Annotated in this window: 37 protein-coding genes; 5 read left to right on the forward strand and 32 right to left on the reverse strand. The window is 41.5% G+C overall.

What is annotated here, in order from left to right:
• The 9 genes from ACTNB8_RS12720 to ACTNB8_RS12760 form a co-directional block, all read right to left on the reverse strand.
• Positions 1 to 722, reverse strand: a 722-nt coding sequence (locus ACTNB8_RS12720; protein ID WP_441055259.1) for a hypothetical protein, incomplete at its 3' end; no start/stop codon positions are given.
• 196 nt (positions 723 to 918) lie between these two features.
• On the reverse strand, positions 919 to 2,313 hold the full coding sequence (locus ACTNB8_RS12725; RefSeq protein WP_441055261.1) for a radical SAM protein: 1,395 nt from the start codon (positions 2,311 to 2,313) through the stop codon (positions 919 to 921).
• A gap of 169 nt (positions 2,314 to 2,482) precedes the next feature.
• Positions 2,483 to 3,004, reverse strand: coding sequence for a nitroreductase (locus tag ACTNB8_RS12730; protein WP_441055264.1), 522 nt, complete (start codon positions 3,002 to 3,004; stop codon positions 2,483 to 2,485).
• A 61-nt stretch (positions 3,005 to 3,065) separates the two neighbouring features.
• Entirely contained in the window at positions 3,066 to 3,836 is a 771-nt protein-coding gene (gene hisA, locus ACTNB8_RS12735) for a phosphoribosylformimino-5-aminoimidazole carboxamide ribotide isomerase (protein ID WP_441055266.1), read from the reverse strand.
• A gap of 214 nt (positions 3,837 to 4,050) precedes the next feature.
• Positions 4,051 to 4,440 carry a hypothetical protein gene (locus ACTNB8_RS12740; protein WP_441055268.1) on the reverse strand — a complete coding sequence of 130 codons (390 nt, stop codon included), beginning with the start codon at positions 4,438 to 4,440 and terminating at the stop codon, positions 4,051 to 4,053.
• Positions 4,441 to 4,615: 175 nt separating this feature from the next.
• Positions 4,616 to 5,374: a 4-hydroxy-tetrahydrodipicolinate reductase gene (gene dapB / locus ACTNB8_RS12745; protein WP_441055270.1), complete on the reverse strand. Its 759-nt coding sequence runs from the start codon at positions 5,372 to 5,374 to the stop codon at positions 4,616 to 4,618.
• A 23-nt stretch (positions 5,375 to 5,397) separates the two neighbouring features.
• Entirely contained in the window at positions 5,398 to 6,291 is an 894-nt protein-coding gene (gene dapA / locus ACTNB8_RS12750; RefSeq protein WP_296158075.1) for a 4-hydroxy-tetrahydrodipicolinate synthase, read from the reverse strand.
• Positions 6,292 to 6,365: 74 nt separating this feature from the next.
• On the reverse strand, positions 6,366 to 6,860 hold the full coding sequence (locus ACTNB8_RS12755) for a cob(I)yrinic acid a,c-diamide adenosyltransferase (RefSeq protein WP_441055272.1): 495 nt from the start codon (positions 6,858 to 6,860) through the stop codon (positions 6,366 to 6,368).
• A 100-nt stretch (positions 6,861 to 6,960) separates the two neighbouring features.
• Positions 6,961 to 7,587, reverse strand: a complete 627-nt coding sequence (locus ACTNB8_RS12760) for a single-stranded DNA-binding protein (RefSeq protein WP_441055274.1) — start codon at positions 7,585 to 7,587, stop codon at positions 6,961 to 6,963.
• Between the two features lie 195 nt (positions 7,588 to 7,782).
• Here ACTNB8_RS12760 and typA point away from each other — a divergent pair, with 195 nt between their 5' ends.
• Entirely contained in the window at positions 7,783 to 9,624 is a 1,842-nt protein-coding gene (typA, locus tag ACTNB8_RS12765) for a translational GTPase TypA (protein ID WP_296158068.1), read from the forward strand.
• 56 nt (positions 9,625 to 9,680) lie between these two features.
• On the opposite strand, the gene ACTNB8_RS12770 is transcribed toward typA, so the two are convergent.
• Both ACTNB8_RS12770 and adhE read right to left on the reverse strand, forming a co-directional pair.
• A complete protein-coding gene (locus ACTNB8_RS12770) occupies positions 9,681 to 10,910 on the reverse strand; it encodes an AI-2E family transporter (protein ID WP_441055277.1) in 1,230 nt (409 codons plus the stop codon).
• 275 nt (positions 10,911 to 11,185) lie between these two features.
• Positions 11,186 to 13,795 (reverse strand): bifunctional acetaldehyde-CoA/alcohol dehydrogenase, encoded by a 2,610-nt coding sequence (gene adhE, locus ACTNB8_RS12775; protein ID WP_441055279.1) that lies wholly within the window; start codon positions 13,793 to 13,795, stop codon positions 11,186 to 11,188.
• Between the two features lie 551 nt (positions 13,796 to 14,346).
• On the opposite strand from adhE, the gene ACTNB8_RS12780 reads away from it, so the two are divergent.
• Complete coding sequence (locus ACTNB8_RS12780) at positions 14,347 to 15,042, forward strand: GTP pyrophosphokinase (protein ID WP_441055281.1); 696 nt, start codon at positions 14,347 to 14,349, stop codon at positions 15,040 to 15,042.
• Positions 15,043 to 15,107: 65 nt separating this feature from the next.
• On the opposite strand, the gene ACTNB8_RS12785 is transcribed toward ACTNB8_RS12780, so the two are convergent.
• The 4 genes from ACTNB8_RS12785 to ACTNB8_RS12800 form a co-directional block, all read right to left on the reverse strand.
• On the reverse strand, positions 15,108 to 16,580 hold the full coding sequence (locus ACTNB8_RS12785; RefSeq protein WP_441055283.1) for a sodium-dependent transporter: 1,473 nt from the start codon (positions 16,578 to 16,580) through the stop codon (positions 15,108 to 15,110).
• Positions 16,581 to 16,916: 336 nt separating this feature from the next.
• Positions 16,917 to 18,005, reverse strand: a complete 1,089-nt coding sequence (locus ACTNB8_RS12790; protein ID WP_441055285.1) for a substrate-binding domain-containing protein — start codon at positions 18,003 to 18,005, stop codon at positions 16,917 to 16,919.
• 170 nt (positions 18,006 to 18,175) lie between these two features.
• Complete coding sequence (locus ACTNB8_RS12795) at positions 18,176 to 18,871, reverse strand: RluA family pseudouridine synthase (protein WP_441055287.1); 696 nt, start codon at positions 18,869 to 18,871, stop codon at positions 18,176 to 18,178.
• A gap of 1,225 nt (positions 18,872 to 20,096) precedes the next feature.
• On the reverse strand, positions 20,097 to 22,355 hold the full coding sequence (locus ACTNB8_RS12800) for a hydratase (RefSeq protein WP_441055289.1): 2,259 nt from the start codon (positions 22,353 to 22,355) through the stop codon (positions 20,097 to 20,099).
• Positions 22,356 to 23,086: 731 nt separating this feature from the next.
• On the opposite strand from ACTNB8_RS12800, the gene ACTNB8_RS12805 reads away from it, so the two are divergent.
• On the forward strand, positions 23,087 to 23,353 hold the full coding sequence (locus tag ACTNB8_RS12805; RefSeq protein ID WP_441055291.1) for a hypothetical protein: 267 nt from the start codon (positions 23,087 to 23,089) through the stop codon (positions 23,351 to 23,353).
• 29 nt (positions 23,354 to 23,382) lie between these two features.
• Here ACTNB8_RS12805 and ACTNB8_RS12810 read toward each other — a convergent pair whose 3' ends face one another.
• The 5 genes from ACTNB8_RS12810 to ACTNB8_RS12830 form a co-directional block, all read right to left on the reverse strand.
• Positions 23,383 to 24,003 carry a hypothetical protein gene (locus tag ACTNB8_RS12810; protein WP_441055293.1) on the reverse strand — a complete coding sequence of 207 codons (621 nt, stop codon included), beginning with the start codon at positions 24,001 to 24,003 and terminating at the stop codon, positions 23,383 to 23,385.
• A 186-nt stretch (positions 24,004 to 24,189) separates the two neighbouring features.
• Positions 24,190 to 25,560, reverse strand: a complete 1,371-nt coding sequence (locus ACTNB8_RS12815) for a UDP-N-acetylmuramoyl-tripeptide--D-alanyl-D-alanine ligase (RefSeq protein WP_441055295.1) — start codon at positions 25,558 to 25,560, stop codon at positions 24,190 to 24,192.
• Positions 25,561 to 25,571: 11 nt separating this feature from the next.
• Complete coding sequence (locus tag ACTNB8_RS12820; protein WP_441055297.1) at positions 25,572 to 26,606, reverse strand: D-alanine--D-alanine ligase family protein; 1,035 nt, start codon at positions 26,604 to 26,606, stop codon at positions 25,572 to 25,574.
• Between the two features lie 73 nt (positions 26,607 to 26,679).
• On the reverse strand, positions 26,680 to 28,101 hold the full coding sequence (locus ACTNB8_RS12825; RefSeq protein ID WP_441055299.1) for a peptidoglycan binding domain-containing protein: 1,422 nt from the start codon (positions 28,099 to 28,101) through the stop codon (positions 26,680 to 26,682).
• Positions 28,102 to 28,148: 47 nt separating this feature from the next.
• Complete coding sequence (locus ACTNB8_RS12830; RefSeq protein WP_441055301.1) at positions 28,149 to 29,438, reverse strand: aminotransferase; 1,290 nt, start codon at positions 29,436 to 29,438, stop codon at positions 28,149 to 28,151.
• 213 nt (positions 29,439 to 29,651) lie between these two features.
• Here ACTNB8_RS12830 and ACTNB8_RS12835 point away from each other — a divergent pair, with 213 nt between their 5' ends.
• A complete protein-coding gene (locus tag ACTNB8_RS12835; RefSeq protein WP_441055303.1) occupies positions 29,652 to 30,512 on the forward strand; it encodes a class I SAM-dependent methyltransferase in 861 nt (286 codons plus the stop codon).
• A 115-nt stretch (positions 30,513 to 30,627) separates the two neighbouring features.
• Positions 30,628 to 30,813 carry a hypothetical protein gene (locus tag ACTNB8_RS12840; protein ID WP_441055305.1) on the forward strand — a complete coding sequence of 62 codons (186 nt, stop codon included), beginning with the start codon at positions 30,628 to 30,630 and terminating at the stop codon, positions 30,811 to 30,813.
• A gap of 53 nt (positions 30,814 to 30,866) precedes the next feature.
• Here ACTNB8_RS12840 and ACTNB8_RS12845 read toward each other — a convergent pair whose 3' ends face one another.
• From ACTNB8_RS12845 to ACTNB8_RS12900, 12 genes are all read right to left on the reverse strand, one after another.
• The gene (locus ACTNB8_RS12845; RefSeq protein ID WP_441055307.1) at positions 30,867 to 32,540 is read right to left on the reverse strand and encodes an ATP-binding protein; all 1,674 of its coding nucleotides are present in this window, start codon (positions 32,538 to 32,540) and stop codon (positions 30,867 to 30,869) included.
• Between the two features lies 1 nt (position 32,541).
• Complete coding sequence (gene phoU / locus ACTNB8_RS12850) at positions 32,542 to 33,198, reverse strand: phosphate signaling complex protein PhoU (RefSeq protein ID WP_441055309.1); 657 nt, start codon at positions 33,196 to 33,198, stop codon at positions 32,542 to 32,544.
• A 2-nt stretch (positions 33,199 to 33,200) separates the two neighbouring features.
• Positions 33,201 to 33,962, reverse strand: a complete 762-nt coding sequence (pstB, locus tag ACTNB8_RS12855; protein WP_296158258.1) for a phosphate ABC transporter ATP-binding protein PstB — start codon at positions 33,960 to 33,962, stop codon at positions 33,201 to 33,203.
• Between the two features lie 5 nt (positions 33,963 to 33,967).
• Positions 33,968 to 34,831 (reverse strand): phosphate ABC transporter permease PstA, encoded by an 864-nt coding sequence (gene pstA / locus ACTNB8_RS12860; RefSeq protein ID WP_441055328.1) that lies wholly within the window; start codon positions 34,829 to 34,831, stop codon positions 33,968 to 33,970.
• 31 nt (positions 34,832 to 34,862) lie between these two features.
• Complete coding sequence (gene pstC / locus ACTNB8_RS12865) at positions 34,863 to 35,720, reverse strand: phosphate ABC transporter permease subunit PstC (RefSeq protein ID WP_441055312.1); 858 nt, start codon at positions 35,718 to 35,720, stop codon at positions 34,863 to 34,865.
• 81 nt (positions 35,721 to 35,801) lie between these two features.
• The gene (locus tag ACTNB8_RS12870) at positions 35,802 to 36,665 is read right to left on the reverse strand and encodes a substrate-binding domain-containing protein (protein ID WP_441055314.1); all 864 of its coding nucleotides are present in this window, start codon (positions 36,663 to 36,665) and stop codon (positions 35,802 to 35,804) included.
• 181 nt (positions 36,666 to 36,846) lie between these two features.
• Complete coding sequence (locus ACTNB8_RS12875) at positions 36,847 to 38,034, reverse strand: M20 family metallopeptidase (protein WP_441055316.1); 1,188 nt, start codon at positions 38,032 to 38,034, stop codon at positions 36,847 to 36,849.
• 106 nt (positions 38,035 to 38,140) lie between these two features.
• The gene (locus tag ACTNB8_RS12880; RefSeq protein ID WP_441055318.1) at positions 38,141 to 38,827 is read right to left on the reverse strand and encodes a YjjG family noncanonical pyrimidine nucleotidase; all 687 of its coding nucleotides are present in this window, start codon (positions 38,825 to 38,827) and stop codon (positions 38,141 to 38,143) included.
• A gap of 28 nt (positions 38,828 to 38,855) precedes the next feature.
• Positions 38,856 to 39,287, reverse strand: coding sequence for an SseB family protein (locus ACTNB8_RS12885; RefSeq protein WP_441055320.1), 432 nt, complete (start codon positions 39,285 to 39,287; stop codon positions 38,856 to 38,858).
• A 145-nt stretch (positions 39,288 to 39,432) separates the two neighbouring features.
• A complete protein-coding gene (locus tag ACTNB8_RS12890) occupies positions 39,433 to 40,197 on the reverse strand; it encodes a hypothetical protein (protein WP_441055322.1) in 765 nt (254 codons plus the stop codon).
• The gene (locus tag ACTNB8_RS12895) at positions 40,190 to 40,807 is read right to left on the reverse strand and encodes an RNA polymerase sigma factor (protein ID WP_441055324.1); all 618 of its coding nucleotides are present in this window, start codon (positions 40,805 to 40,807) and stop codon (positions 40,190 to 40,192) included. The genes ACTNB8_RS12890 and ACTNB8_RS12895 overlap by 8 nt, the downstream gene beginning before the upstream one ends.
• Positions 40,808 to 40,980: 173 nt before the next feature.
• On the reverse strand, positions 40,981 to 41,709 hold the full coding sequence (locus tag ACTNB8_RS12900) for a helix-turn-helix domain-containing protein (RefSeq protein WP_441055326.1): 729 nt from the start codon (positions 41,707 to 41,709) through the stop codon (positions 40,981 to 40,983).
• Positions 41,710 to 41,861 lie beyond the last annotated feature (152 nt).

Genomic DNA, 41,861 nt, shown 5'->3' on the forward strand with positions numbered 1-41,861 from the left:
GCAAACGAATCCAGGCAAAAACAAAATGGATGCCTCCTGTAAAATACAGAGAAGCATCCATAATGTCCGCCTAACTTATAAATATGTGTCCAGAATTCTGGGTACATATCAGTTGATCCGCTGTTTTTATCATATCCAATCGGTGAAAGTCCCTCGTCTGTCTGTTCATAAATATATGCCTGATTGGAGCCATCGCTCTCAGCACGGAATATATATTCGCCTGTTTCGGATGGGGTAAATGAATACCAGACTTCCTCTCCTGCTGCTGCAATCGTAGCAGTATATCCGCCATTATCCGGTACAAGTTCCGTCACATTGCTCGGAACTTCCACTGTATCCGATGCGCCTGCTTCGTCAGAAAACTCTTCTTCTGCCTGAACTTCTGTGCCTTCCTCATCAGCGAACAAATCCTCTGTTTCACCCTCTTCAGATTCCTCTGTCACACTGATTTCGTCTTCTGAATCAGTTTCCGGCTCAAGTTCTGCCTCAATCTCATCTGCAAAATCCACCTGTTCTGATATTTCTCCGCTTCCGGCTGCTTCTGAATCCTCACTTTCATCTGCATCCGTTTCTACCTCCAGGCCGCTTCCTGCGTCCTGAACTTCGGTTTCCTCTGCTGCCTCTGCGCTGAAATCCGCACCGCTTACCATCAGTGCCGTACTGTCAATACTTGTCGCTGCCATAACTGCCGCCAGCAATAATGCCAGATGCTTTTTCCTCATATGATACCCTCCCATATTCCAGTTTTCTGTTATAAACTGCTCATAAAACATAAACATATATTATATAAAAGCACTCTAAGGAAAAATCTTTTCACTTTTCGGCAAAAATTTTTTATTTTTCTGATAGATTTTGGGCAAAAAAAGACCTTCCTGCAATCATATTACTGACTGCAAAAAGGTCTATCTGATTTATTTTTTATGCCTGTGCGGCTGCTTTCTCAGCTTTTGCTTTGTTTCTCTCTTCCCAGAGCTTATCTGCTACAGGAGCCCACTCTTCTGCATAATGAACACATTTGCTGCAGAGATGTTCTGCTGTTTCCTGAGACTCAAGGTCTGTAGAATGAGCACCGGTCTCTTTTACCAGTCGCTGCAGGATCTCCGGATTCTCAAGCATTGGACATGGACGAAGCATATTGTCATTGAATGGCTGGTTATCATGATAAGCCATAAATAACGGCTGTTTCAAAATCTCAAGGATTGTATTTTCGTGAATGTTTCCATTTGAATAATGGATAAATACGCAGGGTTCTGCATCACCGTTTGCGTTGATATGGAAGTAGTTTCTTCCTCCTGCGATACATCCTCCTACAAATTCACCATCATTCTGGAAGTCCATGGTAAAGATTCCAGGACCATGTTCCATATTACGGATCTCTCTTACGCGATTCTTTACATAAATTCTCTGTTCCGGATTCAGAAGAAGATCTACGGAAGCAGCATTTCCAACTGGCATATAGTGGAAATACAGAGCATAACGGCATCCTTTTTCAATCAGCATCTGGATAAATTCATCACTTGTAACGCTCTTGTAGTTTGCACTTGTATAGCAGATAGATGTACCAAATACAAGTCCATGTTCTTTCAAAAGATCCATGGCATGCATTACTTTGCCATAAACACCCTCGCCACGGCGAAGATCATTAACCTCCGGCTCACCTTCAACACTCAGTGCAAGGAACAGGTTTCCTACTTCCTGCATCTGCTTGCAGAGTGCTTCATCTACCAGAGTACCGTTTGTATATGCGAAGAATACACAGTCATTATGTTTTCTGCAGAGTTCGATGATATCTTTCTTTCTTACCATCGGTTCTCCACCTGTCATCATGTAGAAATAAATACCCAGTTCTTTGCCCTGTGTAACGATTGAATCCATATCTTCAAAAGAAAGATTCAATTTATTTCCATATTCTGCTGCCCAGCAACCTGTGCAGTGAAGGTTACATGCACTTGTAGGATCCATAAGAATGATCCACGGGATATTACAGTTATGTATCTGTCTCATTTCACGGATGGTTTTTGTTCCGTTATAAAAAGCTTCGAATCCAAGATTCATCAGAGTTGTCTTTAATACATTTGGATGAAGATCTTTTACCATAGATGTAATATAACGGTTCAATGTATATTCCGGATTACAGGCAACTTTTCTTATATAATCCCAGTTTACTCCTGTTCCGAAATCTTTCATATATTTCTCAGCAGTATCTACGATCTTCGCATATGCTTCTTCCGGATTTTTATTTACCTGACCGATTGCATAGTCAGCGATTCCTGAAAATACTTTTTTTGCTGCTGCATGTGTAAGTTTATTCATTTCTCTTTCCTCCTCTGCTTCCCTGAATACCCAAATGAAAGCCTTTCGGTAATAGTTATTTTTTTATCATAATCATTATATTCGTATTTTCTTTTTATTTTCAATGGACAAAAAAGGGTCAGTGGGAAAAAAACTCCCACTGACCTCTCTGTGTCTTGTTTTATCTTATTTATTCTGCATAATATACGTAAGATTCTTTTCTCGGGGCCGCTTTCGGTGCCGGTCCGTCTGCATAACCCAGTATGCAGTGGCCAATGCCTTCATAATCCCCCTCAATTCCCAGTGATCTGAGAATTTCCTTGCCTTCTTCACTTTCGAACTCTTCTTTTGCCCTGTGGATCCAGCAGCTTCCAATTCCAAGAGCGTCAGCTTCCAGCATTAGATTTCCCATAACAAGACTGCCATCATATAAATATGTAGGTCTTGCTTTATCAGCCAGAACAATAAGCACTACCGGTGCACCATAAAACGGATCGGCATCTGTTCCATTAATCTTTGCATTCATGGCAGAAAGTTTATCACGAAGTTCTTTATTTGTTACTGCAATGATGATTGGGGACTGTTTTCCCATTCCTGTAGCAGCATAAGTACCTGCTTCAATAATCTTGTCAATGATTTCCTTCGGTACCATGGTGTCTTTGTATTTACGGATACTTCTTCTTTTTTTGATTGCTTCCAGTACATCACTCATAATGTCAAAACCTCCTTAATAAAAATCTGTGATTCTATAGTACATTTCTGTTTTTGCCCCGTCAAGCCAGTTTTTTGAGCACTTCAAATGGTATTGTTCCGCCAAAAAGATCCAATGCACTTCCTACTGTCACATCCAGACGTCCCTTACCATATTCCTCGAGGATTCTGATATCTTCCATACTTCCTACTCCACCTGCATAAGTAACCGGACGTTTTTCATAACCAGATAAAAGAGCTGCAAGTTCTGTCTCAATACCACTGGCTTTTCCCTCAACATCAACTGCATGTACCAGAAATTCATCACAGTAATCACCCAGTTCTTCCATCGTTTCCAAAGTTACAGTCACATCTGTAAATTTCTGCCACCTGTCTGTAACTATATAATATCTGTCTTCTCTTCTACGGCAGCTGAGATCAAGTACAAGATGTTCTTTTCCTACAGTTTTTACCATCCTGTCAAGATTTTCCCAGTCAAGCTGCCCATTACAGAAAACATAGGAAGTTACTATTACGTGGCTTGCTCCTGCATCCAGATATTCTTCTGCATTTTCAGGTCGGACACCACCGCCCAGCTGAAGCCCTCCCGGATAAGTGTGGAGTGCTTTCAGAGCCTGTTCTCTGGTTGACTCATAATATGGAGAATCAGAACCGTTAAGCAGGATCACATGCCCACCTTTCAGTCCTGCGTTCCCATAAAGCTCCGCATAAAAAGTCGCATCCTGACCTGATACAAAATTCTCTCTTGCCTGATCTCCTGTATCCTTCAAACTTCCGCCTACAATCTGTTTTACCTTACCATTATGTATATCAATGCATGGACGAAATTTCATATTCTATTCCTCTTTTCCTGTGACTTTTGCAGATGCTCTGTCCAGAATCTGCTGTCAGTCTATATGTATTCCTCAGCCTGTGCAGGCTGAGGTTTATATTGTAATTATTAGTTATATTTTAATATGAACGATTTTCATGTGCAAGAATAATTTCCTTACTGTTCATTCCGACCACAGTTACTGTTCGTTCTGTCCACAGTAGCCTGGTCAAAATTTACCTGCCTTCGACAGCATTGCCTACTGCATCTCCGACGTCTTCCACTGCATCTCCAACACCATCACCCAGGTCCTTTACACTATTTCCAAGTTCTCCGGAAACTGTACCATCATTATTATCTGTATTATCATTGTTTTCCACAGTGGTATCTGTTCCTTCTGACATGATATCCCCATTATCCACAGCGCCGTCATCTGTTGCAGGTGACTCTTTTTCTTCCCCTGGTGTATCTGTATCCGCAGGTTTTTCATCAACATTATTTTTCGGAGTTTCTGTTACTGTACCTGATTCATCTGCTGCATTGTTCCCGTTATTTCCGCATCCGGTCATCATAGCCAGTGTCATAACCAGTAATGTACCTGTGAGAATTTCTCTTGTTTTTTTCATTCCTGTCTGTCTCCTTTTCCCGGTAAACAACCAGTCCGCTGCTTTCCCGAAATTTATTATAATGTTAATATGTACAGAAATGAATTTTCTATTCTGTAAAAACAAAAAAATATCCTGTGACTATCATGTTATAGCACAATAATCACAGGATATTACATACTTCTTAATTTAATACTCAGCCTTCGATCACATCTGCCATATCATATCTGCCAGCTGGTTTGCCAGCCAGGAATTTGGCAGCCTCGAGAGCACCTTTTCCAAAAACAGCTTTTGAATAAGCAGTGTGCTTAAATTCGATTACTTCATCAGGACCTGCAAAAATCACCTCATGATCACCGACAATAGTTCCTCCACGAACTGCGGAGATTCCAATTTCCTTAGAATCACGCTGTTCTCGTCTCTGACTGCGGTCATAAACATAGTGATATTTATTATCCATTGCTTCATTGATACTGTCAGCAAGTGCAAGAGCTGTTCCACTCGGTGCATCCAGTTTCAGTTTGTGATGACGTTCAACAATCTCCATATCAAATCCTGCTGTTGCAAGAACTTTCGCCGCATCCTGCAGGAGTTTCATAAGAGTGTTGATACCAAGCGACATATTTGCGGATTTCAGGACTGCTGTTTTCTTTGCTGTTTCTTCAACTTTCTGAAGCTGCTCTTCGCTGAGCCCTGTCGTACACAGAACGACCGGAAGAGCTTTTTCTGCACAGAAATCAAGCAATGTATCTACTGCTTTTGCAGAAGAAAAATCAATCACAACATCTGCATCTACCTGACATGCTTTCATATCTGTAAATACCGGATAACTGGTATTTCCTTTATCGGCAATATCAATACCTGCTACAATCTCCACTTCCGGATCTTTGGAAGCAAGGTCGGAAATTACCTGTCCCATGTGTCCACAGCATCCATGCATGATTACCTTTACCATAATAATCTTTCCTCCTCAGTGACTTAAGCCAGTTTGATTCCAAAATCTTTTAATGCTTTTGCAAGAGTTTCTTTGTTGGCTTCTTCCATTTCACACAGAGGCATACGAAGTGGTCCTACATTCCATCCCATAAGATTCAGGGCAGTTTTTACAGGAATCGGGTTTACTTCGCAGAACAGTGCATTAACAAGCGGGATTGCATCAATCTGGATCTTCGCAGCTCCCTGAATATCTCCGTCAAGGAATTTCATAACCATATCATGAGTCTCCTTCGGTGCCACGTTGGACAGTACGGAGATAACACCAAGTCCACCCAGTGAAAGAATCGGCAGAACCTGATCATCATTTCCTGAATACAGTTCCAGATCAGCACCTGCAAGTGATACAGTCTTGGCAATCTGAGAAAGATCTCCGCTTGCAGCCTTCAGACCTACAATATTCTTAACATTTTTAACCAGTGTAGCTACTGTTGCAGGCTGAATGTTACATCCTGTACGGCTTGGTACGTTGTACATAATGATCGGTGTTTCCGGAACTGCATTTGCAACTGCAGTATAATGAGCGATCAGGCCTTTCTGAGTAGCTTTGTTGTAGTAAGGAGTAACAACCAGTAATGCATCTGCACCATAGGATGCAGCCTCCTTAGACATCATGATGGCTGTTTCTGTACAATTGGAACCAGTTCCTGCAATAACCGGCACACGTTTGTTCACTTTATCAATCGCAAACTTGATAGTTTTGAGATGTTCTCCATGTGTCATTGTTGATGATTCGCCTGTGGTTCCACAGATGATAATGGCATCTGTGCTGTTGGCGATCTGGAATTCAAGAAGTTCTTCCAGTTTGTCGTAATTCACCTTTCCGTCTTCATACATAGGTGTTACAATCGCAACGCCTGCACCCTTAAAAATTGCCATTTGATCTCCTCCTTATTCTTCTGTATTATAATATTCATTCCTGCCGGATCTGCATTTACTTTGTGTAACCAACGTTACTGTAACGTCTCAGTATTTAAAGTAGTAACTGTGTCCACGTATGGCTTCAGTGCTTCCGGAAGATTCCATCCGGTCATCACAATATGCATGGACTCGTCCTTCTGCTTCAGAATATCTGCAACCATGTCAGCTGTGACAATACCACAGTCTACAAGTCCCAGTATTTCATCCAGCAACAAAAAATCACATTCCCGGGTAACTACCACTTTGCGTGCAAAATTGACACCGTTGAGGATATTCGATCGTTCTTCTGCTTTCTCCTCCTCAGACAGTTCCTCGTAACAACAGTCCTGCTTTTCAAACCGGAAAATCTTGAAATCAAGATCCATAACCTCCTGAAGAAAATCCAGTGCCCGCTTCTCTCTGCCTTTCAGAAACTGGATCACGATGACGCTTTTGCCCTGTGTGGCTTCCCGAAGGCTCTGTCCAATAGCCAGAGCTGTTTTACCCTTGCCATTACCACAGTATACTTCTGTTAATTCTTTTTCCATACTATTTCCTCTTAACGTTAGTGAATCAAACCCTCACATTAATGTTTTTATCTTACCTCAGTTCTGCCAAAAAAGCAAGCCACAAGTGAATTGGCGATTTTCAGTCTACATATTCCAGTTTGCTCACTGAAACCTCATACGCAATACGCTTCTCTGTTTCCATCTCTGAAATTCTTTTCACATATTCTCTGCTCTGGATTCTTCCCCACAGAAGAACATGTCCTCCAACTACAAATGCTGAAGCATAACGTGCATTTCTTCCCCAGCAGATGCATGGTATGTAATCGGATTTTCCATAAGGGCGGTTTACTGCCAGAAGCACATCTGCGATTTCTCGTCCCAGGGGAGTTTTTCGGTAAACAGGCGGTTTGCAGATGTATCCGTCCAGAAATATCTGATTTACCGGTATGGTTTCATCTTCCTCTTCCAGAAAATTAACTTCCCGCGCAAAAACAGAAAGCACCAGCCGGTTATGCTTTTCTTCATGACGGTTATATGAGCGGAACTGACCGTGAATTTCTATATATTCCCCGATATAATCCTGTGTGACATCAACAAGACGTTCCGAAACCATAACAGGAATACGGTCCTCTGAATCACTCAGACGCTTTACCAGAAGTTCCGTTGTATAGAAGCCTTCCCCAAATACCTGATGACTGAATGTAAAGCCGGCATCAATCCTTCCCATAATAGATACCTGATTGTTTTCAATAATTTTGTCTGCCATAATATAGTTCTCCTTCCTCTTTGTGTATTTTGTCTTTACTAAACTATGTACGACAGACGTTCTTTAGAACCAAAACTTAAAAAATTTTTCTCAATGTCTTGTAATCTGCGAAAAATGTGGTAAACTGAAATATCGTAACTACGCTAAGAAAAAAACACATTAATATAGAAAGAAAAAGAAAGGATTTCGATTTTTATGAATATCAAACGCGAAGATGTACGCAACGTTGCCATTATCGCCCATGTCGATCACGGCAAAACCACTCTTGTGGATCAGCTTCTGAAACAGAGCGGTGTATTCCGTGAAAACCAGGAAGTTCAGGAACGTGTCATGGACTCCAATGACATTGAACGTGAACGTGGTATTACTATCTTATCCAAAAATACCGCTGTTCATTACAAAGGCGTTAAGATCAACATCATTGACACACCAGGTCATGCTGATTTCGGTGGTGAGGTAGAACGTGTTCTTAAAATGGTAGACGGCGTTATTCTTCTTGTCGATGCATTTGAAGGTGCCATGCCTCAGACAAAATTTGTTCTTCGTAAAGCACTGGAACTGAATCTTCATGTTATTGTCTGCATCAACAAAATCGACCGTCCGGAAGCTCGTCCTGATGAAGTTATTGACGAGGTACTGGAACTTCTTATGGATCTTGAAGCATCTGACGAACAGCTTGACTGTCCATTCCTGTATGCTTCCGCAAAAGCAGGTCATGCTGTTCTTGATCTGAAAGATACACCGGAAAATATGGCACCACTGTTTGAAACCATTCTGAAATATATCCCGGCTCCTGAAGGTGATCCGGACGCTGATACCCAGGTTCTGATCAGTACTATCGACTACAATGAATATGTTGGACGTATCGGTGTCGGTAAGGTCGAAAATGGTAAAATTGCAGTTAACCAGGAACTTACTCTTCTGAACCATCATGACGTTGACAAACGTAAAAAAGTCAAAATCAGCAAACTTTACGAATTTGACGGTTTAAATAAAGTTGAAGTTAAAGAAGCTTCTGTAGGATCCATCGTTGCTATTTCCGGTATTGAAGATATTCATATCGGCGATACACTCTGCAGCGGTGATAATCCGGAGGCAATTCCTTTCCAGAAGATCTCAGAGCCTACTATTTCCATGAACTTCCTTGTAAACGACAGCCCGCTTGCAGGACAGGAAGGTAAATTTATCACTTCCCGTCATCTTCGTGACCGTCTTTACAGAGAACTGAACACAGATGTCAGCCTTCGTGTAGAAGATACTGAAACTACTGAATGTTTCAAAGTCTCTGGCCGTGGTGAACTTCATCTGTCTGTTCTTATTGAAAACATGCGCCGCGAAGGCTATGAGTTCGCAGTAAGCAAACCTGAAGTTCTCTATCATTTCGATGAACGTGGCAAGAAACTTGAACCAATGGAAATTGCTTATGTTGATGTTCCGGAAGAATTCTCCGGTACCATCATTCAGAAATTAAGCGAACGTAAAGGTGAACTTCAGGGAATGAGTACAGCCAGTGATGGTTCTGTACGTCTTGAATTCCGTATTCCTTCACGTGGACTGATCGGTTTCCGTGGTGAGTTCCTTACCTCCACAAAAGGTACCGGTATCCTCAATACAACATTCGACGGTTATGCACCTTACAAGGGTGATTTCCAGTACCGTAAACAGGGATCCCTTATCGCATTTGAAGCAGGCGAAGCTGTTACCTATGGTCTTTTCTCCGCTCAGGAACGTGGTGTTCTCTTCATTGGACCTGGGGAAAAGGTTTACAGCGGTATGGTTATCGGACAGAACGGCAAAGCCGAAGACATTGAACTTAATGTCTGCAAGACCAAACACCTTACCAATACACGTTCTTCTTCCGCAGACGATGCCCTGAAGCTGACACCGCCTAAAGTACTCAGCCTTGAACAGGCGATTGAATTCATTGATCAGGATGAACTCCTTGAGGTAACTCCTACAAGTCTTCGTATCCGCAAGAGAATTCTCGATCCACGAGAAAGAAAACGTTCCGCATTCCGCAAACAGCAGCAGTCATAATTGTTGCTTATATAGACAAGAATCCGCTGCAGAATGATAATCTGCAACGGCTTCTTTTATTTTTTCAACTCCATCGGCTGTTTTTCATGGAAATTCTGTTTATATTCTTCCATCATTTCTTCCTGATTATTTTTTCTCAGCCCGCGGCTTATCAGTTTACGGATAATATCGTAAATTACACCAAACAACGGAACAGCAATAACCATTCCTACGATTCCCCATAAACCACCAAACAGCAGAATGGAGAACAGCACCCAGAAACTGGAAACACCTGTGGTATTTCCGAGTATCTTCGGTCCGATAATGTTTCCATCCACCTGCTGCAGAATCACAATAAAAATCAGGAAATACAGTGCATCCCATGGATGTCTTCCCAGAAGGAGTAATAATGCACACGGAATGGCCCCAATAAAAGGTCCAAAAAACGGGATAATGTTTGTTACACCTATAACAACACTGATAAATGCCGCAGAATCAAATCCAAGGATTGTGGTTCCTGCGAAACAGATCAGTCCGATAATCGCAGAATCGATGATTTTTCCAACAAAAAAACCATTGAACATTCTATCCGTATAATGAACTTCTTCTTCGATAATCTCTGCCCATCTGTTTGGAAAAATACCATATAACAGTAATTTTGCCTGTGCCCCGAAAAGCTTCCGGCTGGCAAGAAGATACACAGCAATCAGAAATCCAAGGAACATATTTTTGAATACGCTTAAGACCTCTATCAGCTGGACTGTAATATTATTGACAATTCCCTGAATTGTCTGCATCATACTTGAATTGGCACTAAGAACATCGTTCAAGCCACTCTCAATCTGAGATGAAAAATGATTGAAGTAAGACTGTAGTTCCGGCTGATCCTGTAAAACTTTATCGATCATACTGTTGCAATAGGAAAGTCGTGCCGGCAAAATTCTGATAATTTTTATGGTACTGTCCCAGACCTGCGGCAGGATAAGAATGATCAATAATACAACAACAGTTACTGCACAGATGATTGCAACAGCTATAGAGAGGAATTTAAGTGCCTTCTGCTGCTTCTCAGTAGCCTTAGGACACCATCTCAGAAATCTATCGTCCATGCGGTTACACATCGGTGCAAGGAGATATGCGATCAGTGCGCCATACAGAAAGGGTTTCAATATATTAAAAACTGTCTGTATTCCCATTGCTATATTTTTACTCTGATACAAAATGTACAAAATCGCAAATCCAAATGCCAGCACTGCAGCCCCTGTAATACCAAGTTTCACATATTTCGTATTTTCGTTATGTTTCAATTAGTTATGCCCCCTGAAGCTCCTGCTTCTGTCTGTTAAATGTCTGTCTGTTTCATGATTGTCTTTATTTACCATAGTATCATGGCTGTTAGATGTCATTGTAACATTCAACTTACCCATTTGCAACACACATATTTTCCATTTTGTCCCTGCTGTCCGAATAGTCAAAACCTCTACCCCGGTGTCACTGTCCTGTGGTACCGAAGCAGAGGTTCTATATGGCCCGAACCGGGCTGATTTATATAAACTTTTTAATTTATGGTTCCCGAGAGATTTTATTTTCCGTAATATGCTTTCAGATAAATCTCTTTCAGTTCAGCGATCAGTGGGTATCTCGGGTTTGCACCTGTACACTGGTCATTGAAAGCCTGCTCACTCATTTCATCCAGAGTCTCAAGGAAGTACTTCTCATCTACACCATAATCTTTGATCGTAGGTTTGATCTCAATAATCTTTTTCAGCTCTTCCAGCTTCTCCAGAAGTTTTTCAAATACTTCCTGATCATCTTTTCCTGTAAGTCCTACAGAACGTCCGATCTCAGCATAACGTGCCAGTGTCTTCGGATACTGATACTGTGGGAATGTACCCATCTTTGTCGGAACTTCTGCCGCATTATAACGCATAACATCTGTAAGTACCAGAGCGTTTGCGATTCCGTGAGGAATATGATGGAATGCTCCGAGTTTATGTGCCAGAGAATGGTTAACTCCCAGGAATGCATTTGCAAAAGCCATACCTGCCATGCAGGAAGCATTTGCCATGTGATCTCTTGCTTCTACATCATTTCCATCTCTGTATGCACGGGGCAGATATTCAAATACAAGTTTGATTGCCCTGAGTGCAAGGCTGTCTGTATAATCAGAAGCCATCATGGAAACATATGCCTCAATAGCATGAGTCATAACATCAATACCAGATGCACTTGTCAGACCCTTTGGTGCGCTCATCATATTATCAGTATCTACGATTGCCATATCCGGCATCAGTTCATAGTCTGCAAGTGGCCATTTGATTCCGGTTTCCTTATCCGTGATGATTGCAAAAGGTGTTACCTCAGAACCTGTACCGGAAGATGTTGGAATTGCGATAAAGTAAGCTTTTTTGCCCATTTTCGGGAATGTATAGATTCTCTTACGGATATCCATGAAATCCATTGCCATATCATCAAAATCAGCATCCGGATTTTCATAAAGAACCCACATGATCTTGCCTGCGTCCATTGCAGATCCACCACCAAGTGCAATAATGCAATCCGGCTCAAAAGCTCTCATTGCTGCTGCGCCTGCTCTTGCAGAAGCCAGGGATGGATCAGGCTCTACATCGGAGAAGCATGTATGAACGATTCCCATCTGATCCAGTTTATCTTCGATTTTCTTTGTATATCCGTTCTTGTACAGGAAAGAGTCTGTTACGATAAAGCAGCGTTTCTTGCCCATTACATTCTTAAGTTCGTCCAGTGCTACAGGCAGGCAGCCTTTCTTAAAGTAAACTTTTTCCGGGGTTCTCATCCAGAGCATGTTCTCTCTCCTCTCTGCAACAGTCTTAATATTGATCAGATGTTTTACACCAACGTTTTCGGATACGGAGTTTCCTCCCCAGGAACCGCATCCAAGTGTCAGAGACGGAACAAGTTTGAAGTTATAAAGATCCCCGATACCGCCCTGAGAAGACGGGGTATTGATCAGGATACGGCAGGTTTTCATTGCCGCTTCAAATTTCTCCAGTTTTTCGGTTTCGTTTATATTGATATAAATGGAAGAAGTATGTCCATATCCACCGTCTGCTACAAGACGTTCTGCCTTTGCAACTGCTTCGTCAAAAGTTTTTGCCTTGTACATCGCAAGTACAGGAGAAAGTTTTTCATGTGCAAATTCCTCACTGATATCTACAGATTCAACTTCACCGATAAGAATCTTTGTTTCAGCCGGAACTGTTACTCCTGCCATCTCTGCGATAGCTGCAGCCTTCTGTCCTACTATTTTTGCATTCAGTGCACCATTGATAAGAATTGTTTTTCTTACTTTTTCAATCTCATCTTTCTTCAGGAAATAGCATCCTCTGTACTGGAATTCCTGTTTTACTGCTTTATATACACCTTCCAGAACAGTTACGGACTGTTCGGAAGCACAGATCATACCGTTGTCAAAAGTCTTGGAGTGAATGATAGAGTTTACAGCAAGACGGATATCTGCAGTATCATCAATAATAACCGGTGTATTTCCTGCGCCTACACCAAGTGCCGGTTTTCCTGAAGAATATGCCGCTTTTACCATTCCCGGACCGCCTGTCGCAAGAATAATATCAGCTTCTTTCATTACCAGATTGGTCAGTTCCAGACTTGGTACATCGATCCATCCGATGATTTCTTTCGGTGCTCCGGCTTCTACTGCTGCTTCAAGAACAATTTTGGCAGCTTCAATGGTACTACCTTTTGCACGTGGATGTGGACTGATAATAATCGCATTTCTGGTTTTCAGTGCAATCAGTGTTTTGAAAATTGCTGTGGAGGTCGGGTTTGTAGTAGGAATAACTGCTGCGATCAGGCCGATAGGTTCAGCAATTTTTTTGATTCCATAAACCGGATCTTCTTCAAGTACACCACAGGTTTTTGTGTTTTTGTACGCATTGTAGATATATTCTGATGCATAGTGATTTTTGATTACTTTATCTTCTACGATTCCCATGCCTGTTTCTTCTACTGCTGCTTTTGCAAGCGGGATACGTGCTTTGTCCGCTGCTGTTGCCGCTGCTTTAAAAATTCTGTCAACCTGTTCCTGTGTGTATGTGGCGAAAAGTTTCTGTGCTTCTTTCATCGTAGCAATCTTTGCTTCAAGTGCTTCTGCTGTGTCAACAACTGCCGGGATGTGGGTTTCTTTCTTTGCCATTTTGGAATCCTCCTGTTTATCTCTGATGTTAATTGATTCTGACAACGATCGTTATTTCCTTTTCAAATATTAACGCATTAAAATATTTAGTCTATTTGTTAACGTTAATTATTTGTCAATTTCTTTATGTGGCTATTATATTAGCTTGTTAATCATTTGTCAATCATAATTATTCAAAAAAAATGCATAAATTTCATTTAGTATTCCAGCTTCTTTTGGCATATTATACAAACAGTTTTCTTAGCTTCATTTAAGTTCTCTTTTTTCTGAAATGTATTTTTTCATTAATTTACTTATCATTTTTTATCTTTCGAGCTCATATTTTGTTATTTATATAACAAAATATGATAATTATTTCTTATATGCTCACCGAAATCCAGGCATTAGTCATCTTCCAAATGTCATATTTTTCCAACTCTTTTCATAGATTAAATGATGGGAGCTGATTCCTCGATACAGGCTGCAACATAAATAGTCCATTCGCTGTAGTCTCATTTTAACCATGTTTTAACACAAACCACGTACAGATTTATTACAGAAGGAGTATTCTAATGGGAATGGGAAATGCATTACGCACAAACGAAACTGTAACATTAATACAATTAGAGGAAGAAAGACAGAAATTGAAGAAAAAAGAACTTTTAAAGAATATGCTGACAGACAGTGAATTCAGCATCAAAGGCCAGTGTGCCATAAATCTTATGATGACCAAACTTGATATTGTCAACACATTTTTGCTCATGAAGTACAACCGGAATTTTATCCAGATGAAAACCGGGCGGCTCAAAAGCTATGACAGTGTCTGCAAAAAAATGCAGAAAAAAGGACTGGATCTGAACTTCAACCAGGCACTGGAAAAAATCAATGACCTTATCGGCGTCCGTGCCGTATGTGCATATGTAGATGATATTTACAAAGTAGCTGACCTTATCGAAAAACAGCAGGATATCCGCATCATCAAAACAAAAGACTATGTAACGCAGCCCAAAAAATCCGGCTACCAGAGCCTTCACCTGATTCTGGAGGTCGCTATTCCTTTTCAGCAGGAAAATCAGTGGATCAAGCTGGAACTGCAGCTTCGTACTGCTGCCATGGATTACTGGGCAAATCTCGATCATCAGCTGCGGTATAAACGTGGTCAGAAACAGGCTGCAGTCATTAATGAAGAACTGCAGCAATGCGCTTCCGTGATCACTCAGCTGGATCAGAAGATGCTGGAGATCCGTAAAAAAATTGATAAAATCTAATCTGTGTTTTTACATCCGAACGATAAAAAGGGAAGCTCGCAATGAACTTCCCTTTTTGTTATATATTATTTCTTTTTTGATTTTGAGTGTCCAAAAGATATCCAGCCTACCAGCAGAAGCATCGCCACTCCAACGAGCATCCATGGAATCAGATATGTATTTCCCTTCGGCTGGAACATATCGTAGTAACCTTTCAGATAAATCACTGCAACAACAATCGGCAGGATCCATTGCATATAGAACTGAATCCCTTTCGGGAATTTTGTGCCTTTGCCTGTGTTGGCTTCTTTTATAAAATTACTCCAGCCCCATCCGTTCTTCGATGCACAGAATAACACAAAGACAACAGATCCAAGAGGCAGAATATTATTAGACACAATAAAATCTTCCAGATCCATAATATTAGTTCCCTCACCAAGTACATGGAAACCTGACCATGGTCCAAATCCCAGGATCGCAGGCATGGACAAAACAATTACCAGAATGATATTAAAAAGAACTGCTTTATTTCTCGTCCAGCCCCAAAGGTCCATAGCAAATGACAGGATATTTTCAAATACTGCAATAACTGTAGACAGTGCGGCAAATGACATAAACAGGAAGAACAGTGCACCCCACAATCTTCCGCCAGCCATCTGGTTAAATACATTAGGTAATGTGATAAATACAAGTCCTGGACCTGCCCCCGGCTCTACATTAAATGCAAAACATGCCGGAATAATAATAAGTCCTGCCATCAATGCCACAAACGTATCCAGCACAAGAATATTAATACTTTCTCCTGCAAGTGTACGTTCTTTACCCATATAACTTCCGAAAATTTCCATTGCGCCAATACCAATGCTTAATGTAAAGAATGCCTGTGATAAAGCGCCGAAAATCACATTTCCAAGGCCTGCTGCTTTAATATTATCCAGATTTGGCACTAGATAAAATTTTACCCCTTCCATGGCACCGTCAAGTGTAAGTGAATGAACTGCCAGAACAACAATCAGTGCTAGAAGACAAATCATCATAATTTTTGTAATTTTTTCGATACCATTCTGGAGTCCCAGAGAACAGATGCCAAATGCCAGAAGAACAGCTGCGATCATCCAGCCTGACATTGTGCCTGTAGCCTGCTGCAGTCCCCCGAAAAATTCTGTAATCTGCTCCGAAGATGCGCTGGAAAGTTCTCCAGTAGCCATAACATAACAATAGTACATCATCCAGCCTGCAACCATAGTATAAAAACTCATCAGTGCATAGTTTCCAATCATTCCCATATAGCTGTATTTATGAAAATTTGAACCTTCCGGCTCCAGTTTGTGGAATGCCCTTGCTGTACTCAGACGGCTTGCACGTCCTACTGCAAATTCACAGACAAGAATCGGCAACCCCAGCAGCACAAGAAATACCAGATAAACCAGAATAAAGGCTGCACCTCCATATTTGCCTGTCATATATGGGAATTTCCATACATTACCAAGACCTACTGCACATCCGGCTGACACCAGAATGAAACCAAGTCTTGAACCAAAAGTTTCTCTTTCTTTCACCAGTTTTTCCTCCTCAATCACAACGGTGTTCTACTCAACTTACACTTTGTCCATATTCAGTCAAGCAGATATTCGCAATCCGCTTTGCTACTTGCTCATAACCGAATAACTGCTTCGCAGTTTATCAGAAGGAGCTTGCACTCCTCCTGATACAAGCAAGTCCCCACCCACTGCTTATTGCTTTTCGCAATTGAAGCAGGGGACTTACTTGGTTCGGTTAAACAAGTGTTCATAGTATAACACAGGGACAGTCCTTTTGTGAACTGTCCCTGTATATATTTACCGTGTTTCAGCAGTGCTCCTTTAAACTGATGCAGTACCGTATTCATACAGGTATCAATAAAGATATCTGCTGCAAGTCTCATCCTCTATATTAGACGGATCAATCCACTTCGGCTGCATGAGGATTTCCTTTTCCTGATCTGCCGGAACCGTTGCATAAGCAGCTGTCAGAATTGTCTGATATCCAAGCTCATACGGATCCTGAGAAACACAGCCCAGCTGTTCACCGTTCTTAATTGCCTCCTGCTGTCCTGAAGAGGCATCTACGCCAATCATTATCGGTGCATTATCTTCGTTCTTATCAAGTTTCAGATAAAGCTCTGCAACATCTTCATTTGTACAGAAAACGCCAGCCAGATCCGGATATCGTTCAAGAACTCCCTGCATGGCAACTGACATATCTTCCACCTGATCTGTATAAAGTTCGCTGATTATTGTAATGCCGTCCTGGTCTTCCAGGACACTTTTAAATCCTTCTACTCTTTTCTGCGAACTTTCAGTTTTTTCCTGAGCAGAAAAAATCGCAACCTTTCCCTGTCCATTCAGAGCTTCTGTCATCTTTTCACCGGCAATCCTGCCTACTTCCGAATTGTCTGTTCCACGAAAAGCTGCAACAAGGTCATTATCCACAACATTTGAATCAAAAGAAACAACCGGAATTCCGTTTTCTCCGGCAGCCTCCAGCTGCGCCTGGCAAGAATCCATGTCACTTGCTGAAAGACACAGCACAGCAGGGTTTTCTGCAATAACAGCATCCAGCGTATTTACCTGAGTTTCCACATCCTGTTCATCACTGGGGCCTTCAAACGTCATGGTTACTTCATCATCCCCCTGAAAATCATAAGCAGTATTTATATCCTTTACTGCTGCCTCCATTCCCTTATGGAGAGTCTTCCAGTATTCTCCGTCTACACATTTACTTACAACAGCAATTCTGCTGCCTGCAACAACAGGAATTGTAGTATCAACCTGGGATGTTTCTTTCTCTTCTGTCTCTTCCTGTTCATTTACACTAACAGGATCTTTCTCCCCATCTGCCTGCACATCCGCAACAAAATTATTTAAGCCGCTTTCTTTATTGATTCCTCCTGCAATCATTACTGCTACTGCAAGAAGAAATGCAGCTACTGCTGCTTTTTTCATCTTTTTTCTCCTTTTCTTTCATATGAACTTCATCCAAATGTGCCCTATTTTACTGCTGTATCCACCTTCTCAGCAGTCCTGTTTTTACATTATACACATTTTAATGTTATCGTCCATAGATTTCATATTTTTTTCATGATTTCATAAGAAAAAAAACAGTAAAAAGAAGTTTAGAAGCCCGCAAAGGCCATATTCTCCGGAATCACACTGAAATCCATCTTTTTTCCGGTCTTCGGATGACTGAATACAAGCTGGCAGGAGCATAGTCCCAAAGGCAATCCTGAATGATCTGACATATTATATTTGCGATCTCCCAGAAGTGGCATGCCCGCATTGGACATCTGAACTCTTATCTGGTGATGCCTGCCCGTTTCCAGCTGAATTTCCATAAGAATTCTTTTTCCTGTTTCAGTTCTGTTGTCTTCAACCTCTTTCAGAACTTTGTATGAGAGTCGCGCTTTTTTTGCACCTTTTGTGCCTGCCTGTGCTACTTTTGATATATTTCCTTTCGACTCTTTTTTCAGGTAATCCTCAAGTATACCAGACTTTTCTGCCGGTTCCCTGTCTGTAACTGCCAGATATTTTTTGGTCGCCGTCTTATTGCTGATCTGATTACTTAAGGAGGCTGCTGCCTTTGGAGTCAGTCCAAATACAAGTACACCCTCTACCGGCTGATCCAGTCTGTGAACCACTGCCAGATATGGTATTTTTCCCTGGCTTTTCTGACTGAGATAATTTTTCAGTGCACTTTCCAGATCCATTGCTCCAATTCTTGCATTCTGTACGGCAATCCCTGCTGGTTTATGATATACGAGAACCTCCCCATCCTCATAAAGTATCCTTGATTTTATATCATTATCAAACATAAAAAATCTCTCCTTTTATGGAGAGTATAGCTTAAATCACAGATTCTGACAACACAAACAGAGACGGTCATCATTTTTACTTTGCGTTTAAAATGATGACCGTCTCAAGACTCTTCGTTAATCATTACAACCTCATTCTTCTTCAGTTATTTTTTGAGGTACTAATCGAAATTTCTTCAGTTATACATCTTCTTTATGTATAAATTCCGATTCTCTCTATTAAGTTTTAATATCTTTTCAGTTTATATTGTGCTTTTGGAGTTATTATTTATTTCCTGCTCATAATCCTTATGATTTTTATCACTGGATCATTTAGAAAGTTAATAGAATCAAATTATAATTCACGTCTTATAATTTATTTTTAAGAAATATCAGCAAAGCTTTTTATTGGACTTAAACAGCTTCAAACTTAACTTTTTAAATTTCAAACTGTTTTCCTTTAAAATAGAATTCTGTTCATTTCTTATTTAACACTTTTTGTGAGAAAGTGTTCTTCTGATGCAAAGCTTCGATTCATATTTATATGGATCTCAAAGTTTCTTTTTAACTATCATCAATATACTCTGGAACTCTTCTTCCAGACGAACATCTGAGTTAAATTCAAACCTTTCCAGAAATGTTTCTTTACACAATTCTGAAATCATTTGTATCAGGTCTGTGACAGGTATTCAATATGAGAAATCATTTCTATGTACCGGGGATACTTTTGATTTATTTTTTTCTGAAGTTCTGTTCGCCAGAAATGTCTTTGATAAAAGACTTTCTTCTGAAAATAATCAATTTTATAAATTTACGGGCATTTATGTATCCGGTCTTTCTGGCAGGAAATCTGATTTCTGTCACTGCTCATATTGATGAAGTGATTTATGACTGTCCCAATGGTATCACCCTTACCTTTCTTACGATTTCATCCTTTTCATGTAACATTTATATATGCTATGAATTGAATGATTTTCTTTTTTATTTCGCTTTTCTTTTGATGTCATTATAATAGCATTAGTGTTTGTATTTGTCAATACTTTTTTATTTATTTTTGATAATTTTATTTGTATTATTCTTTTCATTTTGTTTAAATCTGCTATTTTGTCATAATTATATATAATATTCAGACATTTCATTAAGGTAAACCTGCCACTGGCAGCTTCTCTTGCATACTATAAAAAACAAAGACAGACTCTCCTTGAATCTGCCTCTGTTTTCCATTGTTCACACAACGGTTGTGATATTATTTTCTGTTATAGTTGATCAGACAGCCTTTAAGAATAATCTCACGCTCATCGTCTGTTAACTCTCCAAGTGTTACCTGGAACTCTTCCAGTCCCTCCGGTTTCACAACATATCCTGTGATACTGTCAGCTTTTTCAGCAACTGCTTTACGTACTTCCGGGAAGAACAGATAATCATCATTCTTAAACGGAAGTTCACCTTCCCTGATAAGAAATGGAAGCATACCCCAGTTGATCAGGTTGGAGCGATATCTCTTGGTTGCATATTCGTTGGCAATATTTGCCCAGCCACCAAGGACTTTCTGACATGATGCAGCCTGTTCACGTGCAGAACCATCACCCGGTTTTACAGCAAAAATCGTACTTCCGATGCCGATATTATCTTTGCATACATTCGGGAACTGTTTCTTCACTACCTCCATTATCGGTTTCAGTTCCGGAACTGCCTCTGCTGCACATTCACCTTTTTCAAGCGCTTTCTGTGCTTTCTGGATTTCTTTCGCACGGCCTACATATGCTGGATCTTTACGTGAAAGAGTAAATTCAGCCAGTCCAAGCGGATTGGAACGATAAGAAGAAGTCTCTCCTGACGGAATCAGTTCATCTGTAGTTGTAACAGGATCATGAATCTCAGATACAACTTTCAGCACAAGATTTTCTGCAAGTTCAGGCATCTCCGGCCAGTCTTTGATATTTGGTCCGAACTGAATCTCAACGCTCGGATCAGCAACACCTTTGCTGTCAAAAATGCGGTTTTCATAGATAGTTTTGTCAAAGAAATATTTCTGATGAGTATAATCACCAGTATATTCTTCGGCTGATGTAAGGAATCCCTTATTAGCTGCTGTTGCCGCAATAGATCTTGCATCCATAAGTGCAACAGAGGAAATCTGACCGTTCTGAATCTTGGAACCTTCACGGTTCGGGAAGTTTCTGGTTGTATGGCGGATACTGAATGCGTTATTTGCCGGTGTATCTCCTGCACCGAAGCATGGTCCGCAGAAAGCAGTCTTGACAACAGCGCCTGTTTCAAGAAGGTCAGCCAGAACTCCATTTCTCGCAAGCTCCATATAAATCGGTGTACTTGCCGGATAAACACTGAGTGTAAATGCATCAGCACCAATACTTGCGCCTTTCAGAATATCCGCTGCTGCACAGATATTTTCAAAGCCACCACCAGCACAGCCGGCAATGATTCCCTGTTCCACATAGAGTTTACCATCAACGACTTTGTCTTTAAGTGTGTATGGAATCTTACCATCAAGGCTTACCTGCGCTTTTTTCTCCACATCATCGAGAATATCATAAAGGTTTGCTTTCAGTTCATCGATTGTATATGTATTACTTGGGTGGAACGGCATTGCGATCATAGGTTTGATCTCGCCCAGATCAATTTCCACACAGCCGTCATAATATGCAACTTTACCAGGTTTCAGTTCTTTATAATCTTCTTTTCTTCCATGGATTTCATAGAATTCTTCAATCTTTTCGTCTGTCTGCCAGATTGAAGAGAGACAGGTTGTTTCCGTAGTCATAACATCCACGCCGATGCGGAAATCTGCGCTTAATCCTGCCACACCAGGTCCTACAAATTCCATAACTTTATTTTTGACATATCCATTTGCGAATACTTTGCCAATGATAGCAAGTGCGACATCCTGCGGTCCTACTCCCGGACGCGGTTCGCCTTTCAGATAAATAGCAACAACGCCTGGCATATTGATATCATACGTCTGAGAAAGAAGCTGTTTTACAAGTTCTCCGCCGCCTTCTCCCATTGCCATGGTACCGAGTGCGCCGTAACGTGTATGACTGTCGGAACCAAGGATCATTTTGCCTCCGCCTGCAAGCATTTCACGTGCATACTGATGAATGACTGCCTGATGAGGAGGTACATATACCCCGCCGTATTTTTTCGCACAGGTGAGGCCAAACATGTGGTCATCTTCATTGATTGTACCGCCTACTGCACAAAGTGAGTTGTGGCAGTTTGTCAGTACATAGGGAACCGGGAATTTCTCGAGTCCTGAAGCACGGGCAGTCTGAATGATACCTACAAATGTAATATCATGAGAAGTAAGTTTATCAAACTTAATCTGAAGTTTCTGCATATTTCCGGAAGTATTGTGGGCTTCCAGAATACCGTATGCCATCGTATTTCTGGCAGCATCTGCTTTAGATACCGGCTCTGTCATCTGAGCTTCTTCTACGATGTCATGGCCATTTACAAGATAAACACCACCGTCATATAATTTCATAAAATAACTCCTCCATTCATATGAATTGTGCAATTTTGTTCTTCGTTTTACGCAAAATTTATCTTCATTATACTTTATCCCGCTAAAATCCGCAATCTATTTTTCGGAATAGAAAAAGTCAAAGAATTGCGAATATGGTATACAAGACGCTTGGTGCATGGTACTGAACAACATGCTTACCGGATAATGCTGGATTCCTGATAAAATTCGGACGCTGATTTGCTGCCATTCGGGAAGAACTCGCACCTTACGGCGCTCAGACATTTCCCTCGGTGGCAGCGCTAGCCCAAATTTCATCGACGGAATCTGCGCAGGCATCCGGATAATCATGTTGTTCGTATCCATTTCCAAGCTGATATACGCAGAATCTCCAGGAAATGGATTTTCGTGAAATTGTTCTCTGATGCTGTCTCCCTGAATAATTTCGTCAAGGTTCCTGATGGACAGGTCTTTGTGTTGATGCAGAAAACGGATTGTCTGAGTCGCGAAGCGACGAGTTTGACGTTTTCTGTATCGTTTTTAACAAAGTTCTGTGCATCCTGGAACCTTAGAAATTATGAACCGGAGACATGTTCGGAGAACATTTCATCGAAAATCAATTACTAATATTGATATTATTATAATTATTCATTATTCATTTTTTACTTCTGCGTATACTCGGAATCCTCTGACTTTACTTTCGACAGTAAATCCGCTATACTGTAAAGCACTTAAACAGGAGGTACATTCTTATGTTTCGTTTATGGGGAAAAATATGGAAAGACAACCATATGTTAAAAGACACTGTCATCTGTGATGACTCAGAAGATACACGTACACACAAAATTTTTCATGCCCTGCAGGAGATCTGCTATGAATTTGACCTGGCGAACCCTATCTGGCTTGACAAAACAATCAATGATTTTAAACGTCATTCCAAAACAAGGTTCTACCAGGACAATTTTGTAGAAACAATAGAATTTGATTATCTCGAAATTCAGGTGATTGAAGAAGACTGACATTATATGTCACAATCTGTTTCGGATAGTCATTCCATAAATTCACGAATGATCTCTCTCATGATTTCTTCCTCTTCGGGGCTGAGCATTTTACTGAAGTGGCTTCCTGTAGCTGCTGTCTGGCGTATGCTGGCAGCAATACGTTCGACCATTTCTTCCTGAAGTACCGGATCTTTTTTCTTCACTTCCGGAGCCGGTTCATACTTCCGGGCAGAAGGAACAGCCTCACGGGGCTTTTTCGCCTGCAGAATATAATCAGCCAGAGAATTCATGATCAGCTCTTCACGATAAGTAAAATCCAGGATCTGCCTCAATACAAGCAGAGCGACCGGGACTGCCGTTCCAACGTAAAGATAGGACAGAGGCAGTCCATTATTTATGGAGGGCTGTGAAGTCATAAACACAGCTGTAATCAGACATGCTGTAGATACCAATGATGGACCCCACACCATAAAATTCATCCTGTTCAGAAGTTTGTCTCGTGTTTTCCAGAGATTCAGCCATTTTTCCTTAAGGCTGTTTACTGCTTTTGTTTTTCGCATAGCTCTTCTGTAGGTTAGATGTACTGCCAGCATCCCCACTGCACCCGCTGCTCCCAACGCAGTCATAAAATACAGCAGGATCCTGAGATCCATGATTTTTTCCAGCATATGTTCCTCCTTACCTTTAAAATGGCAGGCTTTTCCGATACTCTGCCTTCCTGCTGATAAGGTTTATTTTACACCTGTCAATCACCTCTGGAAACAAAAATCGTTCGTCAAATTCTTTCATAAAAACGCAAAAATCCCTCTGCTGCAGGTGTTACCCCCACAACAAAAGGATTTATAAAAACTCTTTTACATTTCTTCCAGCGCTTTTACTACTTCTTCAAATTTCATAAAATGTGATGCCTTTACAAGAACTGTATCACCTTTCTGCACGTATCTGTCAAGATGTGCAAGAAGAGACTCTCTGCTTTTTTCATGATAAACGCAGAACGCCGGATCTGCCTTCTTCGCAGCCTCATACATATGAGTCGAAAGGTCTCCCACACAGACGCAGGCATCAATTCCGCAGGAAACCGCATGTACTCCAACTTCTTCATGGAGTGCAATTTCATTTTCACCAAGCTCACCCATATCTCCCAGAATCGCCACTCTTCTTCCGGCACCATCATGAAGTACATTCAAAGAAGCCTTCATTGACATCGGGTTCGCATTATAACAGTCATCAACAATAAGAAGCTTATCTGTTTCAATCATTTTAAAGCGACCGCTGATAGCTTCAAGGTTTTCGATTCCTGCTTTGATCTGTTCAATGGTAAGTCCATAAATACGTCCCACTGCCGCTGCAGCCAGCGCATTATAAACCATATGTATTCCCGGCATAGGTACAAGGACAGAAAAACTCTGGTCTCCCAGATGAATCCTGCATTCCATACCTTTCAGTCCCCTGCTGACAATTTCATCTGCATAAACATCTCTCTGCTCATTCAGCCCAAAGAAAACCGGCTTAATGCCATTATATCCTTCTACTGTGATCAGTTTATCATCATCGCCATTCAACACAATATGTCCGTCTGGTCTAAGAGTCTGGAAGATTTCTGTTTTGGCCTTCAGAACCCCATCTCTGTCTCCGAGGTTTTCCAGATGGCAGGTTCCGATATTAGTGATCACACAGGTATCCGGTCTGGCAATTTTGGTAAGTCGGGTCATTTCCCCGAAATCACTGATTCCCATTTCCAGAACTGCTATCTCATCTTCGTCTCTCAGGCGGAATACTGTCAGCGGAAGTCCCAGTTCATTATTAAAATTCCCCTGTGTTTTCAGTGTACGATATTTTTCTTTCAGTACAGATGCAATCACTTCTTTTGTACTTGTCTTTCCAACACTTCCGGTAATTCCAACTACCGGGATATTCAGCTGTTTCAGATAAAATTCAGCAATATCCTTCACCGCCTGCAGAGAAGATTTCACCTGAATATATGGATATTCCGCCTCCGGAAGTTCCCTCTCAGAAAGTGTGGACAGTGCTCCCTTTGCCATAACATCCGGAATAAATTTGTGTGCATCTACCCGTTCTCCCACAATAGGGACAAACAGACAGTCTTTTTCAATCTTTCGGCTGTCTGTAGTAATCGCTGTCACTTCCTGATCCAGTGCAGTCTCCGGTCCATGATAAATGCCACTGCAGACTTCTGTAAGGTTTCTTAAAGTCAGGTTTTTCATTTGAATACTCCTTACTGATACTTTTTCATCGACACTCTGATCAGTTCTTCGCAGAGAGTCGGATAATCCATTCCAAGAACTGCTGCTTCCTGAGGAATCAGACTTGTAGGTGTCATTCCCGGCAATGTATTTGCTTCCAGACAGTACAGTTCTTCATCTTCTGTAACTATGAAATCCAATCTTGCATAGCTTTCCATTTCGAGCGCATGATAGCCGGCTACTGCTGCTTCCTGAAGCTTCTTCGTCAGTTCTTCTGAAATCGGTGCCGGGCATGTTTCAACAACTGCTCCCGGTTTGTATTTATTCTCGTAGTCGTAGAATCCTTCTTTTGGTACAATCTGGACTACAGGATATGCCTTTCCATCAACAACAACAACTGTATATTCCACACCTTTTACAAATTCTTCTATAACTACTTCGTTTTCATAACCAAATGCACCGTCAAGAGCTTTTGTGTAGTCTTCCTGATTATCCACAATATAAACGCCGATACTTGAACCTCCGCAGCATGTTTTGACTACAACCGGAAATTCCAGTCCCAGCTCCTGCGGAGTTTCTTTTCTCTCGGATTTTTTCATGGAGGCCCCACCCGGTGTCGGAACGCCATGCATCTGGAACATATCTTTTGTGATACCTTTATCCATTGCCATTGCACTGCTGAGGTATCCTGTTCCTGTGTAAGGAATTCCCATCAGATCAAAAGTCGCCTGCAGTCTTCCGTCTTCTCCATTGGCACCATGCAGTCCCAGGAAAACAAAGTCAGCCTTTTTGCAGAGTTCAATTACATTCGGACCGAAGAAATCTTTGCGGGATTTTTTGAGATTTTCGATGTCTTTATTAAATCCACTCATGTATGCTGCTGCTCTTTCCACATCATATTCCTGCGGGAACGGATCTTCCCAGTTTACTTCTTCAACACCACAGAAAACATCCACAAGAATCGCCTGATGTCCTTTCTGTCTCAGGGCACCGCAGATACCTGTTCCTGATACTATGGAAACTTCTCTCTCTGTGCTGGTTCCACCTGCTAATACAACAATTTTCATATCTCCATCTCCTTAAAAGAAAGTAAAAACTGCTGCAGAAATTCATCTGAAATCCCTGCAGCATCTGCTGAATTTATTTGTAAATTACTATCGCCATATCTTTTTCTGTATTCTGCCAGAGCTGCTGTGCCTGCTCCATTGGAAGTACTACGCAGCCCTGGGTACTGTCACTCCAGTTATCCATAACAGTACTGAAATCTGCTTCTCCTTCACTGCCAAATTCTCCGTCATCAGCATCGACTCCGGCCTGAGACAGGGCATAGTCTCCATATATTCCAAGTTCATCTGTAAAAGGAATCCAGAAATTTACAGCATCTCCAGAACCACCACCTGGAACTGCTGACTCCTTCTTCTCACCTGCAGCATAAACGCCCTCCGGAGTACTGCTGCTGGCTGTAAATCCAGTATCCACAACCGGCTGTCCATCTTTGTAAAAAACAAGCCTTCCGTTTGTAAGATCTATTTCAATATAAGTATATCCAATATCATTGGTGTTTCTACTGGTCGCCTTCTGTGAATATTCAGGCTCCCTTACCTGAGTTTCTCTGTCCATGACAGCCTGATACAGTTCATCTGTTTCTTTTGACTGGTCAATGATCCACCCATAAGTTCCTCCGGGAACAGTTATCTCTCTGTTATCATAAGTAACAAAGGCTCTCTCTGTACCAGGTGTGTCATATTTCTCTGCAAGCTGCTTTACATAATCTGCAACTGCCTGTCTGTCAACTGTCAGGTCGTCATTTTCATCTCTGGTAAGCCATTCCCGTATTACTGATCTGTCCACTGTTTCCTTACGGTCTCCGAAATCATAGGTAATGACTACATCTGTAAGTTCATTCATCTGCTGACAGTCTTTCGTCAGATCTTTGCTGTAAACTGCAGGATCGATATAACATTCGTCCTCTTCGAGATTTACTACTGTTTTCCCTGTTGTAACTGCCTGCGAAATAACCTCTTTCAGCTTCTGCTGATCTACAAGTGTTCCTTCAGTTTCAGGTATAACCTCGAATCCGTCATCATTTTCCTGAATCGCCGCATCAACCGGTTTTTCATTATCCTGAAGACATTTCAGGCTGCTGAACACCTGAGCAAATAAAGTCTGATCAAAAGTTGCAGAGGACGGTACCTCGTATGTTTTGTGCTGGCTGAATGCCAGGAACCATCCGAAACGGTTCTGTTTATGCATGAGATTCTTCACGCTGCCATCAGAACTGTAGGCAAGTTTTATCTCATCTGCTGAAATGCTTTCCTGACCGTTACCCCTTGTCTGGATTGCCAGAACATAAGCTCCTGTCTTTTCTTTCAGAAGTTCTTCTGCCTCCTGCTGAGTCATATAAGAGCAGTTAAATCCATTCACTACAGAGCCCGGAAGGAAATGTTCTGTAAAATAGTATACTCCAAAAAAATAGGAGCCCACAGCAAGAAGAAGCAACACTATAATGAAGCCTGTCAGTATTTTTCTTCCTCTGCTCATTCCTGCATCTTCTTCTGCCATGGTACCTCCTTATTCAAAATTCAAATTCTGTTATTTCAGTATTCAGATCAGTCTGCCAGAAGTTTTTCCACACTGGCAAGTTTGACACATACAACAAATACCTGTGCTGCTTTTTCCAGGTCTTCTGTTGTCGGGAAGGACGGTGCAATACGAATATTGCTGTCTTTCGGGTCCTTTCCATATGGATAGGTTGCTCCTGCACCTGTCATCACTACACCGGCCTCTTTTGCCATTGCAACGATTTTCTTTGCACAGCCTTCCATTGAATCAAAGGAAATGAAATAACCACCCTTTGGTGTTGTCCATTCGCCAATTCCAAGTCCGCCCAGTTCTGCCTCGAGAGTTTTTTCCACCATTTCAAATTTCGGACGAAGGATTGCTGCATGTTTGCTCATATGGGCATGGATTCCATCAAGGTTTTTGAAGAATCTTACATGACGGAGCTGGTTCAGTTTGTCATGTCCGATTGTCTGTACTGTCATATATTTGCGGAAATCATCAAGGTTTGCCTTGGAAGCTGCAACTGCTGCAATACCAGAACCCGGGAAGCTGATCTTGGATGTGGAAGTAAATTTGTATACAATATCCGGATTACCTGCTTTTGCGCATTCTTCAAGGATTTCAAGAAGGAAGTCCTGTTTTTCCGGTTCATCATAAAGATGATGTACACTGTAAGCATTATCCCAGTAAATACGGAAATCCGGAGCTGCCGGTTTCAGTCTTGCAAAACGTTTTACAGTTTCTTCTGAATAAGTATAGCCCTGTGGATTGGAATATTTCGGCACACACCAGATACCTTTGATCGCAGGATCTTCGCTTACCAGTTTCTCTACCATGTCCATATCCGGTCCTTCAGGACTCATCGGAACATTGATCATCTCAATGCCGAAAAATTCTGTTACTTTGAAATGACGATCATAGCCCGGTACAGGACAGAGGAATTTTACCTTGTCCAGTTTACACCACGGAGTATTTCCCATAACACCATGTGTGAAGGAGCGTGCTACTGTGTCAAACATGACATTTAAGCTGGAGTTTCCATAAATGATAATATGCTCAGGATCTACTTCTGAAATCTCTCCAAGAAGACGTTTTGCTTCCGGAATACCGTCGATAACACCATAGTTACGGCAGTCCACGCCAGTCTCACATTTCAGATCTGTATTACTTCCAAGAACATCCATCATATCCATGGAAAGGTCAAGCTGATCTGCTGCCGGTTTACCACGTGACATATCAAGTGCAAGTCCCTGTGCTTTGATGTCTGCATACTGCTGTTCCAGTTCTTTTCTGAGTACAAGAAGCTGGTCTCTGTTCATTTCACTGTACTTCTGCATAATAATCCTCCTCGTGCCGTGTCTGTACCGGCAATGTAAACCACTTTTTTATCTTTTCTATTTTAGTATGCTAAAATCCTGCTTGTCAAGTCCCTGTGACCTTCTGATTATAAAAACCTTGCAGATTTTCTGCTTTTCCCATATACTTGATAGCAGATAATGAGTTACTGTTTACAGTAACGATATAACACCAGAAAAGAAAGGTTAATATATATGTGGATTGCAAATGACTGGAAAGAATATGAAGTAATTGACACTTCCTGCGGTGAGAAGCTGGAACGATGGGGAAAATATATCCTGGTCCGACCTGACCCGCAGGTAATCTGGGATACCCCGAAGGCAAGCCGTGGCTGGCATAATATGAATGCTCATTATCACAGAAGCAAAAAAGGCGGCGGCGAATGGGAGTTTTTTGATCTGCCACAGCAGTGGGACCTCCATTACAAACACCTCACCTTCCATCTGAAACCATTCAGTTTCAAACACACAGGTCTTTTCCCGGAACAGGCCGTAAACTGGGACTGGTTCGGAGATAAAATCCGTAATGCAGGGCGCCCTGTCAAAGTCCTGAACCTTTTTGCCTATACAGGTGGCGCTACTCTTGCCGCTGCTACCGCCGGAGCACATGTAACACATGTAGATGCCTCCAAGGGCATGGTAAACTGGGCAAAAGAAAATGCAGCTGCTTCAGGCCTTCAGGAGGCACCGATCCGCTGGCTGGTGGACGACTGTGTGAAATTCGTAGAGCGTGAAATCCGGCGAGGAAATCATTACGATGCGATCATCATGGATCCGCCTTCCTATGGAAGGGGACCGAAAGGCGAAATCTGGAAAATCGAAGATGCCATTCATCCGCTGATCAAACTCTGCACTCAGATTCTCAGCGATGACCCTCTGTTTTTCCTCGTAAATTCTTATACTACAGGACTGGCACCGGCAGTACTCACCTACATGCTTGCCACTGAGCTTAAGAAATACAACGGTCATGTAGATTCTCAGGAAATAGGACTTCCTGTAACCTCCAGCGGACTTGTCCTTCCATGTGGAGCTTCCGGACGCTGGGAAGCAAAATAGTTATCCAAAGCTAATTCTTCTGAAAATATAAGAATTTTGTTGTTATTTTCTTGAATCTCCTGACATAGAGATATATAATACTGTTATCAAATATTTCAGGAGAGGTGACCATATCATGGAAGCAAGATCAAAAGACAGTCTTCCCTACACCTGTACTCCGGCCTATGACCGCAGCCACTGTGGGAACTGTGTCTGTGCCACCTGTTATCAGCAGGAATTCTGCGATCGATGCAGTTCCTGTCAGGAGCTTTCCCATAAGAAAGAATCCTGTTATCGATATGAAGGTGCCTATTGTTACTGAAAAGAACCCGACATTTACACTGGATTTATTCCTCTATAAATGTCGGGCTCTTTTTATGATTCTCTATTCTTTTCTTTCGGAAATACCATGGTGATTTCTGTTCCTTTTCCCAGTTCACTGATCATATTCAGCGTACCTCCAAGGAAAGTCACTCCATGTTTTACAATAGACAGACCAAGGCCGGTTCCTCCGATTTCCTTTGAATGACTTTTATCCACCCTGTAAAATCTTTCAAAAACTCTGTTACTGTCTTCTCTCGGAATTCCGATTCCGTTGTCTTTTACAGTCAGCTGTACCTTATCTCCTATATCCTGGAAATGAATGCTTACTGTACCGTCCTCTTGATTATATTTGATTCCGTTATCACAGAGATTGTAGATCACTTCTTCAAGAATAGGGCGGACAGTACGAAATACAAGTGGTTTCCCGTCTATGAAGAGATGAACATTTTTCTTCTCAGCAATACCTTTGAGATTATTGCATACATCTTTTACCACGCCGTACAGGTCTACCTGCTCCCATTCATAGGGATTGACCCCTTCGTCCAGCTGGGATACTTTGATCGTATCCTCGACCAGCCGAATCAGCCGCTGTGCTTCTTTGTAAATCCGCCCTGCAAACTTTTTGATATCTTCATCTTTCACAAATCCATCCTGAATGATTTCTGCAAATCCGGCAATAGATGTAAGCGGTGTTTTCAGTTCATGAGACACATTTGCCGAGAATTCCCTGCGCAGATTTTCTCTCTCTATTTTTTCAGTCTCATTTACAAGAAGAAGTACTGCACCAACTACCTTTGTCTCTCTGAAAACAGGATTGGCAATCATCTGTACAAATTCACTGTCCAGCTTCAGAAGTGCACTTCCGTGCTGTCCAGCCAGAGCATGTTCGATCACTTTACGAAAATCTTCATTACGATCCAGAGAATATACACTTTCTCCGGTTTTGGGCTCCTTCATCTGGAACATTTTCCAGACACTGGAATTTCCTGAAAGGATCATCGTATAGGCATCAATTACAAGAAGTCCCTCCTGCATGTTTTCTGTGATGATCGTAAATTCTTCCTGATTCCGTCGTGCATTTTCAAGCTGTGCACTGATCTGACATTTCTGCTTATATATTCTGCTGAGAAGAGGACCAATCTCTTCATATCCATCATTCTGCTCCGGCTGATCCAGATTCAGATCATTGATAGGCTCAACTAACCTTCTGGCGGATTTCGATGAAATTAATCCGGCAAAAATAATCATTATGATCATGATTCCAAGGAATGGCGGAAGAAGCTGAAGAGTCAATGCAAGTATGGAACTCTGTGTACTTGCAACCCGCAGAACAGAATCATCTGATAATCTTAACGCATAATAGACAGTTCTTTCAGATAAGGTATCTGAAATTCTGTCTGAAAATCCGCTTCCACTTTCCTGGGCTTCCTGAAATTCTTCTCTGTTGCTGTGGTTTTCCATCTGTGAAGCATCTGCCTGATTGTCATACAAAACAGTACCATCTTTGTCAATATAGGTAATTCTGGCATCACTGTTCTTTATTTTCTGCAGGTACTCCGTTCCCTGAAATTCGACCCCGTATGCCAGATAAGAGGCTTCTTTCTTCAGTTCCATGTTCATTTCTTTTCCAAAATACTGATACAGAATTGCCATTACAAGGGCAATTCCGCATATCAGTACAGTCGTCGCAACCAGTACAGTTGATTTGAAGATTTTTTTTGTCAAATCACTTGCCTCCCATTTGGTGCTCATTATTTCGGTGTACACCTGTAATCGAGTATTCCACCCATTCTGCAATATTTACAGCATGATCACCGATACGTTCCATGTATTTGGCAGTCATCAGAAGATCAAGGCCTGCTTTTGCGTCAAGATTCTGATACATCATCTGTGCCAGTTCTTCTTTCACCTGATTAAAGGCATCGTCTACCTTATCATCATTATCAATAACCTGACGGCATAATGCAAGGTCTGCTTTTACAAAAGCGTCAATACTTTCACTGACCATTTTTACCGTCATATCCGCCATCTGGCTGATCAGCTTCGGAATTTCTATGTTGTTATCTTCAATAAATTTAGAAAGATCCGCAATATCTGCCGCCTGATCGCCAATCCGTTCCATATCTGAGATCATTTTAAGAGCAGCTGAAATCTGTCTCAGATCTCCGGCAACGGGCTGCTGATGGAGCAGAAGGCGCATACAGAGATTTTCGATTTCTCTTTCTTTTGCATCAATCTCTTTGTCTGTATCAAACACATCACGAATACAGTTCTCGCCCTGGATTGCTCTGGTAGATAGACCGATGACTTTTTCACAGAGACTGCCCATTGTGATCATCTGTACATGAAGTTCTTCAAGCTGCCGCTGAAAACGAGTTGCCATAATCAACCAAACCTCCCTGTAATATAATCTTCTGTTCTTTTGTCTTTCGGCATGGAAAACAGTGTATCTGTATCATTAAATTCAACAACTTCACCAAGAAGGAAAAATGCTGTTTTATCAGAAATACGTGTTGCCTGCTGCATATTGTGAGTAACAATAACGATCGTGTAGTCACCTTTCAGTTCCATGGCCAGTTCCTCGATCTTTGATGTTGAAATCGGATCCAGCGCTGAAGTAGGCTCATCCATCAAAAGTACCTCCGGCTGTACTGCAAGTGCTCTTGCAATACAGAGTCTCTGCTGCTGTCCGCCGGACATTCCAAGTGCACTTTTTTTCAGTCGATCCTTGACTTCGTCCCAGATTGCCGCATCGCGGAGAGATTTTTCTACAATTTCATCCAGTTTCGCTTTGGAATGGATACCATGTGTTCTCGGGCCATAAGCAATATTATCATAAATACTCATTGGAAATGGATTCGGTTTCTGGAAAACCATTCCTACTCTTTTACGAAGCTGGTTTACATCCATATCTCCATAGATATCTTCACCATCAAGTTCGACTTTTCCTGTGATTTTACAGCCTTCTACAAGATCATTCATACGGTTCAGAGATTTCAGCAGTGTGGACTTTCCACAGCCGCTTGGTCCGATAAACGCAGTAATCTCTTTTTCCGGAATGTGCATATTGATATCTTTTAATGCATGAAACGCTCCATAATGAAGGTTCATGTCTTCTATTGAAAGTTTAATATTATTTTCAGTCATGTTTTTTATCCTTTCGCGATACGTTTTGCCACCATACCGGACAAACCGTTAATAAGCAGTACAAATAAAAGAATAACAACTGCTGTTGCAGATGCCTGGTTCATATGAAGTCCTTCACTTGAAAGTACATACATGTGAAGAGCCAGTGTACGTCCGGAACCCATCAGGTTCGGAACCTGGGCTACTGTACCGGAAGTATAAAGAAGGGCTGCTGTCTCACCAATAATACGCCCGATCGCAAGAATGATACCTGCCAGAATGCCGGGAACTGCTGATGGCAGAACAATCGTAAATATAGTACGGAGCTTACCTGCTCCAAGTCCGAAACTTGCTTCTCTGTAAGAATCAGGGACTGCTTTTAATGCCTCTTCTGACGTTCTCATAATCAGAGGAAGAACCATGATGACCAGTGTGCATGCCCCTGCCAGAAGTGAAAGTCCCCAGTGAAGTGCTGTTACGAAAAACAGCATACCAAACAGGCCAAATACAATGGATGGAATACCTGAAAGTGTTTCAGCTGTAATACGGATGACCTGAACCAGTTTGTTTCCTTTTTTTGCATATTCAACAAGATAGATTGCTGCAAAAATACCAATCGGTGCTGCGATTAAAAGAGAAAGTGCTGTCATAATAAAAGTATTGATCAGAGAAGGCATCAGGGAAACATTCTCTGATGTATATTCCAGGCTAAAAAGCTCAGGTGTCAGATATGGTATTCCTTTGACCAGAATATAGGCAACAAGGAATATCAGAACTGCAAAGGTAATCACAGCCGCCCCTATAGTCAGAAGTGCCAGTATTCCGGAACCCGGATGGTTTACATAAGATTTAATGCGGTCTGCTGCTGTTGTTTTATTTCTTTTTTCCATTTTATTCACCGCCGGATCTATTGCCGCTGCATTAGTCTGCATTCTCTGACCTCCTGTTCAGTAAAGAAAGACTCAGGTTAATGATCAGGATAAATACAAAAAGTACCACACCTGTTGCTATCAGTGCTTCTCTGTGAAGTCCTGTTGCGTAACCCATTTCTGTAACGATATTTGCTGTCATAGTACGAAGACCTTTCAGAATACCTGCAGGCATTCTTGCCTGGTTTCCTGCTACCATGATAACTGCCATTGTTTCTCCGATCGCACGGCCGATTCCAAGAACTACTGCTGCAAGAATACCGGATTTTGCTGCCGGAAGCATAACTAAAAATACACTTCTTTCTTTCGTTGCGCCCAGTGCCAGTGATCCTTCATAATAACTTTCAGGAACACTTCGAAGTGCCGATTCTGTAGGCCCTATGATGGTCGGCAGAATCATGATTCCCAGGAGAAGGGAAGCTGCCAGCCAGCTGGTTCCTGTTCCTCCGAATGTATTTCTGATCAGTGGAACCATAAGTACCAGACCAAAGAAGCCATATACGATAGATGGAACACCTGCCATCAGTTCAATTCCGGACTTCAGAGGACGATATATTTTCTGTGGACAGTAACGAGCCATAAACACAGATGTCAGTAATGCAATCGGCACTCCTACCAGAATTGCACCGCCAGTTACATAGATACTGGCAATGATCATTGGAAAAATTCCAAATTTGTCATTAGAAGGTTTCCACACTGTTCCAAGCAGGAATTGAAACGGCCCGATCTTGGCTATCGCCGGAACTCCATTTGCAAACAGAAACAGACAAATCAAAAATACTGCCAGTACTGAAACGCAGGCAGCAACCATAAAAACAATTTTCATGGCCTGTTCTTTAAATCTATTCATACAGAATGCTTCCTCTCTTCTCTCTGAACATACCAGAAGCCCGGTGAACCGGGCCTCTGTTTATTCTCTCTTTAACCCTTATTATTTAGCCAGGTCATCCCAGTCAGTTGTTTCACCTGTGAAGATGGATTTTACCTGGTCGCTGGTCAGTTCATCAACATCGTTATCATTATTTACTACTACTGCAATACCGTCTCTTGCAATTTCTGTTGCTGTAAGATTTTCACTTGTTTCTTCATCTTTCAGTTCACGGGAAGCCATTCCGATATCACAGATGCCTTCTGCTGCGGAAGTAATACCTGTTGTAGAATCACTCTGCTGTACTTCTACAGTGATTTTTCCACCATTTGCTTTTTCGTATGCTTCTTTCAGTTTTTCCATTACAGGTGTTACAGAAGAAGAACCGGCAACTACTACTTTGCCTTCTGCATCGCTCTGCTCATATGCTGCTGCTTTATCATCAACTTTGATGTAACCATTGTCTTCAACGATCTGCTGTCCGTCAGAACTCATGATATAGTTGACAAAATCCTGTGCTGCGTCGCTTACTTTTTCACCTGTTACAATATTGAAAGGACGGGATACTTTGTATGTATCGTTTGCAACGTTTTCTGCTGATGCTTCTGCTCCGTCAATTTTTACAGCTTTTACAGTGTCGTTCAGAGAACCAAGAGAAATGTATCCGATTGCATTCTCATCTCCTGCAACAGTTGTCATCATTACGGAAGTGCTGTTTGTGATACTTGCATCTTCTGTTGTCATATCTACTTTTTCATCGCCCTGTTTTTCTTCAATACCGAACAGTTCAATAAATGCACCTCTTGTTCCTGATCCGTCTTCACGTGAAATAACATCAATTGCTCCTGTTGCTGCGTTTGCTACAGATGCAAAAACTGTGGTTCCGATCATTGCTGCTGTTAAGATTGCTGCGATTTTTTTCTTCATAATTAAATCTCCTCTTTATTTGCTTTATTCAGTTGTTTTCTAATTGACAAGTGCAATTATAAAAATCCAAAGTAAAAAATAAAATCCCGCTGGTGTAAAATCTTTGTAAAAAGAATTTACACTGACGGGATCTGAATATTTCATATTTAATTATTAGAAATTCAAATTATGTCAACCGGTTTCACTTTTTTTCTGACTCCAGAAAGTCATACGCAAACTGTGCGTACATGGCTGCACCACGCTTCAGAACGCTTTCATCAACCGTATAGTGGTCGTTATGATTTCTGGCTGTATAACCCAGTTCTTCATTCCTGCTTCCTACAAATCCGAAAACACCTGGAACCTTTTCCATAAAATAAGCAAAATCTTCACTAACCATAATTTTCTGAAATGGTTTCAGAACTTCTTCTCCATACATCTTAACTGCAGCATTCTGAGCGATCTTCAGGATATCTTCGTGATCATTGATGATCGGACCCGGATAATAATAAAACTTCAGAGTCGCTTTTGCACCCATGGATGCGGCAACATTTTCTGCTACTCTTCTGAGAAGAGGTTCAACCCGTCTGCGCATTTCCGGTGAATGTGTTCTGGTTGTTCCCTCCATCACTACTTTATTCGCGATAATATTGAAATTCTGTCCGCCTTCAATTTTACCAACGGTAACAACCAGCGGATTCAATGGATCATTTGTCCTTGACACTATTGACTGAATTTCCGTGAGGATATAAGCTGCTGTGAGAATTGCATCCACTCCCTGGTGCGGTGAGGATCCGTGTGCGGAAACACCCTCAACTTCTATAGTAAAATTATCACAACTTGCCATTCTCGGGCCGGCTTCAAAATTCATATAAGGTGCATCAATGTCTCCCCAGATATGAGTTCCGTAAACAGCATCTACTCCGTCCAGAAAGCCATGTTTTACATAATATTCAGCGCCATGACAGGATTCTTCTGCCGCCTGAAAAAGAATCTTTACATTCCCTTTCAGCTGATTTTTTTGTTCCATCAGCATCTTTATGCCGCCCAGTAACATTGCAATATGACTGTCATGTCCGCATGCATGCATCACGCCCGGATTCCGGCTGCAAAAATCCAGTCCGGTATGTTCTTCTATTGGGAGTGCATCAATATCTGCTCTCAATGCCACTGTTTTTGTGTCTGGTCCTGCCTGCCCACCTTCGATCATTGCCCAGAGGCCATTAAAATCCGGATAATAATGAGGTGTCAGCCCCATTTCTTCCAGCCGTTTCCCGATTTCTTTCGTAGTATTTACTTCCTTATAGGAAAGTTCCGGATGTTCATGAAAAAATCTTCTCTGCTCTATGATCCACTGTTCATTTTTTTCTGCTGATTCTTTGAAGTTCATATTTATTACCTCTGTGTCTGGTCTTTATCTGTATTAGTATTCTTACGAAAATTTCTTTTGGTGCCTCGATTTCATTTGCTATTGTATGCTCTGTAAGTTCTCCTTTTCAGAGTATTTTACTGATCTGTGAAAGATCAGTAATAATATGATCCGGTTTTATATCGGTATCCGGCTTAAGGCCTGTGCTGTGATGATCAAACCAACAGGTCTGAAGTCCATAAGAAATGCCTCCCGCAATATCTGCTGTCAGGGAATCACCGATCATCATGCACTCCTGCGGCAGAATTCCCGGTAGTTCCCGGAAACAGCCGTCAAAGAATTCTTTCCCTGGCTTATCTGCCCCTATCTTTTCTGATACGAAACAATGTTTGAAAAAATGCAGCATTCCTGCTTTCTGAAGACGGTTGATCTGCTGATCATACGGACCGTTGCTTGCTGCGCAGAGGCAATATTTCGGAGCAAGATATGTAAGGCTTTCTTTTGCTCCGGGCACTGGTATGGCACTGTTATAAAGACAGACTCTGAAATCTTTTTCCATCTGCACTCCATCAGCTTCCAGTCCCAGATGTCCCAGTATAGCCTGCCATCTCACATAATAAAGATCATCTATGGACAATTCTCCCTTTTCAATTCTTCTCCAGATTTTATTATTTTCTTCTGTAAATACCTTAAACATTTCCGGTTTATAGACAAGTCCGACCTTATGAAAACAATCCTTCATACCAGCTGCCGCCCCTGCATCAAAATCCAGGATCGTATTGTCGATATCCATAAATATTACTTTTATATTCATAGTGTAATTCCCTTCTGACCGGAAATACTTATATATTTTTTCCCAGTATGATACTGATCAGCCTTTTGTTCAGCATGATCGTACGGTTCCATGGATTAATGATCACACCCTCGATCTCGTCCACAGTAAGCGCTGATTCAAACAGTTTCTCTATATCTGTAAGGAAAGTGGATTTCACGCTGTCTCCACCTTTCAGTTCTTCTTCAAAACCGGTAAAAGCTGTCCACCACTGCTTACCATCGTCTGTTCTGACTGCCTGCAACTGTATCTGTCCATCACCTTTTGGCGGTTCCACTGCAATAATGAGCTGACCCTTTTCTCTCATTCTGCGGCGTATCACTGTCAGTGTATGTGCAAGCATCTCCTGAGTTGCTTCCTGCTGTAATCCGACGATTGCCTGCTCTATTTTATCGTTTCCCTGTAATCCTTCATCTGTGTGAAGGATTTTGTTGTCTTTCATTCAGATACCTCCATATTCATGAAATACAGAGAACCTGGCAGCTCATTACGGGTGCTTTGGCAACTGGCAGCTTCTCTTGCATACTTTTGTATAAATAATAAATGCCGGGAGCAAAATACCCCCAACATTCATTATAACTGTAAGTCTATTTTTTGTACATCTCAATTTCACTCAGAATATTCTGGAACCCGTCTTTTGAGATTCCTTCTGAGAAATACAAGGAATAGGAATATCCTTCATATGTCCATACAGCCAGATTATATGAAGTGTCATTTCCTTTCAGGCTGACCTGGATATTATTATTTTGCAAAGTAATCGTATTCTGCAAAGAATATTCATTATAATCCCCGGAAGGATCTTCATCACCTGCCTGCATACGATAAGTAGCATACTCACCATTCTCTCCATCGTATTCAATCTCCGCCAGATTTTCCCAATAGGAATAGTAAGCAGTTGAATTTACTTTGAAGGGCAGTGTTTCTTTTTTCAGATCATATATGAAGAATCCCACTTTGTCGGATAATTCTTCTGCTGACGCACATTCAACAATTCCATTTGCCAACATAGTAGTTTCATCTGCTGACTCTGTTTCGGCCGCCCCATCTGACATAACTGTCTCAGCAGAATTCTCTGCCGTAACCGCCCTGTCTGTCTCTGAAATTCCTGCTGTATTATTGTACTCCTGTTTAACAGCCCCATTCTGCAAATGATAAATCACAGGGACAGTGATCACACAGACAAGCACAGCAGCTGCCACTGCCAGATAACGGACAGGTTTCTGCATTCGCAGAATATGGGACTGCGCTGATGATCCTTCAGAACATTCTTTTACAACATTAGACAGGATCCTGTCATGCGCTTCCTCAGACATATAAATTTTTTCCATAATTTCATCATAAGACTTACTCAAAATCATATGCCTCCTTCAGAATTTTTCTCAGCTGTTCCCTTCCCCTTCTCAGGTCGGAGCGTACACTGCTCTCATTTCTGTGCAGAATCTGTGCTATATCGCAGGTCGAATATCCCTCATAATAAAACAGGTGAACAGCCTCCCTGTACTTTATCGGAAGTGTCTTTACTGCCTCCCAGACAAAAAAAAGGTCTTCTCTTTCTTCCTGCGCAAGTGTATCAAGAAGCTCATCTGTTTTCCTGAGTTTTTTATACCGTATTTTATTTTTGCTCAGATTGGAGGCAACCGTCAGAAGCCACGCTTTTTCCTTTGCCATGTCCATATTTTGCGGTGCTTTCTGCCAGTAACAGATCACCGTATCCTGTACGATATCTTCTGCATCTTCCATATTATGCAGATAAGAATAGGCCATCCTCAGGATATCATTTTCATATAGATTCAGAATTCGTACAGCAGTGGCATTGATCTCTTCTGTACGGGATAATGATCCGCTTTCATTTCCGGCTCTGCCTGAAAAACGGCAGATTAAATTTCTGAACAATTCCCGGATTATATAGCCGACTCGTCTTTCTTCATATATACCTCTGTTTAACAGACAACTACTTTCCATAATATCATTCATCTTTCTGTTATCGTGAATCAGTTACTTTATTTTTTTCACCAGACTGGTCATTGCCCATGTTCTGTGATTTTCTTTTCATTATATAAACACCCCAGACTGTAAAAATGTTGCACAAAAGAAAAAAATTTCATGGAAATTTCATCCACAAAAGCTTTTGATTGTTACTGCTCCATATTATCTACCATAAGCATATTCAACTGTTCCCAGCGTTTAAGATCTTTTTTGGTAAAAAGAAGCTGCTGGCGGAATTTCTCTGTCAGTTCCTGTGGCTTCAGTGTGATCAGACATTTGAATGCACAGGGCATCAGGTCTGCGCTTGAAATACCACAGAGAAGTCCCACTGTGAAATCACGCCGCTCCAGTGGATTAAAGATATAGAGAAGATCTTCTTCCAGCGGATTATATTGGTTTACAAAAGAAAAACGAATCAGCATATCGCTGTAGAGTACTTTTCCCGTATAAAAAATCTCACTGCTCCGTCCTGTTGCTGATACAGTACATATGGAAAGTGTTGCTTCATAACAGCCACTGTCCTCCTGTTTATCATAAATATCAATGATACCATCCTTCATTCTCTGGTATCGTCCGTCATAAAAATAGAAATACAGTTTTTTTGCCTGGAAAAAAGGATTCTTATTTGATAATTCCAGTGCGTTTCCAACTAATCTGTCTTCCGGTGCCTGATACGTAGTCAATTGTGCCATTGACACCTGCAGCACCTGACTGATCTCATACAAAGTTTCTATATCAACAGAGATTTCCCCATTTTCATATTTGCAGACTGTAGCCCTGCTTTTGTGGATTGCATCTGCCAGCTGCTGCAAGGTAATTTTTCCGGCTTTTCGGTATTTTCTGATCTGCTGACCTACATGATATGTGAATTCACTCATTTTGTTTCCTCATACTATCCATTATTCATTATATTTTTTATGGTCAATTGGAAAAGTAAATTCCAGTTCCAGTAGGTCTTGACTGGAACTTACCATTGCAAAAACAGTGGTAGAAGTAACTCTTCCAAACCTTTCCCAACCGGTTGAACACC

The sequence above is a fragment of the Blautia sp. HCP28S3_G10 genome, assembly GCF_052065235.1.
Lineage (GTDB): Bacteria > Bacillota > Clostridia > Lachnospirales > Lachnospiraceae > Blautia_A.

Bases quoted from the DNA above. Each gene is read 5' to 3' on its own strand.
- hisA (WP_441055266.1), bottom strand. From the start codon at position 3,836: ATGAAATTTCGTCCATGCATTGATATACATAATGGTAAGGTAAAACAG.
- ACTNB8_RS12830 (WP_441055301.1), bottom strand. From the start codon at position 29,438: ATGCAGAAGTACAGTGAAATGAACAGAGACCAGCTTCTTGTACTCAGA.
- ACTNB8_RS12825 (WP_441055299.1), bottom strand. From the start codon at position 28,101: ATGGCAGAAGAAGATGCAGGAATGAGCAGAGGAAGAAAAATACTGACA.
- dapA (WP_296158075.1), bottom strand. From the start codon at position 6,291: ATGGCAATTTTTAAGGGTGCAGGCGTTGCGATTGTAACACCTATGTAT.
- ACTNB8_RS12795 (WP_441055287.1), bottom strand. From the start codon at position 18,871: ATGTTTGATAATGATATAAAATCAAGGATACTTTATGAGGATGGGGAG.
- typA (WP_296158068.1), top strand. From the start codon at position 7,783: ATGAATATCAAACGCGAAGATGTACGCAACGTTGCCATTATCGCCCAT.
- ACTNB8_RS12755 (WP_441055272.1), bottom strand. From the start codon at position 6,860: ATGGAAAAAGAATTAACAGAAGTATACTGTGGTAATGGCAAGGGTAAA.
- ACTNB8_RS12875 (WP_441055316.1), bottom strand. From the start codon at position 38,034: ATGAACTTCAAAGAATCAGCAGAAAAAAATGAACAGTGGATCATAGAG.
- pstC (WP_441055312.1), bottom strand. From the start codon at position 35,720: ATGAATAGATTTAAAGAACAGGCCATGAAAATTGTTTTTATGGTTGCT.
- ACTNB8_RS12895 (WP_441055324.1), bottom strand. From the start codon at position 40,807: ATGGAAAGTAGTTGTCTGTTAAACAGAGGTATATATGAAGAAAGACGA.
- pstB (WP_296158258.1), bottom strand. From the start codon at position 33,962: ATGACTGAAAATAATATTAAACTTTCAATAGAAGACATGAACCTTCAT.
- ACTNB8_RS12790 (WP_441055285.1), bottom strand. From the start codon at position 18,005: ATGAAAAAAGCAGCAGTAGCTGCATTTCTTCTTGCAGTAGCAGTAATG.
- ACTNB8_RS12780 (WP_441055281.1), top strand. From the start codon at position 14,347: ATGGGAATGGGAAATGCATTACGCACAAACGAAACTGTAACATTAATA.
- ACTNB8_RS12815 (WP_441055295.1), bottom strand. From the start codon at position 25,560: ATGAAAAACCTGACTTTAAGAAACCTTACAGAAGTCTGCAGTGGCATT.
- ACTNB8_RS12880 (WP_441055318.1), bottom strand. From the start codon at position 38,827: ATGAATATAAAAGTAATATTTATGGATATCGACAATACGATCCTGGAT.
- ACTNB8_RS12835 (WP_441055303.1), top strand. From the start codon at position 29,652: ATGTGGATTGCAAATGACTGGAAAGAATATGAAGTAATTGACACTTCC.
- ACTNB8_RS12900 (WP_441055326.1), bottom strand. From the start codon at position 41,709: ATGAGTGAATTCACATATCATGTAGGTCAGCAGATCAGAAAATACCGA.
- pstA (WP_441055328.1), bottom strand. From the start codon at position 34,831: ATGGAAAAAAGAAATAAAACAACAGCAGCAGACCGCATTAAATCTTAT.
- adhE (WP_441055279.1), bottom strand. From the start codon at position 13,795: ATGGCAAAGAAAGAAACCCACATCCCGGCAGTTGTTGACACAGCAGAA.
- ACTNB8_RS12840 (WP_441055305.1), top strand. From the start codon at position 30,628: ATGGAAGCAAGATCAAAAGACAGTCTTCCCTACACCTGTACTCCGGCC.
- ACTNB8_RS12805 (WP_441055291.1), top strand. From the start codon at position 23,087: ATGTTTCGTTTATGGGGAAAAATATGGAAAGACAACCATATGTTAAAA.
- phoU (WP_441055309.1), bottom strand. From the start codon at position 33,198: ATGGCAACTCGTTTTCAGCGGCAGCTTGAAGAACTTCATGTACAGATG.
- ACTNB8_RS12810 (WP_441055293.1), bottom strand. From the start codon at position 24,003: ATGCTGGAAAAAATCATGGATCTCAGGATCCTGCTGTATTTTATGACT.
- ACTNB8_RS12885 (WP_441055320.1), bottom strand. From the start codon at position 39,287: ATGAAAGACAACAAAATCCTTCACACAGATGAAGGATTACAGGGAAAC.
- ACTNB8_RS12730 (WP_441055264.1), bottom strand. From the start codon at position 3,004: ATGAGTGATGTACTGGAAGCAATCAAAAAAAGAAGAAGTATCCGTAAA.
- ACTNB8_RS12870 (WP_441055314.1), bottom strand. From the start codon at position 36,665: ATGAAGAAAAAAATCGCAGCAATCTTAACAGCAGCAATGATCGGAACC.
- ACTNB8_RS12820 (WP_441055297.1), bottom strand. From the start codon at position 26,606: ATGAAAATTGTTGTATTAGCAGGTGGAACCAGCACAGAGAGAGAAGTT.
- ACTNB8_RS12760 (WP_441055274.1), bottom strand. From the start codon at position 7,587: ATGGCAGACAAAATTATTGAAAACAATCAGGTATCTATTATGGGAAGG.
- ACTNB8_RS12800 (WP_441055289.1), bottom strand. From the start codon at position 22,355: ATGAAATTATATGACGGTGGTGTTTATCTTGTAAATGGCCATGACATC.
- dapB (WP_441055270.1), bottom strand. From the start codon at position 5,374: ATGGTAAAGGTAATCATGCATGGATGCTGTGGACACATGGGACAGGTA.
- ACTNB8_RS12740 (WP_441055268.1), bottom strand. From the start codon at position 4,440: ATGAAAAAAACAAGAGAAATTCTCACAGGTACATTACTGGTTATGACA.
- ACTNB8_RS12725 (WP_441055261.1), bottom strand. From the start codon at position 2,313: ATGAATAAACTTACACATGCAGCAGCAAAAAAAGTATTTTCAGGAATC.